The organism is Sphingomonas humi (assembly GCF_039536725.1).
In the GTDB taxonomy this organism is placed as follows: domain Bacteria; phylum Pseudomonadota; class Alphaproteobacteria; order Sphingomonadales; family Sphingomonadaceae; genus Sphingomicrobium; species Sphingomicrobium humi.
Map to the genome: position 1 here is coordinate 1 of NZ_BAAAZD010000002.1, position 54,940 is coordinate 54,940.

Here is a 54,940-nt window from a genome sequence, read left to right on the forward strand (position 1 = left end):
GATCGGCTGGTGCAGCTACGGCCATGTCGTCGTTTCCCCTCGCTCTCGACGGCCGACGCTAGCGCGCACACCGCCTCTGTCACCTGTGAATACCTATTCTGCTGCACCGCACAAAGCATTGGCACCGCGCGGCTTTCCTGCTTGTCTCCAGCGCAGGAGGAGCGTGCATGGATCAGGTGACGGGCCGGCTCGAAAAGCCGCGACAGAGCTGGGCGGGGTTGTGGAACATTTCGTTCGGCTTCTTCGGCATCCAGATCGGGTTCGCGCTTCAGAATGCAAACATGAGCCGGGTATTCCAGTCGCTTGGCGCAAGCCTCGACGATCTTCCCGCATTGTGGGTCGCCGCGCCGCTGACCGGCCTCCTGGTCCAGCCGATCATCGGCTTCATGAGCGATCGCACCTGGCTTGGCCGGTTCGGCCGCCGCCGTCCGTATTTCGTGGCCGGCGCCCTGCTCGCCGCCCTGTCGCTGATCTTCATGCCGCTGGCGCATGTGCTGCTGATGGCCGCGCTCCTCCTGTGGACGCTGGATGCCAGTCTCAACATCTCGATGGAGCCGTTCCGCGCCTTTGTCGGCGACATGCTCCACAAGGACCAGCATACCGCGGGCTATGCGGTGCAGACTGCTTTCATCGGCGCAGGCGCGGTGATCGGGTCGATCTTCCCTTATCTGCTCGATCACTTCGGGGTCAGCAACGTGGCCGCCGCCCACGACATTCCCGACACAGTCAAATGGAGCTTCTGGGCCGGCGGCGCAGCGCTGTTCGCCGCCGTCGCTTGGACGGTTTTCACGACCAGGGAATATTCCCCTGACCAGATGCGCAGCTTCGGCGAGGAAGCGGCTGAGGAAAGCGGCGAAGGCGAAACGATGCGCGCCCTTGCCGCGCGGAGCTATTCGGCCGTCTTGGCCTGGATTGCTGCAGGGGCCGTAGTCCTCTTCTCGGTCGCGGAATTCGGGCTCGAAAAGGAAGTCTACCTGCTCGGCGGCCTGCTGATCGTCTACGGGCTGCTGTCGGCAATCGCGATCGCGTCGGCCAAGCGGGGCAGGGCGCCCAACATGCTCGGCAGCCTCGTCGGCGATTTCTCCGGCATGCCCCCGGTCATGAAGCAGCTCGCGCTCGTCCAGTTCTTCAGCTGGTCGGCGCTGTTCATCATGTGGATCAACACCACTCCCGTGGTCGCGCTGAACTTCTTCGGTGCGAGCGATCCCGACAGTCCACTCTACCAGGAGGCAGGCAACTGGGTCGGCGTGCTGTTTGCTGTATATAACGGGGTGGCCGCCATCGCCGCCCTCGCGCTTCTCCCCGCGCTGGCAAGGCGGATTGGCAAGGCCCGGACTCATGCCCTCTGCCTCGCGGCAGGTGCGCTCGGCTATGCCAGTTTCTTCCTGCTGCGCGATCCGCAGCACCTGCTGTTCGCGGAGATCGGAGTCGGGATCGCCTGGGCCTCGATCCTCGCCATGCCCTACGCCATCCTCGCAAGCGCGCTGCCGCAGGCCAAGCTCGGCACCTATATGGGCCTGTTCAACATTTTCATCGTCGTCCCCCAGCTGCTGGTCGCGACCGTGATGGGTTCGATCATGAAGGCCTTCTTCCCGGGGCAGCCGATCTGGACGATGGCTTTTGCTGCCGGGGTGATGGGGCTCGCCGCGCTCGCCACCCTGCGCGTGCGGGACAAACAGGCGGTCTGACGTTCCGAGTTCCTGCGCAATCCCCTGCTGGACCGAGAAGACGCAGGCGGAGGACTAGGCTAGTGCAACGCTCATGGTCGACCTCCTCCCGTTTCTCCAGCAACTGTCCCAGGTCGCGCGCGCCGTTACCCTTCACGCGCCGGTGCCGACTGCCGATAACAAGGCGGGGCAGGGGGCCTATGATCCCGTGACCGAGCTTGACCGCGGCGCTGAACGGGCGCTGCGGGCAGCGATCGAGGCGGTGTTTCCCGGCGACGGGATCGAGGGCGAGGAATATGACCTCGTCCGGGCCGGATCGCCACGGCGCTGGCTGCTCGACCCGATCGACGGCACGCGGGCGCTGATCTGCGGATTGCCGAGCTGGACGACGCTGGTCGCACTGGTGGAAGCGGGCGAACCGGTGGCCGGCTTCATCGATGCCCCCGCGCTTGATGAATTGATGATCGGGCTGCCGGGCGAAACGCGGCTGAACGGCGAGGTGGTGAAGGTTTCGGACTGCTCGGCGCTCGGCGAGGCACGACTGTCGTCGACTGACCCATACCTTTTCGCAGGGGCCGAAGCGGAGGCGTTCGAACGGGTGCGCAAGGCGGCCCGGCTGGCACGCTTCGGCTATGACGCGCTGGCCTATGCTCGGCTTGCGGCGGGGCACCTCGATCTCGTGGTGGAAAGCGGCCTCAAGCGCCACGACTGGGCCGCGCTGGTGCCGGTAGTGCGGGGCGCGGGCGGTGTTATCGGCGACTGGCGGGGCGGCACCGACTTCGACAGCGGTGCGATCGTCGCCGCGGCGACACCAGAGTTGTTCGAACAGACCGTGAGGCTGCTCGCCGTCGCACCGCGATGACCAGTGGGTAGAGAAAGCGTGTTGCAGCAACGACCCGCCCCGCTAAGCTGACTGGCGTGCCTGGTCTTCAGCTTCGTGGCGTATCGAAAGCGTTCAAGGGGACGCAGGTTCTAGACGCCGTCGATCTCGACATCGCCCCGCGCGAATTCATTGCGTTCCTTGGCCCGTCGGGGTCGGGCAAGACGACTTTGCTCAGGATCATCGCCGGGCTCGAGACCGCCGACGCCGGTGAGGTGATCCTCGACGAACGGCGGATCGACACGCTGGGCCCTGGCGAGCGCGACGTCGCGATGGTGTTCCAGTCCTACGCGCTCTACCCGCACATGAGCGTCCGCGAGAACATGGCATTCGGCCTTCGCAACGCCAGCGTGCCGCAGGCTGAAATCGCCTCGCTGATTGAAGATGCGGCGCGGGTGCTGGAGATCGAAGCACTGCTCGATCGCAAGCCGGCGCAATTGTCGGGCGGGCAGCGGCAGCGGGTTGCGATCGGCCGCGCCATCGTCAAGAAGCCGAGCCTCTTCCTGCTGGACGAGCCGCTGTCCAACCTCGACGCCGCATTGCGGCTTCGGACTCGGGTCGAGCTGGCGCAGTTGCGCAACCGCGTCGATGCCGCCGTGATCATGGTGACGCACGATCAGGCCGAAGCCATGACCCTGGCGGATCGGATTGTCGTCTTCAACGATCGCCGTATCCAGCAGGTCGCGGCGCCGATGGAAATCTACCTGCGTCCGGCCAACAGGTTCGTGGCCCAGTTCGTCGGCTCGCCCGCGATGACGGTGCTGCCGGTTCAGCTGGCCGACGGCGGCGACAAATCGGCAGTGTTGCTTGGCGACGGGTCGCGGGTGGAGACGGGGGTTCCCCGCTCACTCCTGCCGCACGGTGGCGCGCTTGAGCTTGGGCTGCGGCCCGAGCATGTGCGCATCGCGGCAACGGGAGTCCCGGCCGAGGTGGTGCTGGTCGAGCGTCTCGGCGACCGCAGTCTGGTTTACGCCAAACTGGCCGACGGTAGCGCGATCACCGGCGAGGACGGCGGGACCAGCTCGCTCAAAAGCGGTGACCGGATCGCGCTGACGATCGATGGCGGATCGGCCCATCTGTTCGGGGCTGACGGGACCGGGTTCCACCGGGCCGAGGCGTGAGCGGCACGGGCATCAGGCGTGATCCCGGACTCGCCTTCGTCGGGCCGTTCCTCCTCATCTACTGCCTGGTCCTGATTCTGCCGATGCTGCACGGCCTGTGGCTGTCACTGCACGTCATCGACATCTGGGGCGACGGACGGTTCGCTGGACTGGCAAACTACGCGCGGCTGGTTGCCGATCCGGTATTCGGGCAGAGCCTCGTCAATACCTTCGTCGTCACCCTGATGGTCGTGCCGATCCTGACTGTGATCGCGCTGGCCCTTGCGCTGGCGCTCAACCGGGCGAGCCGCGGGGCGGCCGTGCTGCGGGGGATATTCTTTTCATCGGCCGTGCTGTCGGTGACGATCGTGACCCTGATCTGGCGCTTCATCCTCGCGCCCGATGCCGGCCTGCTTGGCGAGGTCGCCAAGGCGATCGGGGCCGAGCCCGTGCCCTTCCTATCCTCCCCCGGCCTAGCGCTATGGGCGCTGGCCATCACCACGATCTGGTGGTCTATCGGATTGCCGATGCTGCTGTTCGTCGCCGGATTGCAGCAGGTCCCGGCCGATCTTTACGAGGCGGCGGCGCTCGACCGGGCAAGCCGCTGGCGGACGTTCGTGTCGATCACGCTCCCGTCGCTCAAACGTACCACCATCCTGGTCGTGATGTTGCAGACCGCTGCGCAATTGCAATTGTTCGGACAGGCGCAGCTGCTCACCGCGGGCGGGCCGAGCGGCGCGTCGCGAACGGTGGTCCTGTTCATGAACGAAGTGGCGTTCGGGCGGTGGGAACTCGGCTATGCGCAAGCGGCGGCAGAAGTCCTGTTCGTTATCATCCTTGGCGTGACGCTGGCGCAATATTGGCTGACCGGAAGGGCCGGGGAGGGCGAGGGTGGCCGCTGACGCCGTAGCCGCCCGGACGCGCCTGCCGCTTCCCGCGCTGATCGGGGTGCTCGTCGGTGCGGCGATCATGCTGACGCCACTGGTCTGGACCATCCTCCTCAGCATCAAGGCCAACGCTGCGCTGGTCGGCAACAGCAGCGCGGCGCTGAGCCCGCCGTGGACGCTGCAGAATTATGCCGCGATCTTCGGCAATGGCCAGACCATGCGATGGCTGGTCAACAGCCTGATCGTGTCCACCGGGACGACGATCGGCGTGCTGATCCTGACCAGCCTAGCCGGCTATGGCTTCGCGCGCCTGGATTTTCCGGGTCGGCGCCCGCTGTTCCTGTTCGTGCTGATGGGGCTCGCCATCCCGGGGCAGGCGGTGATCCTGTCGCAGCACCAGCTGTTCGCCTGGGCCAACCTGCACAACAGCTATCCGGGGCTGATCCTCCCCGGACTGACGACCAGTTTCGGCGTCTTCTTCATGACCCAATATATGCGGGCGATCCCGCGTGAGCTGGACGAAGCGGCGCTGCTCGACGGGGCGAGCCACTGGCGTATCTTCACCCGCATCATCCTGCCGCTGACCAGGCCTGCGCAATCAACGCTTGCGGTGTTCACCTTCCTCGGTTCCTGGAACGATTACTGGTGGCCGCTGATCAGCGCGACGCGAAGCGAGATGTACACGCTGACGGTCGGCCTTGCCGCGGCGCAGATGAACTATGCGCAGACCAGCGGGCTGGGGTATCTGATGGCGCAGGCGGTGTTCGCCTCGCTGCCGATCTTCATCGTCTACCTCATCTTCCAGAAGCAGATCATTGCGGCGATGGCCGGGACCGCCCTCAAATGAGGCGCGCGCTGGTTCTTGGCGCAGCCTTGGCGCTCGGCAGTTGCTCACCGGGCGAGCGCGGGCAGGGGCTCTACATCCAGCGCTTCTTCGGCGAATGCACGAGCGACTATGGCACCGCGACCGACGTCGCCAAAGCCGAGGGCGAATGCGGGATCATCACCACGCTGATCAATGCGTTCGAGCGCGCGCATCCGGAGGCGCGGGTCAGCCAAAACGTGGTCGCCTGGCCGGGCTATTCGCAGCTGACGGCACAGATGGCCGCGCGGCAGCCGCCGGACCTCGTCACCATGCATTCGGGCGTCATTCCCGACTATGCCGGCAAGGGACTGCTCGAACCAGTCGAGCCCTATCTGGCGGCGGCAGGGCTGTCGCCCGGCATATTCACTCCTGCTGCGCGGCAAGGGGTAACGTGGAAGGGGCGGATGTACGGCCTGCCATGGGACACGCATGGCGGGTTGTGGCACATCAATCTTGGCCTGTTCCGGAAGGCAGGACTGGTCGGCGCTGACGGCAACCCGATCCTTCCGCGCAGCCCCGAGGAGCTGCTGTCGCAGGGCCGTCAATTCCGCGAACGGACGGGCAAGCCGTACCTGATCCAGAGCCTGGTCGGCGATCCGGCGGGCGCCGCCCGGATCCTCTACACCTACATGATGACACAGGGCGCGCCGGTCTTTTCCGATCCGAAGCACATCCGCCTGGACACGCCCGAAGGACGGCGGGTCGCCGAGCTGTTCCGCGACGTCACCCGCGAGGGGATCGGCACCAGCAACATGGACACGCCCGCAGCCATTGCTGCCTTCATGAACGGCGAGGGCGGGGTTTATCCGACCGGCACGTGGATGATCGGCCAGTTCGAAACCGAAGAAAAGACGCGCGGCCGGCCACTGTTCCAGAGCTATTCGGTGCAACCGTTCCCGCAGCTTTATGGCAGGAACCTGATGTTCGTATCGGGTCACGCCTGGGTCGTTCCGAAGCGCGCGCGGACACCGGCCGAACGACAGGCGATCGCCGACTATTTCCGGTTCATGGCGGCACGCAACGGTGACTGGGCGCGGACCGGCCACCTGCCTTCGGTGCAGGCGGTTATCGATGGTCGGCAGTTCCTTTCCCTGCCGCATCGCCGCGACATCGCGGTCGTCGCGCGGATCGGCCGCGCGCTGCCCGACGGCGTGCTTCGCCAGAACGCGATCGAGGGGCTGGTCGGCGAGGAAATGGCGGCGGCGATCACCGGCCAGAAACCCATCGCAAAAGCCCTGTCCGATGCGGACCGGCGGGTGAACGAATTTCTTGACGAAGTGCAGTAGTTACCCAGATGCAACAATCTGTGATTGTTCCGGACGTGCAATAACCTGCGTTATTGAACCGCAATGCTTCGGGGGTGTAGCAACGGCGTAACAGGGGCGCATGGCACAGCCCAGCGCCGAGGAGGCCTGGGGAGAACCATATGCGCATTCGGACACTCGCACTCGCGACGGCAAGCTTCACCGTGCTTGCCGCGGCGACACCTGCAGTAGCGCAGCAAGCTGCACAGCCAGGCCCCGCCCAGCCGAGCGCAAGCGCGCCGCAGGACGTGGCGAGCGGACCCGCGGCCGACGCCGCCGCGGACGATAGCCAGACCGTTGTCGTCACCGGCCTGCGCCGCTCGCTGCAGTCGGCGCAGAACATCAAACGGAATAGCGATCAGATCGTCGATGCCATCGTTGCCGAAGACATCGGCAAGCTGCCCGACATTGCGGTGTCCGACACGGCCGCGCGCATTCCCGGTATCCAGGTCGAGCGGAGCGGCGGCGAAGCGAGCAACGTGCTCCTGCGCGGCCTCGACGAGGTTTACTACACCACCACCTATAACGGCCGGGAGATCTTCACCGCGGAAACCCGCTCGGTTGCGCTGCAGGATTTTCCGGCGGGCGGCATCAGCGCGATCGAGGCGTTCAAGACGTCGAGCGCCAACCTGGTCGAACCGGGGCTCGCCGGCCTCGTCAATGTGCGCTCGCGCCGTCCGTTCGACTTTTCGGGAACGGAAGTCGCAGGCTCGGTGTGGGCGGTCTATCCACGCCAGTCGCGCGATTTTCAGCCCAATGCGCAGCTGCTGCTGAGCGATCGCTGGCAGACCGGTGCCGGCGAAGTCGGCGCGCTGATCAACTTCTCCTACACGCGGCTGCATTACCAGGATTCGATCCGGCGCCACGGCTTCTTCATCGCCGATCTCGCTGGCGGCCGGTCGCCCGACTGGCCCGAAATCCGCTATGGCGAAGGCGATCGCTGGCGGCCCTCGATCAACGGCGCACTGCAGTGGCGCCCGTCGCCAGATCTCGAATTCTATGCCGAAGGCCTGTGGCAGGGTTACCGCGAGAACGTCAGCGACCGGATGTGGGCGCAGCCCCTTTGGGGCGGGAACACCTATTCCAACATCGTCTTCGACCAGGGGTCGAACCGCATCATCAGCGGAACGGTGACCACGCCCTACGGCTGCTGCGGCGGCAATCAGACCTGGGGCTTCCAGGGCGCTACCAAGCGGCGCACCAACACCTATCAGTTCGCGGTCGGCGGACGCTATGACGCAGGGCCGCTGCTGATCACCGCGGACGTTGCACGCACCGACAGCCAGTTCGACCTCAGGACCGAGAGCATCGATTACGAGATCAACCGCAACAACTATTCGGTCGACTGGTTTACCGGGCGCCCGGGCGGCTCGGGTCCGACCTTCCAAGTCCGCGGTCTGAACTTCGCCGATCCGTCAATCTACAATTATCGCGGCTTGTTCGAGGATTATCTCACCGCGAAGGGAGACGACTGGCAGGCGCGCCTCGACTTCACCTACGAGCCGGCGGGCCTGAGCTTCCTCAAGTCGCTGCAATGGGGTGTCCGCTTCGTCGATCGCAATGCAGGCGCCAATGCCGGCGACGTCTACTACAACCTTCGCGAACGCGGCATTCCGATCAGCGCCGTGCCGCTCGACTACGTGCTCTACGATCCGGCGTTCCGCGGGGACAACAACAAGCCCTCGCCGATCACCTGGCTGAGCCCGACATTCGACAGCGTGTGGAGCAACCTGCGCGCGCTGCGGCAGTTCAACTTCGACCAGCTCTTCAATTTCAATATCGGCCTGCCCGCCCGCGCGTCGCTGCGCGGACCGCTCGACGATCCGGGACGGACCTTCAGGATCAACGAGCAGACGCTGGCCGGCTACGTGCAGGCCAACACAACCTTCGATCTTGGCGGGATCGGGGTCGAAGGTAACTTCGGCATCCGCGCCGTACGTACCAGGGACGACATCACCGGTACCCTGTTCGGGACCACCGGGGCGACGCCGGTCGCCTTCAAGAATGACTATACCGACTTCCTACCCAATGCGTTGCTGAAGTTCCGGCTGACGCCGCAGCTGCAGTTGCGGCTTGCGGCGACGCAGACCCGGACGCGGCCGAGCTTTGGCCAGTTGAACCCGGCCCTTGCGCTTGGCGCGCCGCCCAATTGCGGGTCGCTTCCGCCCGGTACCGAGTGCGTTCGTCTGGCTTCGGGCGGCAACCCGTTCCTGAAGCCGCTCGACAGCAACAACTACGACGCCAGCCTCGAATATTACTTCACCCGCACCGGGTTCGTGTCGCTTGCGGGCTTCTACCGCGACATGAAGGGCTTCATCGCCAATCGCGCCTTTACCTTTGCGCAGCCCGATCCCACGACCGGCGCGCCGCTGCGGGTGACCGGGCCGGTCAACACCAACAAGGCGACCATCAAGGGCGTCGAAGCGCAGATCCGCACCTTCCTTGATTTCGGCGGAATGCCCTCCTTCCTGAAGTCATTCGGGGTCGAGGCCAACGCGACCTATATCGACGCCAAGGCGAACTTCCTGCTGTTCCAGACCCCTGGGGTCCTGAATTCGGGCACGACGATCAAGGACCGCATCCCCGACGTGTCCAAGTGGACCTACAATTTGGTCGGCATGTACGAGGCCGGCGGGCTGACGGCGCGCCTCGCCTACAACAAGCGGACGGGCTATCCGGAAGGCGCGCTGGTCGAGGATTGCGAGAGCTGCCCGGTGTTCACCCGCCAAGGCTACGGCCGCGGAACGTCGCGCCTCGACTGGTCGAGCAGCTATGCCTTCACGCCGCACCTGACCTTCTTCTTCGACTGGACCAACATCCTGTCCAAGCCGTTCAAGTCGGACATCGTGCGGGTCGACTACAGCAAGCGGAACAACGGTGTTCCGACCAAGACGGAAATCTTCCCGATGGTCGTGCGCTACGAGGAAAGCGTGCTGTCGGGCGGGGTCCGTTTCCGCTTCTGACGACCGCCTTTCAGTTTCCGGGCCTGAGGCTGGGGGCAATGGCGGGGGCGCCATTCTCCCAGCCGAACGGAGCGACGTAGAAGAAGCGCTTGCCCTCCGCCTTGCGGCAGCCCCGGGTCGCCGACCAGCCATGGAAGCTGATGAAGGTGCCGCCATTGGCGCGGAACACCGACTGGTGGCCGGGGCCCGACAGGCAACCTTCCTTGCCGGGCCGCGCATAGCTGTTGAGGATGGGCGTCGGACCGGCGTCCTTGCACGGGCCCAGCGGGCCTGAACAACGCGCCCAGTTCATCGCGTAGGGCGACAGCCGCTGATCGTCGTTCCAGCCGAAGTAGCCCCCCGAATAGAGCATCGCATAGCCTTCGGGGACGCGGAGCATGGTCGGGGCTTCGATCACGCGCTGTTCCCATGCGTCCTCGTCGGTGAGCCCGACGTCGGTCGCGGCGCCGGCAAGCGTCATGCCGTCAGCGGACAGCGCCGCGCCGTAAAGGCGGCTGCGCTTGCCGATGCGGTTCCCGTCGGCCTTCCAGTAGAGATAGAGCTTGCCGTCCTTGTCGCGGAACGGGTTGGCGTCGATCGACCCACCGAGATCGAACTGGCAGACCATCGGCTGGGCCGAGGTGTCGACGAAGGGCCCGCGCGGGGCGTCGCTGGCGGCGACGCCGATGCACTGCTTGTCGGCGGCACGGTGGTTGGCAGTGTAGTAGAGGAGGTATTTCGCGCCGACCTTCATCACCTCGGGAGCCCAGGTGAAGCCGGGTTTCACCCAGGGAGCGAGGATGGGCATCGCGTCGAGCTTCTTGCCCGAGCTATCCCTGAGGATGGTCCAAGTGACGAGGTCGCGGCTTACGGCCATCGGCACGTTCTCGCCGTCGTTGGTGGCATAGGCGATGAAGCTGCCATTGCCTTCCGCCATGACGAAAGCGTCGGGGAAATTTTCGCGGAGCACCGGCTCCATCAGAGGGCGCTGCTGGGCCGGAGCCGCGGTGCCTGCCATCACAAACGCCAACAGGGCCAGTCGCCGCACGGATCGTTCCTCCAAGCTCACGGGACCAAACGAACCTCGTCTCCGCTGAACGCGAGGCCGACCGTCATCAGGGCCCGGAACACGTTATAGCCGCCGGTGCCGGGATGATAGGCGTGGAAGAACAAGCGCGGTTCCCCGTCGACGCCGACCGAGACCGAGGCATGGCCCGGGGCGGACCAGTCCGGGTGCGAGCGGAGCAAGGGCTGCCCGGCCTTGCGCCATGGCCCGGTCAGGCGATCGGCGACGGCATAGCCGATGCCGTAGCTCGGCGAAGTGAAGTCGTTGCCGGCGTAGAAGAGGTAGTAACGGCCGTCCTGCCGCGTCAGGTAGGGACCTTCGATGAGATGGCCTTCCCAGTCGAGGTCGTTGGCGAGGAGGAGATGCTGGTCGCCGACCAGGCTGCGGCCATCGGCGGCGATCTGCCGCGCGTAGATGGGAGTCGCCATATTCTCGATCACATGGGCCGCGATGCCGCTGTCGTGAAGCGCCGCCTTTACCTTGCGCCAATTAGCCAGCGCCGCGCGGATCAGCGGCTGCATGAGGAAGAAACGCTCCATCGGGCGGCGGGTGTTGGCGAAGGGCTGGACGGCGGCGCAGAAAGCGGCGGTGCGGCGGTCGCCTTCATCGTCGAACAGAACGGGCACGAGGTCGGGATTGTCGCGCAGCAGCGCCGCCAGCGGACGGGGCCAGTGGCTGTTGCTGTCCTTCTTCCACAAGAGCCAGGGCGTACCGTCGGCATCGACATGGACGTGGCTGTCGATGACGGTGCCGGTCAGCAGCGGCGCGCCATTGTCGGTCCACGGACCGGCGGGGTGGGAAGCGCGGGCAAGCCCGATGGAAAGGGTTCGGTCGTGGCTGCGGGCGGTGTAGCTCAGCCAATATTCCTCGCCGACGCGGGCGATTTCGGGTGCCCAGAAATCGCCCACCTTGAGGCCCGAGGCGGTCCAGCCGGGGGTCTGGCCCTCCTCGAACACGAAGCCCTTGGGCGACCATGTCTCGAGGTCGGTCGAGTGAAGGATCGGGAAGGCATCGGGGGCGTCGTTGGAGGTGGCGACCAGCCACCAGCCGTCGTCGGTGCGGAGCACGGCGGGGTCACCATAGCCCGACAGGATGCGGGGATGGAGGTTGCCGGTGATGAGCGGACGCCAGGGCGGCGCGGGATAGTCTTCTATGGCGTCGACATGGTGCGAACGGCGGGTGCCGAAGTCGGCGTGGAGCTTGTCGAACATGGCTTCAAAGGCGGCGGGTTCGGGGCCGTCCACTTTGTAGAAGCGCACGCCGCTTCCGTCGCTGGGCGAGACGGCGAGCGAGAAGCCGTCACCTTCCTCGGTCGCTTCGACGGCGAAGGTGAGGAGGTCGGTCACTGAACCAAGCTCTTCCCGTCATTGCGAGCGAAGCGAAGCAATCCACCTTGCCGCGCAATGGATCGCTTCGTCGCCGCGTTCCTCGCAACGACAGTGGGAAGAAAAAGCATATCGTCCAGTTCGTCCACTTACAATGATTTCAGCGGCTTGGCACTCATGAGCGATCCTGAACCGCCAAATCCTACTAGGCAAGGGGTTGGCGCGGGGCCTAGGTTCCGGGCTGATGAAAGCCCTGTTTCTCGGCCTTGGCCTGCTGCTCACCGGCTGCGCGACCATGGCGCCGCCGCCCACCTACACGAACCCGGTGATCGACGCGGATTTCCCCGATCCCGCGGTGGTTCGGGCCGAGGACGGCACCTTCTATGTTTATGCGACGCAGGGCGGCGAGCCGATGCGCAACATCCAGGCGGCGCGGTCGCAAGACCTGGCGCGATGGGAGCCGTTGGCCGACGTCCTTCCGGTCAAGCCCGGCTGGGCCAGCCGGACGCAGGATTTCTGGGCGCCCGACGTGGTCCGGCGCGGGAACAGGTGGCTGCTCTACTATTCGGCCAAGCCCGATGCCGCGTTGACCGACGACAAGCGCGGGCTGTGCCTGGCGGTGGCGACGGCGAGCAGGCCCGAAGGGCCGTTTACCGACAAGGGGTCGCCGCTGCTGTGCGGGGAAAGCTTCGTCAACATCGATCCGTTCGTGTTCGACGATTCCGCGACGGGGAAGACATGGCTCTACTGGGGATCCGGGTTCGGGCCGATCAAGGTGCAGGAACTGAGCGTCGACGGATTGGGCTTTGCGGCGGGCAGCAAGCCGGTGGAGCTGGTGTCGGTCATCAGGACCGAGGACGCGCGCGAATATCGACGGCTGGTCGAAGGAGCGTGGGTCACCGCACGTGACGGCTGGTATTATCTGTTCTTCTCGGGCGACAATTGCTGCGGGCCGAAGGCGCATTATGCGACCATGGTAGCGCGCAGCCGGTCGGCGACCGGGCCGTTCGAGGTGCGGGATCGGCCGCTCTACCTGGTGCTGGAAGCTAGCCAGCGCTGGGTCGCGCCGGGGCACAACAGCGTGATCCGCGACGATAAGGGGACCGACTGGATCCTTTATCACGCGGTAGACGCGCGGCGGCCGCGGACGAACTCGAGTGACGACATGAACACGCGCCGGGTGATGCTGCTCGACCGGTTGGAATGGGTCGACGGCTGGCCGCGGATCAGGGCGCTGAGCCCGACCGAGACGGCGCAGCCGGGCCCAGTGATCCGGCGCTAGACGGTCACCGCCTCGACTATCTCCCGCTTGCTGACCAGAAGGGAGTCGGCGACCAGGCGGAGGGGCTCGACATCGACAAGGCTGGCGCGCCGGTCGATCAGCTCGGCGAAGGTGGCGTAGAGGTCGGGATATTCGCCGATGCTGCTGGCGGCGACCTCGTCACCATTGAGCTGCAAGCGGGCGCCGCCGTCGAGGAGCTTCAACTGCGCGCCATCGGCGGTTTCGATCACAATCGTCCATTCCTCGCCGTCGGTCTTGCGCCAGTCGAGGCTGGCGGTGAGCGGGCCATCGGCGGCGGGCGAGGTGAAGGCGAGTTCGGCGGCGATCGGGGTGTGGGCGTTCGCGGGGTAGAAAAGCGTGCCTTCGCGCACGAACAGCGGCGCCGGAAGGATGGCGGTGGCGACCGAGAAGGCGTTGATGCCGGGGTCGAACACGCCGAAACCGCCCGCATCGAACACCCATTGCTGGCCGGGGTGCCATTTGTGCACGTCCTCGTGCCAGCTGATCTTCATCGAGCGGAGCCGCTGGCCGGCGAGCAGCTTCTTCGCCGCCGCGACGCCGCCATTGTGCTGCGCATGCCAGGTGGTGAAGAGCGTGGTCCCGGCGGCTGCGGCGAGGCGGCGCAACTCCTCGATTTCGCCAAGCGTGGTGCAGGGCGGCTTTTCGAGCAGCAGGTGAAGACCGCGGGCGATGCACAGGCGCGCGATGTCGAACCGCGGGCCGGGCGGGGTGGTGATTGCCGCGGCCTCGAGGTGGGGGACGGCGGCGAGAAGATCCTCGGCGGAGGTGAAGTTGGGCGCGGGGCCCTTGCCCTGGCGGCTGACGCTGCCGGCCAGTTCGAAGCGCGGATTGCCGGCGATGGCGGGGACATGCTGGTCCTCGGCGATCTTCCCGAAGCCGATGATCGCGGTGCGGATCGGCTTCATTTGGCCGCTCCCGCGACATAGGCCCGGGCGCGGGCGTGGACTTCGTCGGGACTGCGGCCGGGGACGTAGAGGCCCGAGCCGAGGCCAAAGCCGTTGGCGCCGGCATCGAGCCACGGGCGCATGCCGTCGGGCTGGACCCCGCCGACCACGAGGACCGGAAGGTCTTTTGGCAGCACCGCGCGCTGGGCCTTCAGGACCGAAGGCGTGGCGGCTTCGGCGGGGAAGAGCTTGAGCGCCTGGGCGCCGGCGTCCAGCGCGGTGAAGGCCTCGGTCGGGGTGAAATAGCCGGGGGCAGCGACCATCCCGGCCTGGACGGCGGCGCCGATCACCTGCGCGTTGGTGTTGGGGGCGACGATCAGGCGGCCGCCGGCATCCTTGACCCGCGCGACGCTCAGCGTGTCGAGGACGGTGCCGGCGCCGACCAGGGCGCGGTCGCCGAGCGCCTTGGACAGCCGGTCGATGCTTTCGAACGGGTGGGGGCTGTTTAGGGGCACTTCGATGATGTGGATTCCGCCCGCCAGGATCGCCTCGCCAACCGCGACGACCTCCTCGGGCGTGACGCCGCGGATGATGGCGACCAGCGGGCTTGTCCCGAGGTGGCGGGCGAAGTCGGCTTCGGCGGTCATGACAGGCGCTCCACGATGGCGTTGGTGCCGGCGAGAAAGGCCTCCTCGCCGTCGACCTGGCGGTTGGGCCGGCCGAACTGGGTCAGCGCGGCGGCGTACAGCTGGGTCAGCGCCCCGCGGCCCATGACGATCACCTCGCCCTCGGGCATGCCATTGAGGCCGGTGCGGACGTCGGCGCCGATCAGCAGCCCGCTGACGAAGCTCGGCACATCGGCCTCAGCGAGGGTGCCGAGGAGGACGCGGGCGCGGACGGTGAACAGGTCGGCGGTGACGGCCCGCCCTTCGAGGCCGCGGGCGACCCCTTCGGCGAACAGCTTGCCCGGGTGCGCGGGCTTGTCGAGCCAGGCCTTGAGCAGGCTTTGTGCCTTCAGGATCGAGAACATCTCGCCGGTCATCACGGTGCGGAACCAGACCAAGCGACCGCCTTGCATGAGCGCCCATTTGTTGTGCGTGCCAGGATGGCAGATGAGACCGTCGGACGGGCACAGGCCGGCATCGACCGCGCCGAAGAATTGCGTTTCCTCGCCGCGGATGACGTCGGCACGCAGGCCATCGACGAAGCTTGCGCCGGGGACGATGAAGGCGCGGCTTTCGGGGACCTCGATCAGGCCGGCAGCAAGCGTCGCGAGGTCGAGCGGGCAGGGGAGGTAGGGCGCAGGCACCCACCCGCCGCGCGCGCCGACCATCCCTGCCATCAGCAGGGGCAGGTCACCGAGCCGCTGGCGGATCTGCTCCACCGCGGCCGGGAAGCCGCCCGAAGGGACGCTGGTGAAGCCGAGGTCGTCGGCGAATTCCTCCTCGACCCGGCCATCGCGCACCCGCCAGGCGCGCCGATTGGTGGTTCCCCAGTCGACTGCAATGTATCCCTCGGTCCACATGACACCGCTCATGGCAAGAAAAACGCACGGAAGCGACAAGGGTCCTACCCATGTGCGGCAGGAGCGTTATTTTACCGACCCCATGGACGTCACCTGCATAGCCGATGTGAAAGCATTGCTCGGGGAGGGGCCGCACTGGGACCCGCAGACGAGCACGCTTTCCTTTGTCGACATCAAGGGCCGCAAGCTGTTCCTGCTCGATGCGGACGGCCGCGACCTGCGCGAGATCCCGACCCCGTTCAGGATCGGCAGCCTGATCCCGCGGGCGAGCGGCGGGCATATCGCCGGGACCGAGCACGGGATCGCGCATGTCGACCTGGCGCTCGAGCGGTTCGAGCTGATGTTTGACCCCGAGGAAGACCGCGATACCAACCGCTTCAACGATGCCAAGGTAGACCGCCACGGCCGGCTGTTCGCTGGCACGATGGACGACGAGGAGAAGGCCGCGACGGGCGCCTTCTACCGGATCGACAAGAACCTTGCCTGCACCCGGATCGACGACGGGTTCAGGGTCACCAACGGCCCGGCCTTCAGCCCCGACGGAAGGACCATGTACGCAAACGACAGCGCGCGGCAGGTGACCTACCGCTACGACCTGGCGCCCGACGGCACGCCGCTCAACAAGCTGGAGCTTGCCCGCTACGGCGAGGGCGATGGCTATCCCGACGGGATGACGGTCGATGCCGAGGGCTGCCTGTGGATCGCCTTCTGGGACGGCTGGTGCCTGCGCCGCCTGTCGCCGCGGGGCGAGCGATTGGCCGAGCTTCGCGTGCCGGTGCAGCGGCCGACCAGCTGCGCGTTCGGCGGCCCCTCGCTCGACCGTCTTTTCATCACTTCCGCCCGCATCGGCCTGACGGAAGTCGACCTTTCCGCGCAACCTTATGCGGGCGGCTTGTTTATGACGATGCCGGGCGTTGCGGGTATAGCGGAGCAGCCGTTCGCCGGCTGAGATCGTTGACCGCCACTTGAGCGGTCGCAGTGCCAGGAGGCAACAATCGCCAATTTCATGTTCGCCACGGGGATCGAGAATTCCATCCCCACCATCAACGGCGGTAAGACCCGCGTCGACCAGATGGAGGCGTCGGACCATTACCGGCGCTGGCGCGAGGATTTCGACTGCGTCCAGGATATCGGGATCGAATATCTTCGCTTCGGCCCGCCGCTGCACAAGACCTTCCTCGGCCCCGGCAAATATGACTGGGAATTCGCCGACCTGACGCTGAACGACCTGAAGCGGCGCGAGATCACCCCGATCGTCGACCTGTGCCACTTTGGCGTGCCCGACTGGATCGGCAATTTCCAGAATCCGGACTTTGCCCAGCAGTTCGCCAATTACGCCGCCGATTTCGCCGAGCGCTATCCGTGGATCCAGCTCTACACCCCGGTGAACGAGATGTTCATCTGCGCCGCCTTCAGCGCCAAATACGGCTGGTGGAACGAGCAGGAGCGGACCGACCGCAGCTTCGTCACCGCGATCAAGCACATCGTGAAGGCCAATGTGCTGGCGATGGTGGAGATTTTGAAGCGGCGCCCGGACGCCATCTTCATCCAGTCCGAATCAAGCGAATATTTCCACGCCGACAGCCCCGCCGCGATCGGCCCCGCCGAAGTGCTCAACAGCCGCCGTTTCCTGACGCTCGACCTCAATTACGGGCGGCGGGTCGACAGCGAGATGTACGAATATCTGATGGATAACGGGATGACCCGGGAGGAATATCACTTCTTCCTCGGCAACCGGGTCAAGCAGCACTGCATCCTGGGCAACGATTATTACTGGACCAACGAGCACCGGGTCCACGCCGACGGACATACCGAGGCGGCGGGCGAGACCTTCGGTTATTGCGAGATCACGCGGCAGTATCACAACCGCTACCGCCTCCCGATCATGCACACCGAGACCAACCTCAAGGAAGGGCCGACGGGGCAGGAAGCGGTCCAATGGCTGTGGAAGGAATGGGCCAACGTGCTGCGCCTGCGCAACGTGGGCATCCCGACGGTGGGCTTCACCTGGTACAGCCTGACCGACCAGGTCGATTGGGACACCGCGCTGCGCGAGAAGAACGGCAACGTGAACCCGCTCGGGCTGTATGACCTCGACCGCAACATCCGCAACGTCGGCAAGGCCTACAAGCAACTGATCAAGGACTGGCGCGACGTGCTTCCGGCCTCGTCGGTATGCCTGGCGGTGCCGATCAAGCCGATCGGGCAGGATTGCTGGCCACCGGCGGTTACCTCCTCGCCCAATGCGGCGGAGAACAAGGGATTCGCGATCACCGACGTCCACCCGGGCACGGAGGCGGCCTGATGCCCCTCGGCGAGCTCAAGATCGGGCGGATCGAGACCTTCCTGGTTCCGCCGCGCTGGCTGTTCGTGCGGGTTGAGACCGTGGACGGGGCAAGCGGCTGGGGCGAAGCGAGCCTCGAAGGCCATGCCGAGGCCGTCAACGGCGCTTTCGAGGCGATCCGCGACCGCTTCATCGGCCATGACGCGGCGCGGATCGAGGACATCTGGCAAATCGCCTACCGCGGCGGTTTCTACCGCGGCGGGGCGGTGCTGATGAGCGCGCTGTCGGGGCTCGACCAGGCGTTGTGGGATCTGAAGGGCAAGGCGCTTGGCGTGCCGGCGTGGGAACTGATGGGCGGGCGCGTCCGCGACCAGATCCGCGCCTATGCCTGGATCGGCGGCGACAAGCCGCACGAGATCGAGAGCGCCGCCGCGGCCCGCAAGGCGCAGGGCTTTTCCGCCGTCAAGATGAACGCCACCGCGGAGCTCGACTGGATCGGCACGCCGCGCCTGTTCGACGAGGTTATCAGCCGCGTGCAGGCAGCGCAGGCGCAGGGCATGGACGTGGGCCTCGATTTCCACGGCCGCGTGCACCGGCCGATGGCCAAGCAGCTTGCCAAGGTGCTCGAGCCGCTCGGCCTCCTGTTCATCGAGGAGCCGCTGCTGAGCGAGAATCCGGAAGGACTGGCCGATATCGCCGGGCTGGTGTCGACCCCGATCGCGCTTGGCGAACGGCTGTATTCGCGGTGGGACTTCAAGCCCTTCTTCGAACGCGGCGCGGTGGACATCATCCAGCCCGACCTCAGCCATGCCGGCGGGATCAGCGAGTGCCGCAGGATCGCCGCGATGGCCGAAGCCTATGACGTGGCCGTCGCGCCGCACTGCCCGCTGGGTCCGCTGGCGCTCGCGGCCTGCCTGCAACTCGCCGCCAATGCGCCGAACGTCGCGATCCAGGAAATGAGCCTCGGCATCCACTACAACGTCGGGCACGACCTACTGGAGTTCATCACCGACCCCGAAGTGTTGAGCCCGGTTGACGGCTTCCTGCCCATTCCGACCAAGCCGGGTCTTGGCGTCACCATCGACGAGGCCAAGGTGCGCGAGGTGGCCAGGGACGGCCATCGCTGGCGCAACCCGATCTGGCGCCACCGCGATGGCAGCTTCGCCGAATGGTGAGGTGAACCGCCCCGCCGTTGCAGGGCGGAGAAGCGAGCGTCAGGCGGCCTTGCGGCGGCGCTTGGACGCTTGTTCGTACGGAACGTCGTCGAGCTTGGCGGCAAGCGCCGCGAACTCGGCGCCGACCGCGCTATATTTGGCGTCGGCAGCCTGTTCCTCGACGGTGAGCTCACGCCAGTAGGTGATCGAGAGACGACGTCCGAACACGTCATCGCCGCGCATCTTCAGCTCCGGCTCGGCCGTTTCCGGCAGGCTGTCGCGGATCGCGTTCAATGTGGTGATCAGCCGGTCGAGCGACGTGTAGTCGCTGACTTCGATATAGTCCTTAACCCGTGTGCGCATGATCGCATCCTTGCCCGTGCTCGGGAACCGGTAAATCGCGCCCTGACAACAAGTTCGCAAGCCGAAGGAGAGGTATTTATCCCCAGATCAGTTGCGATGCCCTGAACAAGCGGCCAAGAACGGGTTCATGTTGCAAGCAGACCACATGTTGCTGACGCTGGAGGCCGGTTCGCTTGCGCTGAGGATCGCTCCGGCGACTGGCGGGGCGATCCACGATTTGACGTTCGTCGGGGATGGCAGCCGCATTCCATTGCTGCGCGCGCCGCGCGAAGGCGCCGACCATGTGCTCGACATGGCGAGCTTCCCGCTGGTGCCGTTCGTCAACCGCATCAGGGGCGGACGCTTCACCTTCCGCGGCCGCGAGGTCGTGATCCGGCCCAACATGGCGAACGACATTTCGCCGCTGCACGGGCAGGGCTGGCTGGGCAGCTGGACGGTCGAGCGCAGCAGCGCGCGGGAAGCCGAATTGCGCTTCGTCCACGAGGCCGGCGAATGGCCGTGGGCCTATGAAGTGCGGCAGCTGTTCTCGCTCGAAGAAGAAGGGCTGACGCTTCGGCTGGAATGCCGCAACCGTGACGTCACTCCGATGCCCTGCGGGCTTGGGCAGCATCCCTATTTTCCCTGCACCGGCGAAACGCGGATCCGCACCAGCGTCCGCACCGCCTTCGAGATCGACGAGCATGTGCTGCCGGTTGGCGAAGTGCCTGCGGTTGGCCGCTACGACCTTGGCGATCGTGCGGTCTGCGGGCAGGGGCTCGACCACGGGTTCGGGGGCTGGGGCGGCGAAGCGGTGCTGAGCGATCCCGCATGGCCGGGGCCGCTTCGGCTGTCCAGCGAGGAAGCGCGCTTCTTCCAGCTTTATTCGCCCGAAAGCGGCGGCATCTTCGTCGCCGAGCCGGTCACCCACGCCAACGCCGCGCTGAACGAACCCGAAGAGCGGTGGGGCGACCTTGGCCTGAAGGTGCTTGAGCCGGGCGAGGCGATGGCGCTGACCATGCGGCTTGCGATCGACGGGACCGCTGCATGAGCCTCGGGCTGGTCGCCACGGGTACGTTGGCGAGTTTCCTTGCGGGGCAGGCGACCACGGTCGGCGCGCTTCCGGTCTTCTTCATGCGGTCGATCAGCCAGCGCACGCAGAACATCTTCCTCGGCTTTGCAGCGGGGATCATGCTGGCGGCGAGCTTCTTTTCGCTGATCATCCCGGGCCTGAACGCGGCAGGCGACCTTCATGGCGGGAACAAGACGGTTGCTGCGCTGATCGTTGGGGCGGCGATCCTGCTGGGGGCGGGAACGCTGCATCTCCTCAACCGCGTCGCGCCGCACGAGCATTTCATCTCCGGACCGATGAGCGGCGCGGAGAAGAGCAAGCTGGCGCGGATCTGGCTGTTCGTGATCGCCATCTCGCTGCACAATTTTCCCGAAGGGCTGGCAGTGGGCGTGAGCTTCGGCAGCCCCGACCATACCGCCGGCTATGCCACCGCCTTCGGGATCGGGCTGCAGAACGTGCCGGAAGGGCTGGCCGTCGCGTTGAGCCTTGCCGCGGTCGGCTATGGGCGCGTCTTCTCCTTCGTGATCGCGGTGCTGACCGGCCTGATCGAGCCTGTCGGGGGCTTCCTCGGCATTTCCGCGATCAGCCTGTCGAGCGAGTTGCTGCCATGGGGCCTCGGCTTTGCTGGCGGGGCGATGATCTGGGTGGTGTCGAGCGAGATCATTCCCGAAACCCACCGCGACCATCAGGAAGGAACCGCCACCTTTGCACTGATGGTGGGGCTGGCGGTGATGATGAGCCTCGACTGGATCTTCGGCTGACGGAGCCGCCGCAGGGCGCCCGGCGTTCAGGACGGCGATGCAACGATCGACGCTGAGACGACGTGACCGGGCCGGGGCTGCTGCCTTGGTGGTGCTGGTCCATGCGGCGGTGATCGGCGGACTGCTGTCGCTGGCGCCGGCGGGGTCGATCACGAGGACGCTTCAGCAGCCGCTCCAGGTGTTCGACGTGGTGCTGCCCAAGCCGCCGCCCCCGCCCCCGTCGCCGGTGGTGGAAAGCCGCGCTGCGCCGAAGGAGGGGGGCGCCGCTGCGCCGCCGGCGAAGAAGGCCGAACCCTCGCCGGTCAAGAAGGTCGAGCCGGTCGTGAAGCTGCCGCCTCCGCCGCCCCCGGTCGTTGCCGCGCCGGCTCCTGGGACGGGGACCGCTCCAGCCAGCGGGGCAGCGCCGGTCGACGGGCCTGGCAGCGGCGCTGGCGGACAGGGCAACGGCACGGGGTCGGGCGGCGCGGGATCGGGTCCGGGCGGCGGGGGCGATGGCGGCGCGGCGACGAGGCCGAGCCTCGCCTCGAGGCCGTTGACGCAGCGCGACTATGGTTCGGAGAACCGGCGCGCGTGGCCGTCGGGCAAGCGGGTGCTGGTGACGTTCGACGTGCTGCTGAACGGGCGTGCCAGCGACTGCAGGGTGTTCCAGTCGAGCGGGGTGCCGGAAATCGATGCCGAAACCTGCGCGCTGGTCGTGCGCAAGCTGCGTTTCCGGCCGGCGCGGGACGCCGCGGGGCGGCCGGTGGTGGCGCGTTATGGCTATGCGCAGGTGGCGCAATTCTAGCCTAGTCGCGGACCTCGACCGGATCGACCCAGCGGTCGGCGCCCTGGCGCGGAAGCCATTCGAAATTGCCGGGCGTCCAGGCTTCGACCGGGCGGCCGGCGGTGTCGCGGGCGGGGCGGAAGCGGAGTCGGCGTGAGGCGGCGGCGCAGGTCGCGCCGTCGAGCGCGCCGATACCGCTGGAGCGCGTGATGCGGCATTCGAGGATCCCGCCGTCGCGGCCGATCAGGAGGCGAAAGCTGACCTGGCGCGGGCGGGAGAGCTCGAGCCCGCGGGGCGCGTCGCGTTCGAGGATGTCGCCCGACACATAGTCGGGGCCCTGCGCCACGCCGCCGCCGCCACCGCCGCCGGTGCCATTGCCCGAGCGGCCCGCGCCGAGCCCGTCACCTTCGCCGCCGCGCCCGGTCCCCGGCCCATCGACCGGTGCCGCGCCGGGATTGGGGGCCGAGCCGGTGCCGGGAAGCGGGGAGGCGGGGAGCGGCGGGGGGATGGGTAGCTTCACCTGAGGCGGAGGGGCGACGACCGGGGTGGGGGTGTTCTTGAGCGCCGGGGGAGCGGCGGCGCCTTCGGGATCCTTGGCGCGTTCGGTCGGCTTGGGCGCTGCTTCGGGCAGCATCGGAGTCGCGGGAGGATCGGGATCCTCTTTGAGGTCGAGCAGGGTCAGCGGTTCGGCCAGCTTTGCCGGGGAGGGCGTGACCCCGAGGCCCGTCAGCAGCGCATAGGCGAGGGCGACGTGGATCAGCGCGGCAAGCCCGATCGAGCGGGCCCGGTCGGCCGGAGAAGCGAGCTGGCGGCGCATGGTTCCTCCTCTAACCTCCTGCGGCTGAACCGCTTATTGCTTAGCCCTCGGCAAGCAGGCGGGCGGTGACGGTGACCGGATTGACGACCTGACTGGCACCCGCGGCCTCGGCGATATCCTCATTGTCCTGATTGCGGATGGCGATCGCGATGGGGAGGCCGGGGGCAAGCTTGCGAGCGGACAAAGCGATCAGGATCCCGGTGTCGTCGCGCCCGGCCGAGACGATCAGGCGGCGGGCCTGGCCGATCCGGACCGCTTCCAGTAGCTCGTCGCGGCTGGCATCGCCCTGGATCACCGCGGCGCCCAGGGCCCGCGCCATCTCGCACGCCTTTTCGCAGCAATCGATCACCACCAGCTCGGCCGGCTTCAGCCCGCCGGCGAGCAGGCGTTCGGCGGTGCTGCTGCCGTTCTTGCCGAAGCCGGCGATCACCACATGGTTGCACAGATCCTCCTGGATGCGTTTCATCCGCCACCTTTCGTAAACCCGCTTGAACAGAAGCTCGAACGCCGTGCCGAGGAAGATCAGCCAGATGAAGAGGCGGATCGGGGTCAGCAGGAAGGCATCGATCAGCCGCGCCTTTTCGGTCACCGGCACGATGTCGCCATAACCGACCGTAGTGACGGTGATCATGGTGAAATAGAGCGTGTCGGCAAAGGTTACGACGCCGTCGAGATTGTCCTTCAGCCCGTCGCGGTCGAACCACAGGAAGCAGAAGGCGACCGCGAGCAGCGACAGCGCCATCCCCGCCCGCATCGCCAGCATCCGCCACGGCGAGGCCATCGAGCGGCGGGTCAGGTGAGGAAGCTCGCGGATCATGCCGCGCGGGTAACGAGCGTGGGGGTGGGGGTGGTTCCTTTCGCGGGTTTGTGCGGGGCGGGAGGGTGTGGATTGCTTCGCGTTGCTCGCAATGACGGCGGCGGTGGTTGCCTGCTAGGCCTGCAGGGACGGCGGTGAGGCGGTGGGGGCGCCGTCGCCGGGCGGGAGCAGCAGGCCGGTGTCGTCGTTGCCGCCGTGGCTTGCGAACACATCGAAGAAGCGGGCGTGTTCGGCGTGGACGGGCGCGAACTGGCGATCGACCCAGCGGTCCAGCGCGGTTTCCTCCGCGACGGTGCAATAGCGCTTGTAGCCGGGGCTTCCGGGCCAGCGGTCTTCGGGCGCGAGGTCCTGGATGACGAGCGGGTCGAAGGTGTCGCCGCCGAAGGGAAAGTCTTCGCAACCGTCATCGAAGGCCCGAGCCTCATCCTCGGCGGCGCGGTCGGCGGGGGGCGGGAAGCTGGTCTGCCAGCCGGTGGGCGTGCGGACGATGCGGGGGTGGGGGTGATCGAGGGTGGGGATAAAAGCCCGGTCGTCCACTTCGTCCACTTTGCCGAAACCGGCGAATTCCGCGTCGCGCGCGGCGATGCGGGCGGCCTGCGCGGCGGCGAGGCGTTCCTTTTCCGCCGCGGCCTTGTCGGCGGCGGCGCGCTCGGCGGCCTTGCGGTCGAGGCGCTTGAGCAGCGCGAGGCCGAGGCGGGTGTCGGTGAAATGCCGTTCGCCGGTCAGTTCGCCGTCGCGGTAGTAGCGTTCGACCGAGCCCTTGAAGGCATGGGTGAGGAGTTCGTCGGCAAGCCTGGGCAGCGCGCCGTCGAGCAGCGCATCCTCCCAGGCGAGGGCGAACAGCGGATTACGCCGGCGCGCTTCATAGAGGCCGGACTTGGCCATACCGACATGGGCGCAGGCGGTCTCCACACAGCCGGTGGCGGCGAGCGCATCGACGAAGGCAGCCATGCGGGCGGGGGTCCAGCCGTCGAGCCGGGTGGCGCCTTCGCCGGCGAGCGCGAGGCGCTGGGCGAGGGGGGTGGAGTCGTCGAGAGTGGCGGGGGTGGCGGGTGTGGCCATCTGGTGATCCGGAAGTTGCTGATCCGATCAATGTACCAAATAGGTTATGTGTAGGAAAGGGTGTTTTGCAAGCCCGCGCGAGCAGAACAAATCTGGACCCGGACTTCACTTTTGACGGTCAATTCAAGGAGAAATCACGCTTGTGCCAGCTCTTCCCACCGACCGCAGCGACTTATCGTCGTACCTTCCGGTGCGTCGCGTAAGCAGTGACCCTGAAGTCGCAGGACGATGTCGAAAGGACGGCTATGAAAAAGCTAAACGCGAGAAGCATCATGCCGGGTATCAGGAAGCTTCGAGCCGATCTCGATAGATGGCAACTTCTGAATAAAACCCTCTTCTATTCCGTACTGAGCCTGGCCAGCCTCATCCCTTTGAGCCCGGCGCAGGCCGCGGTCATCTTTCAGAACGACTTCAGCACGGGATTAAGTGCAGCCGAAGCAGTCAATGGGGTTCTTGTCGTTGCTGATGGTCGCGTCATAAACTAACCTATTCTTGTTAAATCTACGGATGTGGGTGGATACGTTATAAACCTGGATCTTACGGGTGTCACAGACGCCATTTTCTCTTACGATTATAGAGTATTTACCGAAGATGAGGGGTTTGGTTTTCTCGGCGTCGACTACAATGGTGTGAATCAAGCCATGTACACCGGACTAAAAGCTGGAAGTAAGCTTCCAACTAGCGTCCGGGCCCGCACAGATCATTTTCACGTTTCGCGCTGAATATTCGTTCGTTGGCGGTGTGAGTATCGACAATGTGAAGGTAGTCGGGGACCGCGCTGCCAGTGAGGTTGCTGCAGTGCCCGAGCCCGGGTCCTGGGCCCTGATGCTGATCGGCTTCGGTGGAATCGGCATGATCATGCGTCGTAGACGGCTGCGCTCGAGCCTCGTCCTGCCAGCCTTATGCCGGCCGCTTGAAGAGTAGTTGTCCGTCGGAGGTGAGCCCGTGCTGGGTCCAGCCTGAGCGGCGGTAGAATAAAGCCGCGCGGCTTTCCGCTTCGGTGGTGAGGGAAAGCTCGGCGCAACCCGCGGCGCGCGCCCCGTCGAGCAGGGCGGCGTGGAGTGCGCGCCCGACGCCGATCCCTGAATGCGCTGGAGCGACGAACAAGGCCCAGACGGTGCCTGCCTCCGCGTCGATGGCGGCGAAACCGGCAATGGTGCCCGCCACCTCGGCGACCCACGCGCGCTGCCCTTTCACGTAGGGCACGTAGGACGCGTAGGTGATGCTGCTGCGGTCCGAAAGGCGGTTCTCGCGCACGGCCTTGCGGACCTGGTGCATGGCGGCGATGTCCGCGTCCGTCGCGAGCCTGATGACGATGTCCACTTGGCGCGAGTGCCCAGGCACCTAGGCGTCCAGCTCTTCCCCGCTGACCGCCGCTGCCCGGCTCTGGATGAAGGCGAAGCGGTGTTCGGGGTTCTTGCCCATCAGCCGCTCGACCAGGTCCTTGATCGGCTGGCGGTCTTCATACTGGCCGGGGAGGGTGACGCGCAGGAGGCTGCGTGTCGCGGGGTCCATGGTCGTTTCCTTGAGCTGGTTGGGGTTCATTTCCCCAAGGCCCTTGAAGCGGCTCACGTCGACCTTCTTGCCTTTGAATTCGCGCGCTTCGAGTTCGGCGCGGTGGGCGTCGTCGCGGGCGTAGAGGGTCTTGTTGCCCGCGGTCAGGCGGTAGAGCGGCGGCTGGGCGAGGAACAGGTGGCCGCGGCGGACCAGTTCGGGCATTTCCTGGAAGAAGAAGGTCATCAGCAGGGTCGCGATGTGGGCGCCGTCGACGTCCGCGTCGGTCATGATGATGATCTTTTCGTAGCGCAGGCTCCCCTCGTCGAACTTGTCGCGGATGCCGCAGCCCAAGGCCAGCTGGAGGTCGCCCACTTCCTGGTTGGCGCGGATCTTGTCGGCGGTGGCCGAGGCGACGTTCAGGATCTTGCCGCGGATGGGGAGGATCGCCTGCGTCTTGCGGTTGCGAGCCTGCTTGGCCGAGCCGCCGGCGCTGTCGCCTTCGACGATGAAGAGTTCGGTGCCGGCGGGTTCATCGGACGAGCAGTCCGTGAGCTTGCCCGGCAGGCGGAGCTTGCGCGCGGATGTAGCGGTCTTGCGCTTCACCTCGCGTTCGGCGCGGCGCTTGAGGCGTTCCTCCATCCGCTCGACGATCGAGCCCAGCAGCGCTCGGCCGCGGTCCATGTTGTCGGTCAGGAAATGATCGACATGGTCGCGCATCGCGCCTTCGACGAAGCGCGCGGCTTCTAGGCTGGTGAGGCGGTCCTTGGTCTGGGACTGGAAGTGCGGGTTGCGGATGAACACCGAGAGGTAGCATTCGCAGGCCTGCATCACGTCGTCGGCGGTGATGTCCTTGGCGCGCTTGTTGCCGATCAGCTCGCCGAACGCGCGGATGCCGCGGGTGAGGGCGGCGCGCAGGCCCGCTTCGTGGGTGCCGCCGTCGGGGGTCGGGATGGTGTTGCAATAATATGAGGTGAAGCCGTCGCTCCACAGTGGCCAGGCGACTGCCCATTCGCAGCGGCCCTGGCCGTCGGGAAAGTCGGCGGCACCGGCGAAGGGCTGGGCGGTGACGCACTCGCGGCCTTCGAGCTGCTCGGCGAGCGCGTCGCCGAGGCCGTTGGCGAACTGGAGCGTGGCCTGCTCGGGGACCTTGTCGGAGGCGAGCGAGGGGTCGCACTTCCAGCGGATCTCGACCCCGGCGAACAGATAGGCCTTGGAGCGGGCGAGGCGGTAGAGGCGGGCGGGATCGAAGGCGAGGTCGCCGAAAATCTCGGGATCGGGGTGGAAGGAGACGGTGGTGCCGCGGCGGTTGGGGGCGGCGCCGGCTTCCTCGAGGGGCCCAAGCGCGACGCCCTTGGCGAAGCGCTGGCGGTAGAGCTTCTTTTCGCGCGCGACCTCGATCACGGTTTCGGTCGAGAGGGCGTTGACCACGCTGATGCCGACGCCATGCAATCCACCCGACGTGGAGTAGGCCTTACCTTCGAACTTGCCGCCCGAGTGGAGCGTGGTGAGGATGACCTCGAGCGCGGACTTGCCGGGATATTTGGGGTGCGGATCGACCGGAATACCGCGGCCATTGTCACTGACCGTCAGGCGGTTGCCGGGTTCGAGGTGGATCTCGATGCGCGAGGCGTGGCCGGCGACCGCCTCGTCCATGCAATTGTCGATGACCTCGGCCGCGAGGTGGTGGAGCGCGCGCTCGTCGGTGCCCCCGATGTACATTCCGGGGCGGCGGCGCACGGGCTCAAGCCCTTCGAGCACCTCGATCGCGGAGGCGTCATAGTCGGATGCAGGCGGAAGTGGTGCCCCCCCGGGCCCAAACAGGTCGGTCATGGTGGCGAGAGTGTAGGGGAGTGGACGCGCGAAGGGAACAGGGCGCGAACGGGTCGCCGGTGGGCGCAGGACATGGTAGAGAGCAGGGGTTCAGAACAATACGGGAGGCTGATCCATGCGAGTCCACCTGTGTGCCCTGGCGTTCGCGGCGATGTCGAGCAGTGTGCTGGCCGCCGACCTGTTGCCCCTCAGGCAGGGCATCTACGTTCCGCTATCCCGGGCCTGCCGCGGCGCGCCGAACAGCGACATCGTCAATTATTGGGGCGGCAAGTCGTCGATCGGCGTCGCGCAGGCCGAATGCACGGTCAGCAAGATGAGCAAGAAGGGCAATGTCTACACGCTGCACGACAGCTGCAAGGACATCCAGAGCGGCGACCTGATCGAGGGCGGACCGACGGTGGTGACGGTGAAAAGCCCGACCAGCTTTGCGATGAGCGGGGTCACCTATCGTTATTGCGGGACCAAGGTGCAGTTCTGAGCCGGGCCTGGCCGAGCGCGGTCAGGCGAGGAGCGGGGCCATTTCGGTCAGCCACGCCTGTTCGCCGAAGGTGCAGTCGCGCAGGTCATCGAGTTCGAGATGGCCGAGGTTGGCGCGCATCTTCACCACATCCCAGCTTTGCGTCAGCGTGCGGTAGGGCTTGCGGGTGCTGAGGTTGGGCAGGACGTAGGGGCAGTCGCCGAGGCGGGCGAGACCGCCGAGGACGGCGACGGCCGATGCGGTCAGGCGGTGGTCGCGGTGCCCGTTGCCGCCGGGCAGCGGAATGCGCCAGGTGCCTTCGGCCAGGTCGAGGTCTGACCAGCGCATCGCCAGCACTTCGCTGGTGCGGGCGCCGGTCAGCATCAGCACCGCCATGATATATTTGAGCTGGCGGTTGGGGCTGGCGAGGGCGGCGGCGAGCAGCTGGCGCGATTCATCGATGCTGATCGGGGCATAGCCCTGCGAGCGCCGGCCGAAGACTTGCTCGTTGCCGACCGGGATCTCGTCGGCCTTGACCAGCTGCATGTCGACCGCGAGCGCCCACATCCGCGCGGTGAGCTTGCGCAGCTGTTCGACGTCTTCTTCGCCGAGGCCCGGGGATCTCTCGGCGGCGAGCGAGGTGACGTATTTGCCCACCTCGTTCCAGCCGAGCTTGTCGGCCGAACGCTGGCCGAAGCGCGGCAGGAAATGCTGGGTCAGCGCTTCCTCGGCGGCTTCGACGGCATGTTCGTCGCCCGAGATGCTGTCGAGATATTCGCGCGACAGGTCGCGGAAGGTGGCGGGGCCGGGCGCGGCCGCCCTGGCCGGCTGGCTTTCGGCGGACAGCGGCGGGGTGAGACCGAGCCGCTGGCCGAGCTGTTCGAGGGTTTCGTCCTTCTCGACCGAGGGAAGGACGCGGTCGGGATCGCCGGGCTTCGGCAGGCCAAGCGTGGCAACCGTATAGGCCGACACGCGCCGCCGGGTGCACAGGGTGCCGGTGCCATCATCTTCGAGCGGCGTATCGAATTGGACCCCGAGCTGGCGGCCGACTGCCCTGACGACCTTGGCGAAGGCCAGCTGCCCGTCGCCCAGATCGACGATGATCATGCTGTTCGCGGGGACCCCGTCGATGCCTTCGATCAGCGCGCCGGTGTCCGACAGGTTGCGGATGATGCCCGAGCGATAGGTGTTGTCGAGGAGGACGCCGGCCTTGCGATAGATCGACTGGCGGTTGCTGCGCTGGTTCGACGGCCCGGTCGGTTCGATCGCCCATTTGCCGTCGGCGAGGCGGTCCTGCAGGTCGGCCGAGGTCAGCGCCTTGCTGTAGACCCAGCCCTGGACATGGCTGACGCCGAGGCGGCGGATGAGGGCGAGCTGGTCGAGAAATTCGATGCCCTCGGCGGTCGTGTCCATCCCCAGCGCTTCGGCAAGCGCGACGATGGCGGCGATGATCGCGCTGTTGCGGGACCCCGGAAGGGTCGCTTCGCGAACAAAGGTCTGGTCGATCTTGATCTTGTCGAACGGCGCGCTGCGCAGGTAGCCGAGCGAGGAGTAGCCGGTGCCGAAATCGTCGAGCGCGAGGCGGACGCCGATCTTCTTCAGGGTGGCGAACATGTGGGCGGCGACCGCGGTGTCGCCGAGGAAGACGCCTTCGGTGATCTCGAGCTCCAGCCGGTTGGCCGGAAGGCCGCTGCTTGCAAGGGCGGAGATGATGGTGCTGGGCAAGGTCCCGTCGGTGAATTGCGCGGGCGAGACATTGACCGCGACGCGGATGCTTCCGGGCCAGCTTGCGGCGTCCTCGCAGGCCTTGCGCAGCGCCCAGTCGCCAAGGTGCGAGACGAGCCCGGTATCCTCGGCGATCGGAACGAACACCGCCGGCGAGATCGGGCCCTTGGTCGGGTGGTCCCAGCGCATCAGCGCCTCGACCCCGGTGATCCGGTTGGAGTGGCAATGCACCACGGGCTGGTAGACCAGCCGCATCTGGTTGCGGACGAGCGCGTCGCGCAGATCCTCTTCGAGGACGCGCTTTTCCTCGGCCGAGGCGAGCAGGTCGGTGGAGAAGAACTTGAAGCGCCCGCGCCCGTCGAACTTCGAGGCGTAGAGGGCGAGGTCGGCATTGCGGATCAGCTCGACCCGCTTGAAGCCGTCCTTGGGCGACACGGCGATGCCGATCGACGCCCCGATGACGCAGCGGCTGCCGTTGACCGAATAGGGCTGCGAGAGGCTGTGGATGATGTCGGAGGCGAGCGCTTCCACCGAGTGCTGGTCCGCGCGGTCCGAGACGATCACCTGGAACTCGTCGCCGCCGAGGCGGAACACGCGTTCCTTGTCGCCGACAATGGTCATGAGACGGCCCGCGACCTGGCGCAGCAGGGCGTCGCCGGCGGGGTGGCCGAGGGTGTCGTTGACCTGCTTGAAGCGGTCGAGATCGACCAGCATGACCACGCAGTTGCGGCGATGCTGTTCGGCGCCGGCAAGGATGGCGTCGAGGGATTCTTCCATCTTGCGGCGGTTGGGGAGGCCGGTCAGCGCGTCATATTCGGCGAGCCGCGATGCGCGCTCCGAGGAACGGCGCTGGTCGGTGATGTCGATCGCGCTGCCGCGGAACCCGCGAAGATTGCCCGCCCGGTCGAAATGGGGGTCGCCCGACACCGCCCAGAATTTTTCGAGGCCGCTGCGGACCGGGCGCAGGATCACCCCTTCGAAGGGCGAGCATTTGGTCAGCAGGAAGGGCAGGTTGCGGCGCCCGCTGTCATCATCGCCGCTGATCATGAAGATGTCGGTGAAGCGCTGCCCGATCAGGTCGCGCTGCGACATGTCGAGCAGGGTAGCGACGCTTTCGCTGACATAGACCAGGCAGCCGGCGTCATCGACCGACCAGAACCAGCCCTGCGACGAGCGTTCGAACGCCTGCATGAGAAGCAGCGCTTCTGCCGTCGACTGCTTGTTGTCGAACTGCCGTGCGAGCGAACCGAACAAGGATGTTTCTCCGATGACCCTGCAGGTTGCTCAGTGCGCGCGGCGGAAGCGGAGGCCGGCGCGGCCAAGGCGTCCCCAGCGCACTTCGGCATCGAAGCGGCCCATGCGCGGAAGGCTGATCGAGACCCATTCGCCGACGCTGAGATAGTGGCGCACGCAGCAGCCATCGAAGGAGAAGTTCTCGACCCGGACCGCGCGGGGGCGGCCGTCGCTGCCGAGCAATTCGGCCGTGATCGCGACCGGATGGCGGGTGCCCCGCGCCCTTTGCTGGCCCGCCACGAACGACTGCTCCCCACCACGATTCGCTTCCATCCAAAATGGATAGGATCCGAGCTGTGAAGCGCCGGGTAAGCGATATGCCTAACGCGGCCTCAACCTGTCGTGGCGGGGGCGTGGGGGGGTGTCCGGCGCTTCGGCGACACGGTGTGTGCGGGGCGGCTTAACCCTCTTGAAGCAGGAAGGGAGGTTTCCAACATTTGTGGTGCCGGGCGCCTGTTGAGGGCCTGGTGACGGGCCGGCGACGACCAGTCCCCGGTTCGCCTTGTTGCTCAAAGAGTGAAGAGGACAAGAACCATGCGTAATTCGTTCGATTTTACCCCGTTCCGTCGTTCCGCGGTCGGCTTCGATCGGTTGTTCGACATGCTGGAAAGCAGCGCTGCGTCGAGCGCGGCGGAGAATTATCCGCCGTTCGACCTGATCCGCGAGGGCGAGCACGATTACCGCATCGAGCTTGCGGTGGCGGGTTTCAAGCGTGACGAGATCGAGATCACCAGCCACCAGAACGTGCTGATCATCCGTGGCCGCAAGGGCGACGACAATGGCGCCGACTATATCCACCGCGGGATCGCGACGCGCAGCTTCGAGCGGCGCTTTGCGCTGGCCGACCACGTGCAGGTGACTGCCGCGGATCTTGCCGACGGCATGCTGGCGCTGACTCTGAAGCGCGAGATCCCCGAGGCGATGAAGCCGCGCCGGATCGAGATCGGCGGCACTGCCGCGGCCCCGCGCCACGACACGATCGAGAGCAAGGCCGAACAGCGCGAGGGCGCCGACGCCTAACGCCTGACGCCGTTGCGGCAGTGACATGAAAAGGGCTCCGGAGGCGAGTGCTTCCGGAGCCCTTTTTGCTGTTCGGGGGCGGCGTGTAGCGATGGCACGCCACGAAAAGTTTACTTATTGTTAATAACAGAGGACACTTCCCTGCCGCGACTCGGGACTAGCGTGACGTTGCAGCTTCGGCTGGCGCCGCCGTTTGCGTGAAACCCACCCGGGCGCGTGGAGAAGCGCCATGGCCAAGCCGACAACGACGGGACCCAACCCCAACAAACTGCCCCTCGACCGCCTGCCGATCGCTCGGCTGGCCAATGTGCTGCCCCCCGACAACCCGCTCATCGCCGCGCTCGATCCGCCGCCGTCGGCCCCGGTCGACCTGGACGGCGCCGCGGGCGCGTCGGTCCCGGAAAACCTGGCGATCGGGTCCGCGGTCGGCATCACCGCCTTTGCGATCGACCCGCAGGGCGACGAGGTCCGCTACAGTTTTGGAGCGGACGGAAGCGGTGCGCCGATCCTGCTGAGCGACGGCTTTGCGATCGATCCGGTGACCGGGGTCGTCACCCTGGCGGCACCGCTCGATTACGAAAGCAGGGCCGATTATGCCCTGCCGGTCATCGCCACCGACAGCGGCGGCAGGACCAGCATGACGGTGTTTACCGTCACGGTCACCAACGTCGCGCCCTCCGCGCCGGTCGACGCCAACCCCGCGCCCAACCGCCTGGCCGAGACGGCGGCGATCGGGAGCGACAGCGGGATCCAGGCCAGTGCCATCGATCCCAATGGGGGCTCGGTGCATTATTTCTTCCGCGATGCCGGGGGCAATCCGGTCCAGACCCTGGGCAAGTTCACCATCGCCGCCGACACCGGCGTGGTGACCCTTGCCGGCGCGCTCGATTACGAGACGGCGGCGAGCCACAGCCTGACCATCTACGCCAGCGACAGCAGCGGCGCGGTGAGTTCGTCCCAGCATGTCGTCGCGGTGACCGACGTCTTCATTCCCGTCGCGTTGCAGGTCGTCGCCGGGGATGCCACCTTGTTCGGACAGCCGACCGACAATTTTTTCCCCGCCATTTCGGGTGACGGCACGAAGGTCGCTTTCCAGAGCCTGGCGACCAACCTCGTTTCCGGCGACACCAACAATTTTGAAGACATTTACGTCAGGAACCTCCTCACCGGCGCCATCGAACGGGCGACGACCAGTTCGAGCGGGGTGCAGGCGAACAACCGGTCGTATCACCAGAAGATTTCGTACGATGGTTCAAAGGTCTTCTTCACCAGCGATGCGAGCAATCTCGTGGCCGGGGACACGAATGCGAGAGCCGACGTGTTCATAAAGGATCTGGCGACGGGCGCGGTGACGAGGTTGTCGACGACCGCCGCCGGGTTGCAGGGCAACGGTCTCACCTTCCTCAACGCGATTTCGGCGGATGCCAAATTCGCGATCTTGCAGAGCCTGTCGACCAACTGGCTGACCACCGATGTCAACGGGACCGGTGCCGACCTGTGGATCAAGAATGTCGCGACCGGCGAGCTCAAGCTCGTTTCCGCCAATGCGGCGGGCGAACAGGGTAATGGTTTCGCAGGGATCGGCGCGGTGTCGGCCGACGGGCGCTATGTCACGTTCGGCAGTAGCTCGACCAACCTGGTGCCCGGCGACACGAACGGGGCGTCCGACGCCTTCATCAAGGACATGCAGACCGGGGCCATCACGCGGATCACGAATGGCGGCGTCGAGCTGGACGGGCTTGCCGCGCCGCTGGCGATTTCCGGCGATGGCCAGAAGGTCGCGTTCGTCAGCCGCGCTGCGAGCCTGGGGAATACCGACTTGAAGTCCGACCTCTTCATCTTCGACGTCGCGAGCGGCACCATCACCCCAGTGCGTACGGCGGCGGGCGACGAGCAGAACGGCCAGATCGACAACACTCCATTCTTCACCGCTGATGGCAGCCATCTGTTTTTCCAAAGCTCGGCGTCCAATTGGGTCGCGGGCGACACCAACGGGGCGACTGACATCTTCATGCTGGACGTTGCCTCGGGGGTGGTGAGCCTGCTTTCGCGGACCCTCGATGGGACGCAAGGGAATGCCGACAGCTATGGCGTGAGCGTGTCGGCCGACGGGAGCCGGATCGCCTTCGGAAGCCAGGCGACGAACCTGGTCGCGGGCGACAGCGATCCGCAGTCGGATGTCTTCGTGCTGACCTTCGACCATTATGCCGCCAGCCCGTCCTACTGGGTGATCTGACGGGCCTTCATGCCGAGCGGGCAAGAAAAAGGGCTCCGGAGGCGGGTGCTTCCGGAGCCCTTTTCGTGACTGTGTTGCGGGCTTAGCGGACCCGCGGGCCGCCGTAGGGCAGCGGGGGCGGGGGGCGGCGGTCGCGGCGCGGGAGTTGCGCCTGGTAGGCGACGCCGCAGTGCTGGACGCAGTAAGGATAGCCGGGATTGGCCTGCTGTCCGCAGAAGTGGAAGTCGGGCTCACCCGGGTGGCCGAGCGGCCACTTGCAGATGCGGTCGTTGAGGTCGAGTAGCCCGGTCTTGTCGGCCATTTCGGGCGCGGGCTTGGCGGGAACCAGGCGGCGCGGCGGGGCGGGCGGGATCGGCGCCTGCTGTTCGCCCGGACCCTGGCGGACGAAACCGCCCGGACCGATCGAGCGATAGACCATCACCGTCTCGCCAGCCTTGGCGGCGGGAGCGGCCGGGGCAGCGGCGGCGGCCGGGGCGGCAGCAGGCACGTCGTCGGGCATCGGCGCCGCCGTTTCGAGGATGGCGGCGATCGGCGGCTTTTCCCGGACCTTGGACGGGGTCGCGCGCTCGGCCGCGGGGGCCGGAGCCGAAGCGGGAGCGGCGGAAGCAGCGGCGGCGGCGGCGGCAGGCTTGTCCTCGCCCGGCTTCACCGGCGAGGGGCGCGAATCGAGGCCAAGGCGGTGGGCCTTGCCGATCACGGCATTGCGGCTGACCCCGCCCAGTTCCTCGGCAATGACGCTTGCCGTCTTGCCTTCGGCCCACATGGCCTTCAACCGCTCGATCCGTTCGTCAGTCCAGCTCATCTTCTTCGATTCTTTCCTGGGCAGCTTGTGGTTGCCGCATGAGGGGGAAGCCGATAGTCGCTCAAGGCGTGAACGACCAGCCCTCATCCATCCGCATGGCGCCGGGACAGGCGCGTCTGCGAGGCGTCAACTGGGGCGGCCTCCGGACCCTCTATGTCAAGGAGGTGCGCCGGTTTTTCAAGGTCCAGACCCAGACCATCTGGGCACCGGCGGTGACCACGCTGATGTTCCTGATCATCTTCTCGGTCGCGCTGGGCGGGGCCAAGCGGCAGGTGATGGGCGTGCCCTTCCCGACCTTCATCGCGCCGGGGCTGATCATCATGGCGATGATCCAGAACGCCTTCGCCAATTCGAGCTTTTCGCTGCTGGTGGGCAAGATCCAGGGGACGATCGTCGATTATCTGATGCCCCCGCTGTCGACCGGCGAGCTGATCGCCGGACTGGTCAGCGCGGCGGTGACGCGGGCGGTGCTGGTCGGCTGTGCGGTGTGGCTGGCGATGCTGCTCTATCCCGGCGTGCACGTGACGGTGCAGCATCCGCTGAGCGTGATCTGGTTCGGGCTGATGGGGTCGCTGCTGCTGAGCTTCCTTGGCCTTGTCACCAGCATCTGGGCGGAGAAGTTCGACCATGCGGCGGCGGTCACCAATTTCGTGGTCGCGCCGCTGTCGCTGCTTTCAGGCACCTTCTATTCGGTCGAGGCGCTGAGCCCGCTGTTTCGGGGGATCAGCCACGCCAATCCCTTCTTCTACGTGATTTCGGGCTTCCGCCACGGCTTCCTCGCCGAATCCGATTCGCCGATCTATTTCGGTGCGGTCCTGCTGCTGGTCCTGAACCTCCTGCTGTTCGCCCTGTGCTACGGGCTGCTGCGCAGCGGGTGGAAAATCAAGAACTGAGGATTTTCAGGCGCTTGGCCGTTTTGCCGGCTGAACGGGTGATAACGGGTGCGTTCAGCGTGGCGCTTCGAAGCAGGGCGTAGAACTTCTCTCATCAAGCCTCGATGAGGGAGTTAAAGCACATGAAGAAGTTTCTGTTCGCCGCCGTTGGCCTCAGCGCCATCGCCGCCGCCGCGCCGGCCTCCGCGCAATATTACAACGGCTATCAGCAGGCGCCTTACGGCTACAACCAGTATGGCTATGGCAATCAGCAGCAGCTGATCCAGATCTATGCCAGCCGGGCCGACCAGCTGCGCCGCCAGGTCGAGCGTTTCGACCAGCGCAACCGGGTCAGCGACCGTGAGGCGAGCCGCCTGCGCAACGCCGCGATCGACCTGCAGAACCGCGTTCGTGTCTATGCCCGCAACGGGATCGACCCGAACGAGCAGCGCGATCTCGACAATCGTTTCGCGCAGCTTCAGCAGCGGATCGCCTACGAAGCCCGCGACGGAAACAACCGCTACGGCAACGGCTATGGCCGCGGTGTCGGCGGCGGACGTGACCGCGACCGGGACGGCCAGTGGGATCGCCGCGACGGCTGGGTCGACGCCAACCGCAACGGCATCGACGATCGCCAGGAGCGTGGCATCATCGACCGCGACCGTGACGGGCGTGACGACCGCTACGAGGACGATCGTGGCCGCTATCCGGGCTAAGGTCTGACCGCGTCAAAGCGGGCGCAGCGAAGCAGTTTTTCGGTTCGGTCCGGTGGATTGCTTCGTCGCTGCGCTCCTCGCAATGACGACGGACGCGACGGGGGTTAACCCCCGCGACTTGAGGTCCTATAGGAGGGCGCGGCTTCAGTTTTGGGGCCGCGCCCTTTTCACATTTGCACTCCAGGAGCCTTTCAATGGCCATCACGCCGCTCATGCCCGTCTATCCGCGCTGCGAAGTGCGGCCGGTCCGAGGCGAGGGCGTGTGGCTGATCGGCGAAGGCGGCGAGCGCTATCTCGACTTCGCGAGCGGCATCGCGGTGAACCTCCTGGGGCACAGCCATCCGCACCTGATCGGCGCGATCCAGAAGCAGGCCGAGACGCTGATGCACGTCTCCAACCTCTACGGCAGCCCTCAGGGCGAGAGCCTGGCCAAGCGGCTAGTCGACCTGACCTTTGCCGACACGGTGTTCTTCACCAATTCGGGCGCCGAGGCGGTGGAGTGCGCGATCAAGACCGCGCGGCGCTATCACCATGCAGCCGGCAATCCGCACAAGAACAAGTTGATCACCTTCAGCAACGCCTTCCACGGGCGGACGATGGCGACCATCTCGGCCACCGACCAGGCCAAGCTTCGCGACGGGTTCGCGCCGCTGCTCGAAGGGTTCGAAGTGGTCGCGTTCGACGACCTCGACGCTGCGCTGGCGGCAATCGACGAGACGACCGCCGGCTTCCTGGTCGAGCCGGTGCAGGGCGAGGGCGGCATCCGTCCGGCGTCGCAGGAATTCATGACCGGCCTCAGGAAGGCGTGCGACGAGCATGACCTGATGCTGGTCCTGGACGAGGTCCAGTGCGGCGTCGCGCGCACCGGAACGCTCTACGCCTACGAGCAATATGGCATCGTCCCCGACATCCTCGCGACTGCCAAGGGCATCGGCGGCGGCTTCCCGCTGGGTGCCTGCCTGGCGACCGAGAAGGCGGCGAGCGGCATGGTAATCGGGACGCACGGCAGCACCTACGGCGGCAATCCGCTGGCGATGGCGGCGGGCAATGCAGTGCTCGACGTGGTGGCGACGCCGGAATTCCTGGCGCAGGTCAAGGACACCGGCGCGCGGCTCCGCTCGGCGCTCGAGCAGATGCTGCCCAACCATGACCATCTGTTCGAGGGCGTGCGCGGCATGGGCCTGATGCTGGGCATCAGGATGAAGACCGACAGCCGCGCGTTCGTCGGTTACCTGCGCACCCGCGGGATCCTGACGGTGGCGGCGGGCGACAATGTCGTGCGCGTGCTTCCGCCGCTGATCATCGACGATGCCGACATCCGCACCTTCGTCGAAGGCCTGAGCGCCGCGGCGGCGGAGTATGAGGTGCCGGCGCAGGCCGCCTGAGGGTGCGGCTCGCCGTCCTCGCCGCGGCCCTGCTGCTGGGCGGAGCGGCCCCGGCGCCGCGGCCGGCCGAGGTCGCGAGCCCGGTCACGCTGGGGCAGGGTTACCGGCTGCAGTCGACGGTGCTTGGGGAAGAGCGGCGGATCAACGTCGTCCTTCCGCCCGGTTATGCCAAGGATCCGAAACGCCGTTATCCGGTGCTGTACCTGATCGACGGCGGGGTCGATCAGGACCTGCTGCATATCGCCGGAGTCGCGCAGCTGGGGGCGATCTGGGGCCGATCGCAGCCGGTGATCCTGGTCGGGATCGAGACCAGGGATCGGCGCAAGGAGCTGGTCGGGCCGACCCGGGATCCCGAGCTATTGAAGCGCTATCCGACCGCGGGGCATTCGGCCGACTTCCGCGAGTTCATCGCGAGGGAGGTGAAGCCGCTGGTCGCGCGACATTACCGCACGTCGGGGCGCGATGCGGTGATCGGGGAATCGCTGGCGGGGCTGTTCATCACCGAAACCTATCTGATCGCGCCGACCCTGTTCGGGGCCTATGCGGCGATCGATCCGAGCCTGTGGTGGGACAAGGAAGCGTTGTCGCTGCGGGCGAGGGCGCTGCTGTCGGGAGCGCAGAAGGGGAGGCCCTTCTACCTCGCCATTGCGAGCGAGCAGGCGGGCGAGCCGGCGGCGGCGGAGCGGGTGCTGGCGGCGATGCGCGCGGCGGGGGCGACGGTGTGCGAGCAGCGCCGCCCCGACCTTACGCATGCGACCATCTACCAGCAGGTCGCGCCGACCGCGCTGCAATATGTCCTGCCGCCGCAAAGCGCGCCGGGCGCGGAATATGGCTTCACCGTGCGCTGCGCGGGCGCGGTGGACTGATCAGCCAAGACGCCGGTCCACCGCCGCAGCGCGGCCGCCCGTGCGTAGGGGGCGCGAGGCCTACTTTTCGAAGGCGGCGTTGATGTCGAGCTTCACCTCGTCCGACACGGCCGGAAGCGCGTAGCCGAGGTTGAAGTCGCTGCGCTTCAGGGTGGCGGTGGCGGAAAAGCCGATGGTCGCCTTCTTGTTCATCGGGTTGACCCCGGCGCCGTGGAGGCGGGCGTTGAGGGTGAGGGGCTTGGTGACGCCGCGCAGCGTCAGGTCACCGGCGATGGTCGCCTGCGTCCCACTGACCTTGACCGAACGCGAGACGAAGCGGGCCGAGGGATACTTGGCGGTGTCGAACAGGTCAGGGGTGGCAAGGTGCTTGCCGAATGCGGGCGCGGTGACGGTAAGGCCCGACAGCGGAATGTCGATCGCGACCCTAGCGGCGTTGGGGCGCGCAGGATCGATGTCGAGCGTGCCGCTCATCGAGCCGACCATTCCCGACAGGCGGCTGAAGCCGAAATGGTCGACCGACCACAGGACCTGCGTGTGGTTGGGATCGACCTGATAGGTGCCGGCCCCGAGCGCCGCGGCGGCGCGGGCCGGGCTGGCCGGCTGCGCCTTGGGCTGGGCGGCGATCCCTGCGCTGGCGGTAAGCGCGAGGGCGGCGACGAGGGCGAGGGACTTGTGCATCGGTCAGGCTCCGGCTGAGTGGTAACTGTTTGTGACCACGTAACTGATCGTGCCCGCGCAAAGCCGCAAGAAGGCACAAGGATGTGACCGATGCCGGTCGTCGCGGGGGGGGGCCGGTAAGTCTCCCAGGCCGAACCGCGGTTTGCCCGGCCTGCGGCTGACGATGCGGTGGGGGGCAAAAGGGCGCTCGGTTGTAATTTCGGGCCGCATGGGGCATATAGGTCACGCTATCAGTCGCAAGTTTTGACGGTCTACGGCGCTTTGCGGCTCCTTTTTCCTTCTCTCCTCGCTGCTCCTAGCGTGCTGCCCGGCGTTCGGGCGGTGCTAAGAGAAGGACTACCAACATGATCACCGGCACCGTAAAATTCTTCAATGCCGACAAGGGCTATGGCTTCATCTCGCCCGAGGACGGCAGCGGCGATGCCTTTGTCCACATTTCGGCGGTTGAAGCTGCCGGCATGCGCACGCTCGATCGCGACCAGCGCGTGACCTACGAACTTCAGAGCGGCCGCGACGGCCGCGCCAGCGCAGTCAACCTGCAGAGCGCCTGATTTTCCTGCGCGGGGGCGGCCGGTCAACACCGGTCCGCCCCCGCGTTCTACTCGTTTGTATCCGTAATCCTCAAAGGAGGCCGCACCCATGTCCACCCTCGAATTCTATGCCGAGCGCGCCGCACAATGCCGCCGTGACGCGGATGCGGCGAACCTCGAGAACGTGAAGAAGCGGAACCTTGAAGCGGCGATGGCATGGGAAGCGATGGCCGACCGCCTGCAGCGCACCAATGCGCACCGCGACGCCAACGAAGCGGCGCGCGAAGCCCGTTCCGCCGAAGCCTGACGAACTCTATCCTGGCTCCACCCCGGCCGATGCCGGGGTGCAGCCCGTCCACCTCGACCCGCAGCGGTTGAGGTCGGTGGGGAGGCTTCCTATCTCCCCTGCATGAACCCCGACATTTCCAATCTCGATGCCGCCCTTGGCGTGACCGTTCCGGCGCGCCACGCGCGTGGCCGTGCAGCGCGGATCGGCCCAGCGCTCGACGCCATCCTGTCCGCCCATAATTATCCCGCGCCGATCGAACGCCTGCTGGCCGAGGCGCTGGCCCTGACCGCCCTGCTCGGCTCGTTGCTGAAGGATTCGGGCGGCCAGCTGACGCTGCAGGCGCAGACGCAGGGCGGCGTGGTCGACCTCCTGGTCTGCGACTACAAGGGCGGCGAACTGCGCGGCTATGTCCGCCACGATCCGGTCAAGCTTGCCGATGCGGCGCATGCCCCGACGCTGAAGACCCTGTTCGGCGAAGGCTATCTGGCGATCACCTTCGACCAGCCCGCGACGAACGAACGCTACCAGGGGATCGTCCCGCTGGAGGGCGAAAGCCTTGGCGCGGCGGCCCAGAGCTATTTCAGCCAGTCGGAGCAGATCCCCTCGATCGTCCGGCTCGCGGCCGAGAAGAAGGCCCGCGGATGGGTCGCCGGCGGGATCCTGTTCCAGCACCTTCCCGAAGGCGAGGAAGGGCGCGAGCGTCTCCACACCCGGCTCGACCACCCCGACTGGGACCATGTCGCGGCGCTTGCCGGATCGGTCCGCGACGAGGAGCTGCTCGACGAGGAGCTGGCGCTCGACCAGCTGGTCTGGCGGCTATTCCACGAGGAAGCCGAAGTGCGGGTGCTGGCCGGCGCGCCGCTGTCGCGCGGGTGCCGCTGCGACCCCGCATACGTCCGTTCGGTCATCGCCCGCTTCCCCGCGGAGGAGCGCGAGGAGATGAAGGACGAGGAGGGCCTGATCCGCGTCAATTGCGAGTTTTGCTCAACCAGTTTCCCGCTGTCATTCGAATAAGCGGGCGGCGTGGTATGATGGGGCGGATGAAGAGATTCGCGTCTCTTGCGGCAGTCGGTTGCCTGGCGGCCGGCGGGCTTGCCTCGGCGGCGAGCGCGCCTGGCGTCCTGCCGGGGGTCGAACCTGGGTTGTGGGAAGTCAGCGCCGATGCGACCGGCCGCAACGCCCGGCGCGGTTGTCTCGACGACATGATCCTGATCGCGACCTACGCCCATGCGGGCCAGCGCTGCGAGCGGACGATCCTGGTCAATACGCCGCGCCAGCTGGTGGTGACGCTGGCCTGCGGCGCGGGGTCGTTCGGGCGGTCCGACGTTACCGTGACCACCCCGCGCTCGCTCAAGCTCGCGACCCAGGGCTTCCGGCAGGGCGAGCCTTATGATTTCACGATTTATGCGCGACGGGTCGGAGAATGTCCGGCGCGGGAAAGGCGTTAAGGCCTCGTTTAACCATAAGCTGCTAGAGCGCTTCCTGTGCCTGACCCAGGTCCGGCACGCTTTCCTCCCTAACGGGCCATCGCGCCCGAACCTGGGCCGCTCTTCGGAGCGGCCCTTCTTTTTTGCCGCTCCCCGGCCTATGGGCCCGCCGCCATGACCAACACCCCTCCCACCGCCGTCGTCCTGCTGTCGGGCGGCCTCGATTCGATGGTCTGCGCCGCGCTGGCGCGGGAGCGGGGCTTTGCGGTCACCGCGCTGACGGTCGATTACGGGCAGCGGCACCGGGTCGAGCTCGAGGCCGCAAGGACGATCGCGGCCGACCTTGCCGATCGCCACGTCATCCTGCCGCTCGACCTGCGCGCGTTTGGCGGATCGGCGCTGACCGCCGATGTCGCCGTGCCCAAGGACGGCGTCGGCGAAGGCATTCCGGTGACCTACGTGCCCGCGCGCAACACCATCTTCCTCAGCCTTGCGCTGGGCCTTGCCGAAGCGAGCGGCGCGCGCGACCTGTTCGTCGGCGTCAATGCGCTCGATTATTCGGGCTATCCTGACTGCCGGCCGGACTTCGTCGCGGCGTTCGAGCGGCTGGCCAACCTTGCGACCAAGGCCGGGGTGGAGGGCGATCCCTTCACCATCCACGCGCCGCTGCAGGACATGACCAAGGCCGACATCGCGCGCGAGGCGGCGCGGCTCGGGCTCGACGCCGGGGTCAGCCACAGTTGCTACGATCCGGGCACGGACGGCGGGGCGTGCGGGACCTGCGACGCGTGCCGGCTGCGCGCCAGGGGGTTCGAGGAAGCGGGCCTGCCCGACCCGACGCGCTATTCGGCATGTTGAGCCCGGCCCTCGCAATCACGATCACGCCGAACCGGGTCGCGGTTCGCAACATCGGCGATGGACGTTCGGCAAGCGCGGACGCGCCTTTTTCGTGCAGTCATCTGCTTGCCGATGACGTGGACATTCTCGAACACGCCGCGCTTCACGCGATCAAGGCGGTGATCGGCGGAGGCATCCTCCCGAAATTTCCAAAGGTCATCATTTCGACGGCCGGCCAGCCGCTGCACCGCATCGAGCGCAAGACGATCGCCGAGGCTCTTTTAAACGCGGGCGCAAGCACCGTCGAGTTCGCGACTGATGTCGGTGAACTGAAGGAGCAAGCGGCAGCGCGCGCGGCTTATATTGACCTTCACTGGCGCACGCGATGACCTACGCCGTCAAGGAATGCTTCCTCACGCTGCAGGGGGAGGGGGTGCAGACGGGCTCACGCGCGGTGTTCCTGCGCTTTGCCGGGTGCAATCTGTGGAGCGGGCGCGAGGCTGACCGGGCGAGCGCGCAATGCCGCTTCTGCGATACCGATTTCGTCGGCACCAATGGGGTGAACGGCGGCAAGTTCGCCACCGCAGATGCGCTTGCCGATCAGGTCGAGGCGCTGTGGGGCGAGAAGCTCGACCGGAGGCTGGTGGTGGTGACCGGGGGCGAGCCGATGCTGCAATTAGACGCGGCGCTGGTCGATGCGCTGCACGCCAAAGGCTTCCGGATCGCGGTCGAAAGCAACGGAACGCTGCCCGCGACTGCCGGGATCGACTGGCTGTGCATCAGCCCCAAGGCAGGGACCGACGTCGTCCAGCGGGCCGGTGACGAATTGAAGCTGGTCTGGCCGCAGGAGGGGATCGATCCGGCCGAGCTCGAGGGGTGGGACTTCCCGAACCTCCTGGTGCAGCCGATGGACGGCCCGGCAGGATCGGTCGAGGCTTCGATCAGCCTGGCGATGGAGCGGCCGCGCTGGCGGCTCAGCCTCCAGGCGCACAAGGTGGTGGGCCTGGCCTGAGCGAGGACTTCAGGCGGCGTTGGTGTCGGCCGCCGGCTCGGTGCTGTTCGATTCGGCCTTTGGTCCGCTCCTTGGGGGCCGCGGGGCCTTCTTTTCGGCCTTGGTATCGTTGGCGGGTGCCGCCTCGTTCGCGTCAAGCGCGGGCGGCGGCATGTCGCCGGCCATGCGGGCATCGTCGGCCGTCGCCGCATCGATCGCGGTGACGTCGCCGGCCACGACATTCTCCTGCGCCAGCCCTGCGTCCGACGCGCTTTCGTTGACGGTGGCGGGCTGCTTGTCGCCGCAGCCGGCGAGCAGCAGCAGCGGAACAAGGGCGAAGGCAAGGGCGCGCGACATGGCGCGGACGTAGCGGCATGTCGCCCAACAGAAAAGGGGCCGCCGGCGCGATGCCAGCGGCCCCTTTCCTTCATAACGACCCGGCCATCCCGTGGGGGACGGCCGACGCAAATTACATCGCGTTGTTGGTCATCATGTTGGCGTCAGCAGCGTTGCTGCCGTTCATCATGTTGGCGTCGGCCGACATGTTGCTGTCCATGGTCATGTTGCTGTCCATGGTCATGTTGGCGTCCATCGCGTTCATGTCGGCGACGGCATTGGTGTCGACGGCCATGTTCTCTTCGACGGCGGTGTTGTTGGCGGCTTCATTGCTGCTGCAAGCCGACAGAGCGAGGGCCGCAGTGGCGACCAGGATCAGAGCACGCATTCGAGTTCACTCCCAAAAAAGGTGCGATCTGGCGTGGTTTCCCCACGTCGCAAATCACCGCGCTGTGTAGAGCGTCGTTACGCGTCCGCCAAGGGGGCTGAAGTGCTGCCCAGTTTTCCCAGGAATTTGAGGAAGTTGGTATGGAGCGCCCGGTCGAGCGCGGCCATTCCGGCGGGATTGGCAAGCGCCTGGAGACTGGTCACGCCATGGGTCGCGATCCCGCACGGCACGATTCCCCCGAAGTGCGACAGGTCCGGGGCGACGTTGATCGAGAAGCCGTGCAGGGTGACCCAGCGCTTCACCCGCACCCCGATCGCGCCGATCTTGGCTTCGGCGGCGCCCTCGCCGGTCCAGATGCCGATCCGTCCCGGCGAACGGTGGGCGGGGACACCAAGATCGCCGAGGCTGTCGATCACCCAGCCTTCAAGCGCATGGACGAAGCACCGGATGTCGCGCCCGCGCCGTGCCAGGTCGAGGGTGAGATAGCCGACCCGCTGGCCTGGGCCATGATAGGTGTAGCGCCCGCCGCGGCCGGCATCGAACACGGGGAAGCCCTGCGGATTGAACAGTTCGGCCGGGTCGGCGCTGGTGCCGGCGGTGAACAGGGGCGGATGCTCGAGCAGCCAGACCCGTTCGCCGGCGGTCCCGTCGCGCACCGCGGCGGCGCGCGCCTCCATGTCGGCGAGGGCCTGCGCATAGGGGACCAGCCCCTCGCTCACCCGCCATTCGATGCCGTCATCGTCCGCCATGCCGCCCTCCTTGGCGGACAGATTGGCAAAGGGGCAAGAGGGCGGCTAAGCCATTTGCCCACAGGTCAAGCGGATGAGGGTGAGCAAGCGGATGAAGCTGTCGATCGGTCAGGCCTGGGACGAGACCAAGGCCGTCTTCCGCGCGGACGGGGGAGCGATCTCGGCGGTCGCGCTTGCGCTGACGGTGCTTCCGGGCACGATCCTCGAGACGGTCGCGCCGTCGAGCCAGCGGGCGGCCGAGACGGCCTGGTATGTGTCGCTGCTCGGGCTTGCCGCGGCACTGCTGAGCCTTGCTGGCCAGCTTGCGATCAGCCGCATCGCGCTTGGCCCCTCGACCACCGTGGGCGCGGCGATCGGCCACGGCTTCCGGCGCGTGCCGGCGCTGTTCGGGGCACTGTTCCTGCTGTTCCTGCCCATCGCGCTGGTCGGCGCGGCGCTGATCTACCCGCAGCTTGGCGGGATCCAGAATGATCCTTCCAAGATGCCGTCCAGCGCGCTCCTGACGACGCTTCTCGTCATCGTGGTGTTCTTCTTCCTGCTAGTGCGGATGCTGTTCATCACTCCGCTGGCGGCCGACCGGGACTTGAATTCGATCCAGCTTCTGAAGGAAGCCTGGGGCCTGTCGAAGGGGCGGTTCTGGAAGCTGTTCGTGATGGTGCTTCTGCTCGCGCTGGTCGCGCTGATCATCCTCGGCGCGCTGGGCGGAGCGCTGTCGGCGGTGGTGATCCTGGCCCTGGGCGCGATCGAGCCCGGCAATACCAGCGCGCTCTTGGTGGCACTGATCCAGCAGCTGATGGCGGCGTTCGTGTCGGTCCTGTTCGTTGTGGTGGTGTGCCGCCTCTACCGCCAGGCGGAAAGCGGCGGGACCTGGGCATCTGTCCCGCACGCGGGCGGCGAATAGGCAGACGTTCCTTGCCGAAGCGGAGGGGGCGGGCCTTGCCCGTCAGCTCCACTTGGCGAGCGGCGGGAGGCTCATCAGGATCGCGTCGACATTGCCGTTGGTCTTGAGCCCGAAGATCGTCCCGCGGTCGTAGAGCAGGTTGAATTCGGCATAGCGGCCGCGAAATTCGAGCAGGCGGTCCATGTCGGCCTCGCTCCACTCCTGATTCATGTGGCGGCGGACGATCGGCGGGTAGGCGGCGAGGAAGGCTTCGCCGACGTCGCGGGTGAAGGCGAAATTCTCTTCGAAGTCGCCTTCGAGCCGGTCGTAGAAGATTCCGCCGACACCGCGGGCGACCTTGCGGTGGGGAAGCCAGAAATATTCCTCGCACCACTTTGAATAGCGTTCGTAATAGTCGGCGCCGTGCGCGTCGCAGGCTGCTTTCAGCGCGGCGTGGAAGCTGGCGGTGTCCTCTTCATAGGGAATGGCGGGGTTGAGGTCCGCGCCGCCGCCGAACCAGCGCTTCGAGGTGCACAGGAAGCGGGTATTCATGTGGACCGCGGGCACGTGCGGGTTGGCCATGTGGGCGACGAGGCTGATCCCGGTCGCGAAGAAGCGGTTGCCGTTTTCCTGGCTGCCGGGAATCGACTTGGCGAATTCGTCGGTGAAGGTGCCGCCGACGGTGGAGACGTTGACCCCGACCTTTTCGAACACCTTGCCCTTCATCAGGCCGCGCACGCCGCCGCCGCCGGGCACTCCGGACGAATCCTCGCGGTCCCAGGAAAGAAAGTCGAAGCTGGCGTCGGACCCGGCCTCGCGCTCGATCGCCTCGAACTCGGCGCAGATGCGGGTACGCAGGGCTTCAAACCAGGTGCGGGCGGCGGATTGTTGTTCGTCGAGTGCTTCCATGGGCGGCAAAGCTAGCGGCTCGGACGGCAAAGCCAATGATCGAGATCAAAAGAGGGCTGCTGATGCGCAGCATACGGTGGGTCGGGGCATGGATTGCCGCGCCTTCGGCTCACAATGACAAAGAGTGTGCGTGGTCGTTTCGTCGCCGCACCGCCCATTGGACCCTTGAGGAGCGATGAACGGCCCGCTATCAGGCGCGCGATTATCCGTCCCGGCTGGCCCGTGGCGGTTTCCGACAATGCCCTCAGACACGAGGGCTAACAAGCGAGCTCAAGGACCTTTCGATGGCCACCGCGCAACCCAATCAGATGCCAGGCGAGCCGACCCCGGCCGATGCCGGCGATCCCGGCGTCCGCCGCCGCGACTTCATCAACATCGCCGCGGTGAGCTTTGCCGGCGTCGGCGGCGCGGTCACCATCGCCCCGCTGTTGATGCAGGCTGCGCCGTCGGCAGACGTGCGCGCGCTGTCGTCGATCGAGGTCGACATCTCCAAGATCCAGCCGGGCCAGGGGATCAAGACCAGCTGGCGCAAACAGCCGGTGTTCATCAAGCAGCTGACCCCGGCCGAGATCCAGGCCGCCAATGCGGTCGACGTCGCCTCGCTGCGCGATCCGCAGTCGCTGGCCGACCGGACCAAGCCGGGCAAGAGCCAGTGGCTGATCACGCTCGGCGTCTGCACCCACCTCGGCTGCGTGCCGCTCGGCATCGGCGAAGGCGAGACCAAGGGCGATTTCGGCGGCTATTTCTGCCCGTGCCACGGGTCGCACTACGATACCGCCGCCCGCGTCCGTAAGGGCCCGGCACCGCTGAACCTGCACGTGCCGGATTATGAATTCACCTCGGACACCGTCGTCCGGATCGGTTGAGGACAAGACCATGAGCTTTGCCTGGGCCAAGCCCTACGAACCCACCTCGCCGTTCATGCGCTGGATGGACCAGCGCCTGCCGCTGCCGCGCCTCGTCTATGGCGCGATCGGCGGCGGCTATCCGGTGCCGCGCAACCTGAACTATTTCTGGAACTTCGGCGTCCTCGCCGGCCTTGCCCTGATGATCCAGATCGTCAGCGGCATCGTTCTGGCGATGCATTATTACAGCTATGCCGGCGGCGCCTTCGACAGCGTCGAGCGCATCATGCGCGACGTCAACGCCGGCTGGGTGATCCGTTACGTCCACCAGAACGGAGCGAGCTTCTTCTTCGCGATCGTCTACATCCACATCTTCCGCGGCCTTTACTACGGCTCCTACAAGGCGCCGCGCGAGATGGTGTGGCTGCTTGGCCTCGTCATCTACCTGCTGATGATGGCGACCGCCTTCATGGGCTACGTGCTGCCGTGGGGCCAGATGAGCTACTGGGGCGCACAGGTCATCACCGGCTTCTTCTCGGCCATCCCGGTGGTCGGTGATCCGTTGCGCATCTTCATCCTCGGTGGCTATGCCCCCGACCAGGCCGCGCTGAGCCGGTTCTTCTCGCTTCACTACCTGCTGCCGTTCGTGATCGCGGGCGTCACCATCCTCAAGATCTGGGCGCTGCACATCCCGGGTTCGTCGAACCCGACCGGCGTCGACGTCAAGGACGAGAAGGACACGCTGCCGTTCCACCCGTTCTACACGGCCAAGGACGGCTTCGGCATCGGCGTCGCGCTGCTGATCTTCTCGCTGTTCGTGTTCTTCTTCCCGTACAGCCTCGGCCACCCGGACAATTACATCGAGGCGAACCCGCTGGTGACCCCGGCGCACATCGTCCCCGAATGGTATTTCTGGCCGTTCTACGCGATCCTGCGCGCCTTCACGGTGGACTTCATCCTGCCTGCGAAGCTGTGGGGCGTGCTGGCGATGTTCAGCTCGATCCTGCTGCTGTTCTTCCTCAGCTGGCTGGACCGTTCGCCGATCCGCTCGACCAGCTATCGCCCGGTTTACAAGATCTTCTTCTGGGTGCTGGTCGTCGACATCCTGATCCTCGGCTATTGCGGCGTGTCCCCGGCGGAACAGCCGTACATCGCCCTGAGCCAGATCTGTGCGGCCTATTACTTCGCCCACTTCCTGATCATCCTGCCGCTCGTCTCCAAGTTCGAGAAGCCGCGGCCGCTCCCCAACAGCATCTCGGAGAGCGTGCTGCATGGTGAGAAGCAGGAAAGCCGGCCCTACGGACTTGCGCCGACCGGTTCGACCACCGCGCCGCAGCCGGCCGAATAAGAAAGAACGATAGCAACATGGTCCGCATCATCGGTTTCTTCGTCGGCCTGGGGTTTGTCGGCGTCCTGCTGATCAGCCTCGTCATCAACGGCGCCGACTATTTCAGCAATCCGCCCGAGCCGACCGCCGCGCACGAGTTCCACAAGGAACCGCGCAAGGCGGAGCTCGCCTCGGACGGCATGGCCGGCAAGTTCGACCGCCAGCAGCTGCAGCGCGGCTTCCAGGTCTACAAGGAAGTCTGCTCGGCCTGCCACAGCCTCAAGTATGTCAGCTTCTACCAGCTGACCGACCTTGGTTATTCGGAAGCCGAAGTGAAGGCGATCGCCAACCAGTGGGCGACCGAAGTGCCGTCGGTGAACCCGGAAACGGGTGAGCCCGCGACCCGCAAGGCGCTGGTCTCCGACCGCTTCCCAAGCCCGTACGCCAACGAGACGGCGGCCCGCGCGGCGAACAACAATGCGCTTCCGCCCGACCTCAGTCTGATGACCGAGGCGCGCGAAGGTGGGCATGATTATGTCTACTCGCTGCTGACCGGCTATGCCGAGCAGGCAGGCTACAAGAACGAGAAGGGCCAGGAGCTGCTGAAGGAGTTCCCCGACGTGGCAACCCCGCCGGGCCTGCACTTCAACCCTTATTTCGCCAACCTCAACATCGCCATGCCGCCGCCCCTCGTGTCGGACGGTCAGGTGACCTACGCCGACGGGACCAAGTCGACGGTCGACCAGATGGCCAAGGACGTGTCCGCGTTCCTGGTGTGGACGGCCGAGCCGACGCTTGAGAACCGCCACCGCGCGGGCTGGGCGACCCTCCTGTTCCTGACGATCGCGTCGATCTTGGCGTATCTGTCCTACCGGAACATCTGGGCCAATGCGAAGCGCGAGGTCGCGGCCCGCGGCCCGCTCGACCCGGCGTTCCGCGACCGCATGGACGAGCAGAAGGCCGAGCGCGGCATCGCCGGCTAAGCCCGACCGGGTGACAAGGAATGAGGGGTTCGGGGCGATGGCTCCGGACCCCTTTTTCGTAGGTGGCTACTGGCTGCAGTGAGGGGCGATTCCTCGCCTCCGCACGGGCCATGGATTGCTTCGCCGCCCGGCTCCCCGCAAGGACGATTCCATGACCCTCGACCAGATCACCGCTCTTGTCCGCACCATCCCCGATCATCCCAAGCCAGGGATCCTGTTCCGCGACGTGACGACCCTGCTGCTCCATGCGGAGGGCTTCGCCGCCGCGATCGACCAACTGGCGGCAAGCGTCGATGACCGCCCCGACTTGGTGGCGGGAATGGAAGCGCGCGGTTTTGTCGTGGCGACCGCGCTGGCGCTGAAGCTCGGGGCCGGGCTGCTCCTGATCCGCAAGGACGGCAAGCTGCCCGGGGCGACCATCGCCGAGGATTATGCGCTGGAATATGGGACCGACCGGCTGACCATGCATGTCGACGCCTGCGCGCCGGGGGCAAGGGTGCTGCTGGCCGACGATCTCATCGCGACCGGCGGCACGGCGCTGGCCGCCGCGCGGCTGGTGCGGCGGGCGGGGGCGGTGGTGACGGGTGCCCGCTTCCTGATCGACCTGCCCGACCTTGGCGGTGCGGCGAGGCTTGAGGCCGACGGGGTCGCGACGAGCAGCCTGCTGCGCTTCCCCGGACACTGAGGCTCAGGCCGCGAGCTGCCTCGCTTCGGACTTGTCGGTAGCATCGTTGGCGGCGGACGCGGCCGGAGCGTCCTTCAGGTAGGGCCGGCGGAAACGCATCATCGGCCCTTCGATCAGCCGGTGGCTCGCCCAGCCGAGCATGGTCATGTAGCCGAAATAGACGAGCGCAAACGGGATCGCGACATAGACGCTGGTCAGCCGCGCGAGATTGTCATCGACGAACCGCGATGCCGCGACCACGGTCAGGAAGTGGAGCAGGTAGACCGCGTAGCTGTAGTCGCCGGCCCGGCGCAGCGGCGCGGTCCAGCGCCCGGTGAAGGGGTGCCGGTCGTACCAGCTGATGAGGGCCGCAAAGCCCGCCGCCTCGATGGTCGGAAGCACCACCCAGACGAGGTCGTCGTGCGCGCCATAATAGCCGCCGTTCGCCGCAAACCACATGTAGAACAGCCACAGCGCGCCGAATGCGGCCGCCGCGACCCGTCCACGCGGCGCGAGGTGATAGGCGAAGATGCCGAGGGCGAACTGGTCGATCCGACCGATCAGCGTGTAATAGGCGAGCGTCTCGATCGCATAGCCGAGGTTGGCGAGGGCCAGGCGCAGCAGCAGCGCGGCCCCGACGATCAGCAGCGGGGCATAGCGCCAGCGCCGGACCGACCACAGGATCATCGGCAGCAGCAGGTAGAAGTGCATTTCGACCACGATCGACCACCCGCCCTGCGGCATGCCGGGCAGCAGCCAGCCGACCTTGACCCCGTGGAGGTAGGCCGCGCGGTCCTCGGGCGATTGGACGAGATAGCCGAGCAGCAGGCAGAGGATGAACAGCGGGAGCAGGCGAAGCGCGCGGTTCCAGGCGAAGGCGGGAAAGTCGATCGTGCGCTGTCCGACCAGCTTGGCGAACAGATAGCCGCTCAGCGTCATGAACAGCGCGACCCCGCTATGTCCTTGCGCGATGAGGCCGATTTCGGGCGTCGCGGCGATGGAGGTGTTCACGGCGGGGCGGGAGAAATGCCACAGGACGACGAGAAAGGCCGCAAGGGCACGCAGGTGGTCGAGCCCTTCGTAATGGGCTCCGGACGAGGACTTCATTACGCTTACCCACGCTTACAAAAGCCTACACTGACGACAGGCTTAAAACGCGATGGTTAAGAGGCTGTTGAGGCGCGGCGGCCGTCGAGCGCCTCCATCAGGGCGAGTGCGTCGCCGGCTGCGGCGCTGCTGGCGGTGTTGTCGAAGATGCACCAGCGGTCCGCCGCGGGCTGCGCCCTGATCGCCGCGGCGAGCGCGGGCAGGCGATCGGCATAGCTGGAGCGATAGATGACCGGCGACCCGTGGAGCCGCCAATAGGCGAGCCCGCGCACCACCAGCGGCTGCCCGGCCCCCGGGACCCGCGCCGGATCGGCCCCGACGCGCGCGATGCCAAGCTCGGTCAGCAAGGCGTCGGCCGCGGGTTCGAACCAGCTGGCGTGGCGCGGCTCCACGGCTGGGGGGAGGGGGCTGCGATCCGCGAGCAGGCCGAAGAAGCCGCGGGCAGCGGCGGGGTCGAGCGCCAGGCTGGGCGGGAGTTGCACCAGCAGAACCGCGAGCTTGTCGCCAAGCTCCCCGGCTTCGGCGAGGAAGGTGTCGAGCAGGTCGGCGCATTGGAGCAACCGCCGCTCGTGGGTGATCGCCTTGGGCAGCTTGGCCGAGAAGCGAAAGCCCGGCGGCACGCTGTCGCGCCACTTCGCCCAGGTCGAATGGCGATGCGGGCGATGGAAGCTGCTGTTGATTTCCGCGCAGGAGAAGACCGCCCCGTAGCGTTCCAGCCCGCTGCCGTCGGCCGGGAAGGCGTCGGCGCAATCGCGCGAAATGCTCCAGCCGGCGGTGCCGATGCGGGTCGGTTGATCGCGGTCCATCCGAGGGGGAACGCGCGAGCCGCAGGTTGTCTGCCCCAGGCCCGGTTCAGATCCTCAGCTGGCTGCCGAGTTCGATCACCCGGTTGGTCGGCAGGCGGAAGAATTCCATCGCGCTTTCGCTGTTCTTCATCATCCACGCGAACAATTGCTCGCGCCACAGCGCCATGCCCGGCTGATCGGTCGAGGGAATGAGCTTCTGGCGACCGAGGAAGAAGCTGGTCGACATCATCGAGAAGCCCCCGCCGCACTGCTCGATGCGGGCAAGATCGGCGGGGACGTCGACCTCGTCCATGAAGCCATAGTGGAGCACGACCCGGTAGAAGCCCTGGCCCGACCCGCTGACCTCCAGCCGCTCGCTGCCCGAGACGTGGGGGACGGGTTCGACCCTCACGTTCAGGATCAACACCCGCTCGTGCAGCACCTGGTTGTGCTTGAGGTTGTGAAGCAGCGCCGAGGGGATGGCGTCGGGCGAGGTCGACAGGAATACCGACGTGCCGCGGACGCGGTGCACGCTGGCCACCGACTTGATGAAGACTTCGACCGGGATCGCCTCCTCGGCCATCTTCACCCGCATCAGGCGGCGACCGGAAGCCCAGGTGGTGAGCACGGTGAACACGATGAACGCCACCAGCAGCGGGAACCAGCCGCCGTCGGCGATCTTGGTCACGTTGGACGCGAAGAACATGCCGTCGACCACCAGGAACAGACCGATGGTGAGGGCGGCAAGCAGGCGGTTCCACTTCCACACCCGGAAGACCAGCACCGCCAGCATCAGCGTGGTGATGATCATCGTCCCGCTGACGGAGATGCCATAAGCCGCCGCCAGACGGGTGCTTTCGCCAAAGCCGACGACCAGCAGGCAGACCATCGCCAGCAGGGTCCAGTTGACCAGCGGGATATAAATCTGGCCGGCCGCGCGCTCGCTCGTGTGGCGGGTCTTGAGGCGCGGCAGGAAGCCGAGCTGGATCGCCTGGTGGGTGACCGAAAAGGCGCCGGAGATGACGGCCTGGCTGGCGATCACGGTCGCGGCGGTGGCGATCAGCACCAGCGGCAGGCGGGCCCAGTCGGGCGCCATCATGAAGAAGGGGTTTTCGGCCGCCGCCGGGTTCGCCAGCAAGAGGGCGCCTTGCCCCATGTAGTTGAGCATCAGGCAGGGATAGACGAGCGAGAGCCACGACAGCCCGACCGCCTTGCGCCCGAAGTGTCCCATGTCGGCATAGAGCGTCTCGGCGCCCGTCACCGCGAGGAACACCGACCCCATCGCCAGGAAGGCGAGCTTGGGATCGTAGATGAAGAAGGCCAGCGCGTGGTGCGGACTGACGATCCCGAGGATGTCGGGATGCTGGACGATGTTGCTAACGCCAAGCGCGGCCAGGCAGGCGAAATAGACGATGACGATCGGTCCGAACACCGCGCCGACCTTGGCGGTACCGCGCGACTGGACGAGGAACAGGCCGATCAAAACCGCGATGGCGATCGGGACCACCAGCGGCGCGAGCGAGGGTTGCACGATGGTCAGCCCCTCGACCGCCGACAGGACCGAGATGGCCGGCGTGATGATCGCGTCGCCGTAGAAGAGCGCGGTGGCGAATACCCCGAGGGTCACCAGTCCGGCGGTCCAGCGATGCTCACCGAGGCTGCGCGAGATGAGCGAAAGAAGCGCGAAGGAGCCGCCTTC

At 66.6% G+C, this 54,940-nt stretch carries 57 protein-coding genes (1 of these 57 cut by a window edge); 35 read left to right on the forward strand and 22 right to left on the reverse strand.

The window, feature by feature from the left end:
* Window positions 1-167 precede the first annotated feature (167 nt).
* The 7 genes from ABD729_RS07805 (at window position 168) to ABD729_RS07835 (ending at window position 9,666) form a co-directional block, all read left to right on the forward strand.
* Window positions 168-1,688, forward strand: a complete 1,521-nt coding sequence (locus ABD729_RS07805) for an MFS transporter (protein ID WP_344709659.1) — start codon at window positions 168-170, stop codon at window positions 1,686-1,688.
* A 73-nt stretch (window positions 1,689-1,761) separates the two neighbouring features.
* On the forward strand, window positions 1,762-2,529 hold the full coding sequence (locus tag ABD729_RS07810) for an inositol monophosphatase family protein (protein ID WP_344709660.1): 768 nt from the start codon (window positions 1,762-1,764) through the stop codon (window positions 2,527-2,529).
* 56 nt (window positions 2,530-2,585) lie between these two features.
* Window positions 2,586-3,668, forward strand: coding sequence for an ABC transporter ATP-binding protein (locus tag ABD729_RS07815; protein ID WP_344709661.1), 1,083 nt, complete (start codon window positions 2,586-2,588; stop codon window positions 3,666-3,668).
* Entirely contained in the window at window positions 3,665-4,549 is an 885-nt protein-coding gene (locus ABD729_RS07820) for a carbohydrate ABC transporter permease (protein ID WP_344709662.1), read from the forward strand. The genes ABD729_RS07815 and ABD729_RS07820 overlap by 4 nt, the downstream gene beginning before the upstream one ends.
* Window positions 4,539-5,381: a carbohydrate ABC transporter permease gene (locus ABD729_RS07825; protein ID WP_344709663.1), complete on the forward strand. Its 843-nt coding sequence runs from the start codon at window positions 4,539-4,541 to the stop codon at window positions 5,379-5,381. Before ABD729_RS07820 ends, ABD729_RS07825 begins: the two co-directional genes overlap by 11 nt.
* Entirely contained in the window at window positions 5,378-6,685 is a 1,308-nt protein-coding gene (locus tag ABD729_RS07830; protein WP_344709664.1) for an ABC transporter substrate-binding protein, read from the forward strand. The genes ABD729_RS07825 and ABD729_RS07830 overlap by 4 nt, the downstream gene beginning before the upstream one ends.
* Before the next feature lie 140 nt (window positions 6,686-6,825).
* The gene (locus ABD729_RS07835) at window positions 6,826-9,666 is read left to right on the forward strand and encodes a TonB-dependent receptor (protein WP_344709665.1); all 2,841 of its coding nucleotides are present in this window, start codon (window positions 6,826-6,828) and stop codon (window positions 9,664-9,666) included.
* A 10-nt stretch (window positions 9,667-9,676) separates the two neighbouring features.
* Here ABD729_RS07835 and ABD729_RS07840 read toward each other — a convergent pair whose 3' ends face one another.
* Together ABD729_RS07840 and ABD729_RS07845 are read right to left on the reverse strand one after the other, a co-directional pair.
* On the reverse strand, window positions 9,677-10,663 hold the full coding sequence (locus ABD729_RS07840; protein WP_344709666.1) for a glycoside hydrolase family 43 protein: 987 nt from the start codon (window positions 10,661-10,663) through the stop codon (window positions 9,677-9,679).
* Between the two features lie 47 nt (window positions 10,664-10,710).
* Window positions 10,711-12,057: a glycoside hydrolase family 43 protein gene (locus tag ABD729_RS07845; protein WP_344709667.1), complete on the reverse strand. Its 1,347-nt coding sequence runs from the start codon at window positions 12,055-12,057 to the stop codon at window positions 10,711-10,713.
* A gap of 223 nt (window positions 12,058-12,280) precedes the next feature.
* Here ABD729_RS07845 and ABD729_RS07850 point away from each other — a divergent pair, with 223 nt between their 5' ends.
* Entirely contained in the window at window positions 12,281-13,318 is a 1,038-nt protein-coding gene (locus ABD729_RS07850) for a glycoside hydrolase family 43 protein (protein ID WP_344709668.1), read from the forward strand.
* Here the strand turns inward: ABD729_RS07850 and ABD729_RS07855 are convergent.
* The 3 genes from ABD729_RS07855 to ABD729_RS07865 are packed head-to-tail and all read right to left on the reverse strand — an operon-like array spanning window position 13,315 to window position 15,760.
* Window positions 13,315-14,244, reverse strand: a complete 930-nt coding sequence (locus tag ABD729_RS07855) for a Gfo/Idh/MocA family protein (protein WP_344709669.1) — start codon at window positions 14,242-14,244, stop codon at window positions 13,315-13,317. The genes ABD729_RS07850 and ABD729_RS07855 overlap by 4 nt on opposite strands.
* A complete protein-coding gene (locus ABD729_RS07860; RefSeq protein WP_344709670.1) occupies window positions 14,241-14,870 on the reverse strand; it encodes a 2-dehydro-3-deoxy-6-phosphogalactonate aldolase in 630 nt (209 codons plus the stop codon). Before ABD729_RS07860 ends, ABD729_RS07855 begins: the two co-directional genes overlap by 4 nt.
* Window positions 14,867-15,760: a 2-dehydro-3-deoxygalactonokinase gene (locus ABD729_RS07865; protein WP_344709671.1), complete on the reverse strand. Its 894-nt coding sequence runs from the start codon at window positions 15,758-15,760 to the stop codon at window positions 14,867-14,869. Before ABD729_RS07865 ends, ABD729_RS07860 begins: the two co-directional genes overlap by 4 nt.
* Here ABD729_RS07865 and ABD729_RS07870 point away from each other — a divergent pair.
* Genes ABD729_RS07870 through dgoD form a run of 3 tightly spaced genes read left to right on the forward strand, consistent with a single transcriptional unit; the run spans window position 15,759 to window position 19,207 of the window.
* Window positions 15,759-16,697, forward strand: a complete 939-nt coding sequence (locus tag ABD729_RS07870) for an SMP-30/gluconolactonase/LRE family protein (protein ID WP_344709672.1) — start codon at window positions 15,759-15,761, stop codon at window positions 16,695-16,697. The two genes, ABD729_RS07865 and ABD729_RS07870, sit on opposite strands and share 2 nt — an antisense overlap.
* A gap of 57 nt (window positions 16,698-16,754) precedes the next feature.
* Window positions 16,755-18,053: a family 1 glycosylhydrolase gene (locus tag ABD729_RS07875; protein ID WP_344709674.1), complete on the forward strand. Its 1,299-nt coding sequence runs from the start codon at window positions 16,755-16,757 to the stop codon at window positions 18,051-18,053.
* Window positions 18,053-19,207 (forward strand): galactonate dehydratase, encoded by a 1,155-nt coding sequence (gene dgoD, locus ABD729_RS07880; RefSeq protein ID WP_344709675.1) that lies wholly within the window; start codon window positions 18,053-18,055, stop codon window positions 19,205-19,207. Before ABD729_RS07875 ends, dgoD begins: the two co-directional genes overlap by 1 nt.
* A 39-nt stretch (window positions 19,208-19,246) precedes the next feature.
* Here dgoD and ABD729_RS07885 read toward each other — a convergent pair whose 3' ends face one another.
* Window positions 19,247-19,549, reverse strand: coding sequence for a hypothetical protein (locus ABD729_RS07885; protein WP_344709676.1), 303 nt, complete (start codon window positions 19,547-19,549; stop codon window positions 19,247-19,249).
* A 127-nt stretch (window positions 19,550-19,676) separates the two neighbouring features.
* On the opposite strand from ABD729_RS07885, the gene ABD729_RS07890 reads away from it, so the two are divergent.
* Genes ABD729_RS07890 through ABD729_RS07900 form a run of 3 tightly spaced genes read left to right on the forward strand, consistent with a single transcriptional unit; the run spans window position 19,677 to window position 22,142 of the window.
* Window positions 19,677-20,576, forward strand: coding sequence for an aldose 1-epimerase (locus ABD729_RS07890; protein ID WP_344709677.1), 900 nt, complete (start codon window positions 19,677-19,679; stop codon window positions 20,574-20,576).
* Window positions 20,573-21,358, forward strand: coding sequence for a ZIP family metal transporter (locus ABD729_RS07895; protein WP_344709678.1), 786 nt, complete (start codon window positions 20,573-20,575; stop codon window positions 21,356-21,358). Before ABD729_RS07890 ends, ABD729_RS07895 begins: the two co-directional genes overlap by 4 nt.
* 37 nt (window positions 21,359-21,395) lie before the next feature.
* On the forward strand, window positions 21,396-22,142 hold the full coding sequence (locus ABD729_RS07900; RefSeq protein WP_344709679.1) for an energy transducer TonB: 747 nt from the start codon (window positions 21,396-21,398) through the stop codon (window positions 22,140-22,142).
* A gap of 1 nt (window position 22,143) precedes the next feature.
* Here ABD729_RS07900 and ABD729_RS07905 read toward each other — a convergent pair whose 3' ends face one another.
* From ABD729_RS07905 to ABD729_RS07915, 3 genes are all read right to left on the reverse strand, one after another.
* Entirely contained in the window at window positions 22,144-22,938 is a 795-nt protein-coding gene (locus ABD729_RS07905; protein WP_344709680.1) for an energy transducer TonB, read from the reverse strand.
* A gap of 40 nt (window positions 22,939-22,978) precedes the next feature.
* Window positions 22,979-23,755: a potassium channel family protein gene (locus tag ABD729_RS07910; RefSeq protein ID WP_344709682.1), complete on the reverse strand. Its 777-nt coding sequence runs from the start codon at window positions 23,753-23,755 to the stop codon at window positions 22,979-22,981.
* 114 nt (window positions 23,756-23,869) lie between these two features.
* Window positions 23,870-24,817, reverse strand: coding sequence for a hypothetical protein (locus ABD729_RS07915; protein WP_344709683.1), 948 nt, complete (start codon window positions 24,815-24,817; stop codon window positions 23,870-23,872).
* Between the two features lie 206 nt (window positions 24,818-25,023).
* Between ABD729_RS07915 and ABD729_RS07920 the strand changes: the two genes are divergently transcribed.
* Window positions 25,024-25,302, forward strand: a complete 279-nt coding sequence (locus ABD729_RS07920; protein ID WP_344709685.1) for a hypothetical protein — start codon at window positions 25,024-25,026, stop codon at window positions 25,300-25,302.
* Window positions 25,303-25,615: 313 nt separating this feature from the next.
* Entirely contained in the window at window positions 25,616-25,741 is a 126-nt protein-coding gene (locus ABD729_RS07925; RefSeq protein ID WP_344711357.1) for a PEPxxWA-CTERM sorting domain-containing protein, read from the forward strand.
* Here the strand turns inward: ABD729_RS07925 and ABD729_RS07930 are convergent.
* Both ABD729_RS07930 and parE read right to left on the reverse strand, forming a co-directional pair.
* Window positions 25,718-26,140, reverse strand: coding sequence for a GNAT family N-acetyltransferase (locus tag ABD729_RS07930; protein WP_344709686.1), 423 nt, complete (start codon window positions 26,138-26,140; stop codon window positions 25,718-25,720). The two genes, ABD729_RS07925 and ABD729_RS07930, sit on opposite strands and share 24 nt — an antisense overlap.
* Before the next feature lie 21 nt (window positions 26,141-26,161).
* Complete coding sequence (gene parE / locus ABD729_RS07935; RefSeq protein WP_344709687.1) at window positions 26,162-28,144, reverse strand: DNA topoisomerase IV subunit B; 1,983 nt, start codon at window positions 28,142-28,144, stop codon at window positions 26,162-26,164.
* 115 nt (window positions 28,145-28,259) lie between these two features.
* Between parE and ABD729_RS07940 the strand changes: the two genes are divergently transcribed.
* Entirely contained in the window at window positions 28,260-28,622 is a 363-nt protein-coding gene (locus ABD729_RS07940; RefSeq protein ID WP_344709688.1) for a hypothetical protein, read from the forward strand.
* A 21-nt stretch (window positions 28,623-28,643) separates the two neighbouring features.
* Here ABD729_RS07940 and ABD729_RS07945 read toward each other — a convergent pair whose 3' ends face one another.
* Both ABD729_RS07945 and ABD729_RS07950 read right to left on the reverse strand, forming a co-directional pair.
* The gene (locus ABD729_RS07945; RefSeq protein ID WP_344709689.1) at window positions 28,644-31,580 is read right to left on the reverse strand and encodes an EAL domain-containing protein; all 2,937 of its coding nucleotides are present in this window, start codon (window positions 31,578-31,580) and stop codon (window positions 28,644-28,646) included.
* Between the two features lie 30 nt (window positions 31,581-31,610).
* Window positions 31,611-31,892, reverse strand: coding sequence for a PilZ domain-containing protein (locus ABD729_RS07950; protein WP_344709690.1), 282 nt, complete (start codon window positions 31,890-31,892; stop codon window positions 31,611-31,613).
* Between the two features lie 261 nt (window positions 31,893-32,153).
* On the opposite strand from ABD729_RS07950, the gene ABD729_RS07955 reads away from it, so the two are divergent.
* On the forward strand, window positions 32,154-32,639 hold the full coding sequence (locus ABD729_RS07955; protein WP_344709691.1) for an Hsp20 family protein: 486 nt from the start codon (window positions 32,154-32,156) through the stop codon (window positions 32,637-32,639).
* Between the two features lie 229 nt (window positions 32,640-32,868).
* Entirely contained in the window at window positions 32,869-34,875 is a 2,007-nt protein-coding gene (locus tag ABD729_RS07960) for a cadherin domain-containing protein (protein WP_344709692.1), read from the forward strand.
* A gap of 82 nt (window positions 34,876-34,957) precedes the next feature.
* On the opposite strand, the gene ABD729_RS07965 is transcribed toward ABD729_RS07960, so the two are convergent.
* Window positions 34,958-35,677: a GcrA family cell cycle regulator gene (locus ABD729_RS07965; protein WP_344709693.1), complete on the reverse strand. Its 720-nt coding sequence runs from the start codon at window positions 35,675-35,677 to the stop codon at window positions 34,958-34,960.
* A gap of 95 nt (window positions 35,678-35,772) precedes the next feature.
* On the opposite strand from ABD729_RS07965, the gene ABD729_RS07970 reads away from it, so the two are divergent.
* From ABD729_RS07970 to ABD729_RS07985, 4 genes are all read left to right on the forward strand, one after another.
* Window positions 35,773-36,570, forward strand: coding sequence for an ABC transporter permease (locus ABD729_RS07970; RefSeq protein WP_344711360.1), 798 nt, complete (start codon window positions 35,773-35,775; stop codon window positions 36,568-36,570).
* A gap of 122 nt (window positions 36,571-36,692) precedes the next feature.
* Entirely contained in the window at window positions 36,693-37,265 is a 573-nt protein-coding gene (locus tag ABD729_RS07975) for a hypothetical protein (RefSeq protein ID WP_344709694.1), read from the forward strand.
* Window positions 37,266-37,459: 194 nt separating this feature from the next.
* Window positions 37,460-38,650, forward strand: a complete 1,191-nt coding sequence (locus tag ABD729_RS07980) for an aspartate aminotransferase family protein (protein WP_344709695.1) — start codon at window positions 37,460-37,462, stop codon at window positions 38,648-38,650.
* Window positions 38,651-38,652: 2 nt separating this feature from the next.
* Window positions 38,653-39,516, forward strand: a complete 864-nt coding sequence (locus ABD729_RS07985; RefSeq protein ID WP_344709696.1) for an alpha/beta hydrolase — start codon at window positions 38,653-38,655, stop codon at window positions 39,514-39,516.
* Between the two features lie 60 nt (window positions 39,517-39,576).
* Here ABD729_RS07985 and ABD729_RS07990 read toward each other — a convergent pair whose 3' ends face one another.
* The gene (locus ABD729_RS07990) at window positions 39,577-40,194 is read right to left on the reverse strand and encodes a YceI family protein (RefSeq protein WP_344709697.1); all 618 of its coding nucleotides are present in this window, start codon (window positions 40,192-40,194) and stop codon (window positions 39,577-39,579) included.
* 344 nt (window positions 40,195-40,538) lie between these two features.
* On the opposite strand from ABD729_RS07990, the gene ABD729_RS07995 reads away from it, so the two are divergent.
* The 7 genes from ABD729_RS07995 to queE all read left to right on the forward strand — a co-directional run bounded on the left by ABD729_RS07995 (window position 40,539) and on the right by queE (window position 44,289).
* Window positions 40,539-40,745, forward strand: coding sequence for a cold-shock protein (locus tag ABD729_RS07995; RefSeq protein WP_344709699.1), 207 nt, complete (start codon window positions 40,539-40,541; stop codon window positions 40,743-40,745).
* Between the two features lie 88 nt (window positions 40,746-40,833).
* The gene (locus ABD729_RS08000; RefSeq protein ID WP_344709700.1) at window positions 40,834-41,031 is read left to right on the forward strand and encodes a hypothetical protein; all 198 of its coding nucleotides are present in this window, start codon (window positions 40,834-40,836) and stop codon (window positions 41,029-41,031) included.
* 102 nt (window positions 41,032-41,133) lie between these two features.
* Window positions 41,134-42,027, forward strand: a complete 894-nt coding sequence (gene hslO / locus ABD729_RS08005) for an Hsp33 family molecular chaperone HslO (RefSeq protein ID WP_344709701.1) — start codon at window positions 41,134-41,136, stop codon at window positions 42,025-42,027.
* 26 nt (window positions 42,028-42,053) lie between these two features.
* Window positions 42,054-42,461, forward strand: a complete 408-nt coding sequence (locus ABD729_RS08010) for a DUF3617 domain-containing protein (RefSeq protein WP_344709702.1) — start codon at window positions 42,054-42,056, stop codon at window positions 42,459-42,461.
* A gap of 153 nt (window positions 42,462-42,614) precedes the next feature.
* Complete coding sequence (queC, locus tag ABD729_RS08015; RefSeq protein ID WP_344709704.1) at window positions 42,615-43,298, forward strand: 7-cyano-7-deazaguanine synthase QueC; 684 nt, start codon at window positions 42,615-42,617, stop codon at window positions 43,296-43,298.
* Entirely contained in the window at window positions 43,292-43,666 is a 375-nt protein-coding gene (locus ABD729_RS08020) for a hypothetical protein (RefSeq protein ID WP_344709705.1), read from the forward strand. Before queC ends, ABD729_RS08020 begins: the two co-directional genes overlap by 7 nt.
* Complete coding sequence (gene queE / locus ABD729_RS08025) at window positions 43,663-44,289, forward strand: 7-carboxy-7-deazaguanine synthase (RefSeq protein ID WP_344709706.1); 627 nt, start codon at window positions 43,663-43,665, stop codon at window positions 44,287-44,289. The genes ABD729_RS08020 and queE overlap by 4 nt, the downstream gene beginning before the upstream one ends.
* A 9-nt stretch (window positions 44,290-44,298) precedes the next feature.
* On the opposite strand, the gene ABD729_RS08030 is transcribed toward queE, so the two are convergent.
* The 3 genes from ABD729_RS08030 to lipB form a co-directional block, all read right to left on the reverse strand.
* Window positions 44,299-44,625, reverse strand: a complete 327-nt coding sequence (locus ABD729_RS08030; protein ID WP_344709707.1) for a hypothetical protein — start codon at window positions 44,623-44,625, stop codon at window positions 44,299-44,301.
* 112 nt (window positions 44,626-44,737) lie between these two features.
* Window positions 44,738-44,992 (reverse strand): hypothetical protein, encoded by a 255-nt coding sequence (locus ABD729_RS08035; protein ID WP_344709708.1) that lies wholly within the window; start codon window positions 44,990-44,992, stop codon window positions 44,738-44,740.
* 77 nt (window positions 44,993-45,069) lie between these two features.
* Window positions 45,070-45,741, reverse strand: coding sequence for a lipoyl(octanoyl) transferase LipB (gene lipB / locus ABD729_RS08040; protein ID WP_344709709.1), 672 nt, complete (start codon window positions 45,739-45,741; stop codon window positions 45,070-45,072).
* Window positions 45,742-45,832: 91 nt separating this feature from the next.
* Here lipB and ABD729_RS08045 point away from each other — a divergent pair, with 91 nt between their 5' ends.
* Window positions 45,833-46,642: a DUF7847 domain-containing protein gene (locus tag ABD729_RS08045; protein WP_344709710.1), complete on the forward strand. Its 810-nt coding sequence runs from the start codon at window positions 45,833-45,835 to the stop codon at window positions 46,640-46,642.
* A 42-nt stretch (window positions 46,643-46,684) separates the two neighbouring features.
* On the opposite strand, the gene hemF is transcribed toward ABD729_RS08045, so the two are convergent.
* Window positions 46,685-47,530, reverse strand: a complete 846-nt coding sequence (hemF, locus tag ABD729_RS08050; RefSeq protein ID WP_344709711.1) for an oxygen-dependent coproporphyrinogen oxidase — start codon at window positions 47,528-47,530, stop codon at window positions 46,685-46,687.
* Window positions 47,531-47,814: 284 nt separating this feature from the next.
* On the opposite strand from hemF, the gene petA reads away from it, so the two are divergent.
* From petA to ABD729_RS08070, 4 genes are all read left to right on the forward strand, one after another.
* Window positions 47,815-48,396: a ubiquinol-cytochrome c reductase iron-sulfur subunit gene (gene petA / locus ABD729_RS08055; RefSeq protein WP_425564873.1), complete on the forward strand. Its 582-nt coding sequence runs from the start codon at window positions 47,815-47,817 to the stop codon at window positions 48,394-48,396.
* Between the two features lie 10 nt (window positions 48,397-48,406).
* A complete protein-coding gene (locus ABD729_RS08060; RefSeq protein ID WP_344709712.1) occupies window positions 48,407-49,723 on the forward strand; it encodes a cytochrome b in 1,317 nt (438 codons plus the stop codon).
* A 17-nt stretch (window positions 49,724-49,740) separates the two neighbouring features.
* Entirely contained in the window at window positions 49,741-50,685 is a 945-nt protein-coding gene (locus ABD729_RS08065) for a cytochrome c1 (protein WP_344709713.1), read from the forward strand.
* 151 nt (window positions 50,686-50,836) lie between these two features.
* Complete coding sequence (locus ABD729_RS08070; RefSeq protein ID WP_344709714.1) at window positions 50,837-51,370, forward strand: adenine phosphoribosyltransferase; 534 nt, start codon at window positions 50,837-50,839, stop codon at window positions 51,368-51,370.
* A 3-nt stretch (window positions 51,371-51,373) separates the two neighbouring features.
* Here ABD729_RS08070 and ABD729_RS08075 read toward each other — a convergent pair whose 3' ends face one another.
* The 3 genes in view from ABD729_RS08075 to ABD729_RS08085 are tightly spaced (at most 56 nt apart) and all read right to left on the reverse strand, a layout consistent with a single transcriptional unit that may run on beyond the window.
* Window positions 51,374-52,456 carry an acyltransferase family protein gene (locus ABD729_RS08075; RefSeq protein WP_344709715.1) on the reverse strand — a complete coding sequence of 361 codons (1,083 nt, stop codon included), beginning with the start codon at window positions 52,454-52,456 and terminating at the stop codon, window positions 51,374-51,376.
* A gap of 56 nt (window positions 52,457-52,512) precedes the next feature.
* Window positions 52,513-53,262: a DUF72 domain-containing protein gene (locus tag ABD729_RS08080; protein WP_344709716.1), complete on the reverse strand. Its 750-nt coding sequence runs from the start codon at window positions 53,260-53,262 to the stop codon at window positions 52,513-52,515.
* 46 nt (window positions 53,263-53,308) lie between these two features.
* Window positions 53,309-54,940: the 3' portion of a potassium transporter Kup gene (locus ABD729_RS08085; RefSeq protein WP_425564875.1), read on the reverse strand. The gene runs 282 nt beyond the window's last position; the window shows 1,632 of its 1,914 coding nt (coding positions 283-1,914); its start codon lies off the right edge, out of view — the gene reads right to left on this strand; its stop codon occupies window positions 53,309-53,311.

Coding starts and splice junctions, on each gene's coding strand:
- ABD729_RS07805 (WP_344709659.1), top strand. CDS start 168: ATGGATCAGGTGACGGGCCGGCTCGAAAAGCCGCGACAGAGCTGGGCG.
- ABD729_RS07810 (WP_344709660.1), top strand. CDS start 1,762: ATGGTCGACCTCCTCCCGTTTCTCCAGCAACTGTCCCAGGTCGCGCGC.
- ABD729_RS07830 (WP_344709664.1), top strand. CDS start 5,378: ATGAGGCGCGCGCTGGTTCTTGGCGCAGCCTTGGCGCTCGGCAGTTGC.
- ABD729_RS07835 (WP_344709665.1), top strand. CDS start 6,826: ATGCGCATTCGGACACTCGCACTCGCGACGGCAAGCTTCACCGTGCTT.
- ABD729_RS07840 (WP_344709666.1), bottom strand. CDS start 10,663: ATGGCAGGCACCGCGGCTCCGGCCCAGCAGCGCCCTCTGATGGAGCCG.
- ABD729_RS07850 (WP_344709668.1), top strand. CDS start 12,281: ATGAAAGCCCTGTTTCTCGGCCTTGGCCTGCTGCTCACCGGCTGCGCG.
- ABD729_RS07855 (WP_344709669.1), bottom strand. CDS start 14,244: ATGAAGCCGATCCGCACCGCGATCATCGGCTTCGGGAAGATCGCCGAG.
- ABD729_RS07860 (WP_344709670.1), bottom strand. CDS start 14,870: ATGACCGCCGAAGCCGACTTCGCCCGCCACCTCGGGACAAGCCCGCTG.
- ABD729_RS07870 (WP_344709672.1), top strand. CDS start 15,759: ATGGCAAGAAAAACGCACGGAAGCGACAAGGGTCCTACCCATGTGCGG.
- ABD729_RS07865 (WP_344709671.1), bottom strand. CDS start 15,760: ATGAGCGGTGTCATGTGGACCGAGGGATACATTGCAGTCGACTGGGGA.
- ABD729_RS07875 (WP_344709674.1), top strand. CDS start 16,755: ATGTTCGCCACGGGGATCGAGAATTCCATCCCCACCATCAACGGCGGT.
- dgoD (WP_344709675.1), top strand. CDS start 18,053: ATGCCCCTCGGCGAGCTCAAGATCGGGCGGATCGAGACCTTCCTGGTT.
- ABD729_RS07885 (WP_344709676.1), bottom strand. CDS start 19,549: ATGCGCACACGGGTTAAGGACTATATCGAAGTCAGCGACTACACGTCG.
- ABD729_RS07890 (WP_344709677.1), top strand. CDS start 19,677: ATGTTGCAAGCAGACCACATGTTGCTGACGCTGGAGGCCGGTTCGCTT.
- ABD729_RS07895 (WP_344709678.1), top strand. CDS start 20,573: ATGAGCCTCGGGCTGGTCGCCACGGGTACGTTGGCGAGTTTCCTTGCG.
- ABD729_RS07900 (WP_344709679.1), top strand. CDS start 21,396: ATGCAACGATCGACGCTGAGACGACGTGACCGGGCCGGGGCTGCTGCC.
- ABD729_RS07905 (WP_344709680.1), bottom strand. CDS start 22,938: ATGCGCCGCCAGCTCGCTTCTCCGGCCGACCGGGCCCGCTCGATCGGG.
- ABD729_RS07910 (WP_344709682.1), bottom strand. CDS start 23,755: ATGATCCGCGAGCTTCCTCACCTGACCCGCCGCTCGATGGCCTCGCCG.
- ABD729_RS07915 (WP_344709683.1), bottom strand. CDS start 24,817: ATGGCCACACCCGCCACCCCCGCCACTCTCGACGACTCCACCCCCCTC.
- parE (WP_344709687.1), bottom strand. CDS start 28,144: ATGACCGACCTGTTTGGGCCCGGGGGGGCACCACTTCCGCCTGCATCC.
- ABD729_RS07940 (WP_344709688.1), top strand. CDS start 28,260: ATGCGAGTCCACCTGTGTGCCCTGGCGTTCGCGGCGATGTCGAGCAGT.
- ABD729_RS07950 (WP_344709690.1), bottom strand. CDS start 31,892: ATGGAAGCGAATCGTGGTGGGGAGCAGTCGTTCGTGGCGGGCCAGCAA.
- ABD729_RS07955 (WP_344709691.1), top strand. CDS start 32,154: ATGCGTAATTCGTTCGATTTTACCCCGTTCCGTCGTTCCGCGGTCGGC.
- ABD729_RS07960 (WP_344709692.1), top strand. CDS start 32,869: ATGGCCAAGCCGACAACGACGGGACCCAACCCCAACAAACTGCCCCTC.
- ABD729_RS07965 (WP_344709693.1), bottom strand. CDS start 35,677: ATGAGCTGGACTGACGAACGGATCGAGCGGTTGAAGGCCATGTGGGCC.
- ABD729_RS07970 (WP_344711360.1), top strand. CDS start 35,773: ATGGCGCCGGGACAGGCGCGTCTGCGAGGCGTCAACTGGGGCGGCCTC.
- ABD729_RS07975 (WP_344709694.1), top strand. CDS start 36,693: ATGAAGAAGTTTCTGTTCGCCGCCGTTGGCCTCAGCGCCATCGCCGCC.
- ABD729_RS07980 (WP_344709695.1), top strand. CDS start 37,460: ATGGCCATCACGCCGCTCATGCCCGTCTATCCGCGCTGCGAAGTGCGG.
- ABD729_RS07990 (WP_344709697.1), bottom strand. CDS start 40,194: ATGCACAAGTCCCTCGCCCTCGTCGCCGCCCTCGCGCTTACCGCCAGC.
- ABD729_RS07995 (WP_344709699.1), top strand. CDS start 40,539: ATGATCACCGGCACCGTAAAATTCTTCAATGCCGACAAGGGCTATGGC.
- ABD729_RS08000 (WP_344709700.1), top strand. CDS start 40,834: ATGTCCACCCTCGAATTCTATGCCGAGCGCGCCGCACAATGCCGCCGT.
- hslO (WP_344709701.1), top strand. CDS start 41,134: ATGAACCCCGACATTTCCAATCTCGATGCCGCCCTTGGCGTGACCGTT.
- ABD729_RS08010 (WP_344709702.1), top strand. CDS start 42,054: ATGAAGAGATTCGCGTCTCTTGCGGCAGTCGGTTGCCTGGCGGCCGGC.
- queC (WP_344709704.1), top strand. CDS start 42,615: ATGACCAACACCCCTCCCACCGCCGTCGTCCTGCTGTCGGGCGGCCTC.
- ABD729_RS08020 (WP_344709705.1), top strand. CDS start 43,292: ATGTTGAGCCCGGCCCTCGCAATCACGATCACGCCGAACCGGGTCGCG.
- queE (WP_344709706.1), top strand. CDS start 43,663: ATGACCTACGCCGTCAAGGAATGCTTCCTCACGCTGCAGGGGGAGGGG.
- ABD729_RS08030 (WP_344709707.1), bottom strand. CDS start 44,625: ATGTCGCGCGCCCTTGCCTTCGCCCTTGTTCCGCTGCTGCTGCTCGCC.
- ABD729_RS08035 (WP_344709708.1), bottom strand. CDS start 44,992: ATGCGTGCTCTGATCCTGGTCGCCACTGCGGCCCTCGCTCTGTCGGCT.
- lipB (WP_344709709.1), bottom strand. CDS start 45,741: ATGGCGGACGATGACGGCATCGAATGGCGGGTGAGCGAGGGGCTGGTC.
- ABD729_RS08045 (WP_344709710.1), top strand. CDS start 45,833: ATGAAGCTGTCGATCGGTCAGGCCTGGGACGAGACCAAGGCCGTCTTC.
- hemF (WP_344709711.1), bottom strand. CDS start 47,530: ATGGAAGCACTCGACGAACAACAATCCGCCGCCCGCACCTGGTTTGAA.
- petA (WP_425564873.1), top strand. CDS start 47,815: ATGGCCACCGCGCAACCCAATCAGATGCCAGGCGAGCCGACCCCGGCC.
- ABD729_RS08060 (WP_344709712.1), top strand. CDS start 48,407: ATGAGCTTTGCCTGGGCCAAGCCCTACGAACCCACCTCGCCGTTCATG.
- ABD729_RS08065 (WP_344709713.1), top strand. CDS start 49,741: ATGGTCCGCATCATCGGTTTCTTCGTCGGCCTGGGGTTTGTCGGCGTC.
- ABD729_RS08070 (WP_344709714.1), top strand. CDS start 50,837: ATGACCCTCGACCAGATCACCGCTCTTGTCCGCACCATCCCCGATCAT.
- ABD729_RS08075 (WP_344709715.1), bottom strand. CDS start 52,456: ATGAAGTCCTCGTCCGGAGCCCATTACGAAGGGCTCGACCACCTGCGT.
- ABD729_RS08080 (WP_344709716.1), bottom strand. CDS start 53,262: ATGGACCGCGATCAACCGACCCGCATCGGCACCGCCGGCTGGAGCATT.